This is a genomic window from Candidatus Poriferisodalis sp., from assembly GCF_965262965.1.
In the GTDB taxonomy this organism is placed as follows: domain Bacteria; phylum Actinomycetota; class Acidimicrobiia; order Acidimicrobiales; family Poriferisodalaceae; genus Poriferisodalis.
This window is the reverse complement of record NZ_OZ253573.1, coordinates 1,320,928-1,378,598: the sequence shown is the minus strand read 5'-3', so window position 1 is coordinate 1,378,598 and position 57,671 is coordinate 1,320,928. Positions and strand designations below refer to the sequence as shown.

The 57,671-nt window shown below is 66.0% G+C and carries 47 protein-coding genes and 1 pseudogene (2 of these 48 only partly in view); 27 read left to right on the top strand and 21 right to left on the bottom strand.

Annotation, left to right across the window (positions count from 1 at the left end; genetic code table 11):
* Positions 1-575: the 5' portion of an alpha/beta fold hydrolase gene (locus tag ACQY5K_RS06600; RefSeq protein ID WP_428121221.1), read on the bottom strand. 292 nt of this gene lie to the left of the window's left edge; the window shows 575 of its 867 coding nt (coding positions 1-575); it begins with the start codon at positions 573-575; the stop codon falls past the left edge of the window.
* Positions 576-662: 87 nt separating this feature from the next.
* On the opposite strand from ACQY5K_RS06600, the gene ACQY5K_RS06595 reads away from it, so the two are divergent.
* From ACQY5K_RS06595 to ACQY5K_RS06585, 3 genes are read left to right on the top strand one after another with little or no spacing between them, the layout of a single operon-like run.
* Positions 663-2,150, top strand: coding sequence for a circularly permuted type 2 ATP-grasp protein (locus ACQY5K_RS06595; RefSeq protein ID WP_428121219.1), 1,488 nt, complete (start codon positions 663-665; stop codon positions 2,148-2,150).
* The gene (locus ACQY5K_RS06590; RefSeq protein ID WP_428121217.1) at positions 2,147-3,193 is read left to right on the top strand and encodes an alpha-E domain-containing protein; all 1,047 of its coding nucleotides are present in this window, start codon (positions 2,147-2,149) and stop codon (positions 3,191-3,193) included. The genes ACQY5K_RS06595 and ACQY5K_RS06590 overlap by 4 nt, the downstream gene beginning before the upstream one ends.
* Positions 3,190-4,308, top strand: a complete 1,119-nt coding sequence (locus ACQY5K_RS06585; protein WP_428121214.1) for a transglutaminase family protein — start codon at positions 3,190-3,192, stop codon at positions 4,306-4,308. The genes ACQY5K_RS06590 and ACQY5K_RS06585 overlap by 4 nt, the downstream gene beginning before the upstream one ends.
* 30 nt (positions 4,309-4,338) lie before the next feature.
* On the opposite strand, the gene ACQY5K_RS06580 is transcribed toward ACQY5K_RS06585, so the two are convergent.
* A complete protein-coding gene (locus ACQY5K_RS06580) occupies positions 4,339-5,895 on the bottom strand; it encodes an acyl-CoA carboxylase subunit beta (RefSeq protein WP_428121212.1) in 1,557 nt (518 codons plus the stop codon).
* Between the two features lie 103 nt (positions 5,896-5,998).
* On the opposite strand from ACQY5K_RS06580, the gene ACQY5K_RS06575 reads away from it, so the two are divergent.
* Positions 5,999-7,459: an aminopeptidase P N-terminal domain-containing protein gene (locus ACQY5K_RS06575; protein ID WP_428121210.1), complete on the top strand. Its 1,461-nt coding sequence runs from the start codon at positions 5,999-6,001 to the stop codon at positions 7,457-7,459.
* A 35-nt stretch (positions 7,460-7,494) separates the two neighbouring features.
* Entirely contained in the window at positions 7,495-8,829 is a 1,335-nt protein-coding gene (locus ACQY5K_RS06570; RefSeq protein WP_428121208.1) for an NAD(P)/FAD-dependent oxidoreductase, read from the top strand.
* 94 nt (positions 8,830-8,923) lie between these two features.
* On the opposite strand, the gene ACQY5K_RS06565 is transcribed toward ACQY5K_RS06570, so the two are convergent.
* The 3 genes from ACQY5K_RS06565 to ACQY5K_RS06555 all read right to left on the bottom strand — a co-directional run bounded on the left by ACQY5K_RS06565 (position 8,924) and on the right by ACQY5K_RS06555 (position 12,515).
* Positions 8,924-9,268 (bottom strand): hypothetical protein, encoded by a 345-nt coding sequence (locus ACQY5K_RS06565; RefSeq protein WP_428121205.1) that lies wholly within the window; start codon positions 9,266-9,268, stop codon positions 8,924-8,926.
* 11 nt (positions 9,269-9,279) lie between these two features.
* Positions 9,280-10,785 (bottom strand): cadherin repeat domain-containing protein, encoded by a 1,506-nt coding sequence (locus ACQY5K_RS06560; protein ID WP_428121203.1) that lies wholly within the window; start codon positions 10,783-10,785, stop codon positions 9,280-9,282.
* Between the two features lie 962 nt (positions 10,786-11,747).
* The gene (locus ACQY5K_RS06555; RefSeq protein ID WP_428122592.1) at positions 11,748-12,515 is read right to left on the bottom strand and encodes an NUDIX hydrolase; all 768 of its coding nucleotides are present in this window, start codon (positions 12,513-12,515) and stop codon (positions 11,748-11,750) included.
* A gap of 81 nt (positions 12,516-12,596) precedes the next feature.
* Between ACQY5K_RS06555 and ACQY5K_RS06550 the strand changes: the two genes are divergently transcribed.
* Positions 12,597-13,952, top strand: a complete 1,356-nt coding sequence (locus ACQY5K_RS06550) for an LLM class flavin-dependent oxidoreductase (RefSeq protein ID WP_428121201.1) — start codon at positions 12,597-12,599, stop codon at positions 13,950-13,952.
* Here the strand turns inward: ACQY5K_RS06550 and ACQY5K_RS06545 are convergent.
* Positions 13,949-15,931, bottom strand: coding sequence for a polysaccharide deacetylase family protein (locus ACQY5K_RS06545; RefSeq protein WP_428121198.1), 1,983 nt, complete (start codon positions 15,929-15,931; stop codon positions 13,949-13,951). The genes ACQY5K_RS06550 and ACQY5K_RS06545 overlap by 4 nt on opposite strands.
* A 102-nt stretch (positions 15,932-16,033) precedes the next feature.
* Here ACQY5K_RS06545 and ACQY5K_RS06540 point away from each other — a divergent pair, with 102 nt between their 5' ends.
* From ACQY5K_RS06540 to ACQY5K_RS06505, 8 genes are all read left to right on the top strand, one after another.
* A complete protein-coding gene (locus tag ACQY5K_RS06540; RefSeq protein ID WP_428121196.1) occupies positions 16,034-16,603 on the top strand; it encodes a hypothetical protein in 570 nt (189 codons plus the stop codon).
* Positions 16,604-16,866: 263 nt separating this feature from the next.
* On the top strand, positions 16,867-17,118 hold the full coding sequence (locus ACQY5K_RS06535) for a hypothetical protein (RefSeq protein WP_428121193.1): 252 nt from the start codon (positions 16,867-16,869) through the stop codon (positions 17,116-17,118).
* A 9-nt stretch (positions 17,119-17,127) separates the two neighbouring features.
* The gene (locus ACQY5K_RS06530; RefSeq protein ID WP_428121191.1) at positions 17,128-18,135 is read left to right on the top strand and encodes a hypothetical protein; all 1,008 of its coding nucleotides are present in this window, start codon (positions 17,128-17,130) and stop codon (positions 18,133-18,135) included.
* Positions 18,136-18,233: 98 nt separating this feature from the next.
* The gene (locus tag ACQY5K_RS06525) at positions 18,234-20,822 is read left to right on the top strand and encodes a CaiB/BaiF CoA transferase family protein (RefSeq protein WP_428121188.1); all 2,589 of its coding nucleotides are present in this window, start codon (positions 18,234-18,236) and stop codon (positions 20,820-20,822) included.
* A 73-nt stretch (positions 20,823-20,895) separates the two neighbouring features.
* On the top strand, positions 20,896-23,454 hold the full coding sequence (locus ACQY5K_RS06520) for a CaiB/BaiF CoA transferase family protein (protein WP_428121185.1): 2,559 nt from the start codon (positions 20,896-20,898) through the stop codon (positions 23,452-23,454).
* Between the two features lie 77 nt (positions 23,455-23,531).
* Positions 23,532-23,897, top strand: coding sequence for a hypothetical protein (locus ACQY5K_RS06515; protein WP_428121182.1), 366 nt, complete (start codon positions 23,532-23,534; stop codon positions 23,895-23,897).
* 6 nt (positions 23,898-23,903) lie between these two features.
* Positions 23,904-24,251: a hypothetical protein gene (locus tag ACQY5K_RS06510; protein WP_428121180.1), complete on the top strand. Its 348-nt coding sequence runs from the start codon at positions 23,904-23,906 to the stop codon at positions 24,249-24,251.
* Between the two features lie 1,608 nt (positions 24,252-25,859).
* Positions 25,860-27,128: an ATP-binding protein gene (locus ACQY5K_RS06505; protein ID WP_428121178.1), complete on the top strand. Its 1,269-nt coding sequence runs from the start codon at positions 25,860-25,862 to the stop codon at positions 27,126-27,128.
* A 110-nt stretch (positions 27,129-27,238) separates the two neighbouring features.
* Here ACQY5K_RS06505 and ACQY5K_RS06500 read toward each other — a convergent pair whose 3' ends face one another.
* Complete coding sequence (locus ACQY5K_RS06500; protein WP_428121176.1) at positions 27,239-30,670, bottom strand: carboxyl transferase domain-containing protein; 3,432 nt, start codon at positions 30,668-30,670, stop codon at positions 27,239-27,241.
* 262 nt (positions 30,671-30,932) lie between these two features.
* Here ACQY5K_RS06500 and egtB point away from each other — a divergent pair, with 262 nt between their 5' ends.
* A complete protein-coding gene (egtB, locus tag ACQY5K_RS06495; protein WP_428121173.1) occupies positions 30,933-32,255 on the top strand; it encodes an ergothioneine biosynthesis protein EgtB in 1,323 nt (440 codons plus the stop codon).
* 14 nt (positions 32,256-32,269) lie between these two features.
* Positions 32,270-33,310: an L-histidine N(alpha)-methyltransferase gene (gene egtD, locus ACQY5K_RS06490; RefSeq protein WP_428122590.1), complete on the top strand. Its 1,041-nt coding sequence runs from the start codon at positions 32,270-32,272 to the stop codon at positions 33,308-33,310.
* Between the two features lie 19 nt (positions 33,311-33,329).
* Here egtD and ACQY5K_RS06485 read toward each other — a convergent pair whose 3' ends face one another.
* On the bottom strand, positions 33,330-33,995 hold the full coding sequence (locus tag ACQY5K_RS06485; protein WP_428121171.1) for a nitroreductase family protein: 666 nt from the start codon (positions 33,993-33,995) through the stop codon (positions 33,330-33,332).
* A gap of 76 nt (positions 33,996-34,071) precedes the next feature.
* The gene (locus ACQY5K_RS06480; protein WP_428121169.1) at positions 34,072-34,269 is read right to left on the bottom strand and encodes a hypothetical protein; all 198 of its coding nucleotides are present in this window, start codon (positions 34,267-34,269) and stop codon (positions 34,072-34,074) included.
* A 296-nt stretch (positions 34,270-34,565) separates the two neighbouring features.
* Here ACQY5K_RS06480 and ACQY5K_RS06475 point away from each other — a divergent pair, with 296 nt between their 5' ends.
* Positions 34,566-34,898 carry an integrase core domain-containing protein gene (locus ACQY5K_RS06475; RefSeq protein ID WP_428121167.1) on the top strand — a complete coding sequence of 111 codons (333 nt, stop codon included), beginning with the start codon at positions 34,566-34,568 and terminating at the stop codon, positions 34,896-34,898.
* Between the two features lie 84 nt (positions 34,899-34,982).
* On the opposite strand, the gene ACQY5K_RS06470 is transcribed toward ACQY5K_RS06475, so the two are convergent.
* From ACQY5K_RS06470 to ACQY5K_RS06440, 7 genes are all read right to left on the bottom strand, one after another.
* Positions 34,983-35,846, bottom strand: coding sequence for an endonuclease/exonuclease/phosphatase family protein (locus ACQY5K_RS06470; protein ID WP_428121164.1), 864 nt, complete (start codon positions 35,844-35,846; stop codon positions 34,983-34,985).
* Positions 35,846-36,907, bottom strand: a complete 1,062-nt coding sequence (locus tag ACQY5K_RS06465; RefSeq protein WP_419923553.1) for an ABC transporter ATP-binding protein — start codon at positions 36,905-36,907, stop codon at positions 35,846-35,848. The genes ACQY5K_RS06470 and ACQY5K_RS06465 overlap by 1 nt, the downstream gene beginning before the upstream one ends.
* 94 nt (positions 36,908-37,001) lie before the next feature.
* Positions 37,002-38,009, bottom strand: coding sequence for an ABC transporter ATP-binding protein (locus ACQY5K_RS06460; protein WP_428121162.1), 1,008 nt, complete (start codon positions 38,007-38,009; stop codon positions 37,002-37,004).
* On the bottom strand, positions 38,006-38,965 hold the full coding sequence (locus tag ACQY5K_RS06455; RefSeq protein WP_428121159.1) for an ABC transporter permease: 960 nt from the start codon (positions 38,963-38,965) through the stop codon (positions 38,006-38,008). Before ACQY5K_RS06455 ends, ACQY5K_RS06460 begins: the two co-directional genes overlap by 4 nt.
* Complete coding sequence (locus ACQY5K_RS06450) at positions 38,962-39,996, bottom strand: ABC transporter permease (RefSeq protein WP_428121157.1); 1,035 nt, start codon at positions 39,994-39,996, stop codon at positions 38,962-38,964. The genes ACQY5K_RS06455 and ACQY5K_RS06450 overlap by 4 nt, the downstream gene beginning before the upstream one ends.
* Before the next feature lie 101 nt (positions 39,997-40,097).
* Positions 40,098-41,723: an ABC transporter substrate-binding protein gene (locus tag ACQY5K_RS06445; RefSeq protein WP_428121156.1), complete on the bottom strand. Its 1,626-nt coding sequence runs from the start codon at positions 41,721-41,723 to the stop codon at positions 40,098-40,100.
* Positions 41,724-41,962: 239 nt separating this feature from the next.
* On the bottom strand, positions 41,963-42,403 hold the full coding sequence (locus tag ACQY5K_RS06440) for a helix-turn-helix domain-containing protein (RefSeq protein WP_428121154.1): 441 nt from the start codon (positions 42,401-42,403) through the stop codon (positions 41,963-41,965).
* Positions 42,404-42,456: 53 nt separating this feature from the next.
* Here ACQY5K_RS06440 and ACQY5K_RS06435 point away from each other — a divergent pair.
* Positions 42,457-42,642, top strand: a pseudogene (locus ACQY5K_RS06435) (L-histidine N(alpha)-methyltransferase); the annotation flags it as partial.
* Positions 42,643-42,661: 19 nt separating this feature from the next.
* On the opposite strand, the gene ACQY5K_RS06430 reads toward ACQY5K_RS06435, so the two are convergent.
* Positions 42,662-43,327 carry a nitroreductase family protein gene (locus ACQY5K_RS06430; RefSeq protein WP_428121152.1) on the bottom strand — a complete coding sequence of 222 codons (666 nt, stop codon included), beginning with the start codon at positions 43,325-43,327 and terminating at the stop codon, positions 42,662-42,664.
* 81 nt (positions 43,328-43,408) lie between these two features.
* Positions 43,409-45,172, bottom strand: a complete 1,764-nt coding sequence (locus ACQY5K_RS06425; RefSeq protein WP_428121150.1) for an HNH endonuclease — start codon at positions 45,170-45,172, stop codon at positions 43,409-43,411.
* A gap of 612 nt (positions 45,173-45,784) precedes the next feature.
* On the opposite strand from ACQY5K_RS06425, the gene ACQY5K_RS06420 reads away from it, so the two are divergent.
* Positions 45,785-46,387 carry a hypothetical protein gene (locus ACQY5K_RS06420; RefSeq protein WP_428121148.1) on the top strand — a complete coding sequence of 201 codons (603 nt, stop codon included), beginning with the start codon at positions 45,785-45,787 and terminating at the stop codon, positions 46,385-46,387.
* A gap of 85 nt (positions 46,388-46,472) precedes the next feature.
* On the opposite strand, the gene ACQY5K_RS06415 is transcribed toward ACQY5K_RS06420, so the two are convergent.
* On the bottom strand, positions 46,473-47,207 hold the full coding sequence (locus ACQY5K_RS06415) for an SCO6745 family protein (protein WP_419922671.1): 735 nt from the start codon (positions 47,205-47,207) through the stop codon (positions 46,473-46,475).
* 60 nt (positions 47,208-47,267) lie between these two features.
* Complete coding sequence (locus tag ACQY5K_RS06410) at positions 47,268-48,008, bottom strand: dienelactone hydrolase family protein (RefSeq protein ID WP_428121146.1); 741 nt, start codon at positions 48,006-48,008, stop codon at positions 47,268-47,270.
* Positions 48,009-48,205: 197 nt separating this feature from the next.
* On the opposite strand from ACQY5K_RS06410, the gene ACQY5K_RS06405 reads away from it, so the two are divergent.
* From ACQY5K_RS06405 to ACQY5K_RS06370, 8 genes are all read left to right on the top strand, one after another.
* Positions 48,206-49,021 (top strand): enoyl-CoA hydratase-related protein, encoded by an 816-nt coding sequence (locus ACQY5K_RS06405; RefSeq protein ID WP_428121143.1) that lies wholly within the window; start codon positions 48,206-48,208, stop codon positions 49,019-49,021.
* Between the two features lie 148 nt (positions 49,022-49,169).
* Positions 49,170-49,412, top strand: coding sequence for a FitA-like ribbon-helix-helix domain-containing protein (locus ACQY5K_RS06400; RefSeq protein WP_419922674.1), 243 nt, complete (start codon positions 49,170-49,172; stop codon positions 49,410-49,412).
* Positions 49,409-49,810, top strand: coding sequence for a type II toxin-antitoxin system VapC family toxin (locus tag ACQY5K_RS06395; protein WP_428121140.1), 402 nt, complete (start codon positions 49,409-49,411; stop codon positions 49,808-49,810). The genes ACQY5K_RS06400 and ACQY5K_RS06395 overlap by 4 nt, the downstream gene beginning before the upstream one ends.
* 59 nt (positions 49,811-49,869) lie before the next feature.
* A complete protein-coding gene (locus ACQY5K_RS06390) occupies positions 49,870-51,336 on the top strand; it encodes an amidase (protein WP_428121138.1) in 1,467 nt (488 codons plus the stop codon).
* A 14-nt stretch (positions 51,337-51,350) separates the two neighbouring features.
* The gene (locus ACQY5K_RS06385; protein ID WP_428121136.1) at positions 51,351-52,853 is read left to right on the top strand and encodes a 3-hydroxyacyl-CoA dehydrogenase NAD-binding domain-containing protein; all 1,503 of its coding nucleotides are present in this window, start codon (positions 51,351-51,353) and stop codon (positions 52,851-52,853) included.
* A gap of 66 nt (positions 52,854-52,919) precedes the next feature.
* On the top strand, positions 52,920-54,089 hold the full coding sequence (locus ACQY5K_RS06380) for an acyl-CoA dehydrogenase family protein (protein WP_428121134.1): 1,170 nt from the start codon (positions 52,920-52,922) through the stop codon (positions 54,087-54,089).
* Between the two features lie 113 nt (positions 54,090-54,202).
* Positions 54,203-56,434: an acetate--CoA ligase family protein gene (locus ACQY5K_RS06375; protein WP_428121132.1), complete on the top strand. Its 2,232-nt coding sequence runs from the start codon at positions 54,203-54,205 to the stop codon at positions 56,432-56,434.
* Positions 56,431-57,246 carry an enoyl-CoA hydratase-related protein gene (locus ACQY5K_RS06370; protein WP_428121129.1) on the top strand — a complete coding sequence of 272 codons (816 nt, stop codon included), beginning with the start codon at positions 56,431-56,433 and terminating at the stop codon, positions 57,244-57,246. Before ACQY5K_RS06375 ends, ACQY5K_RS06370 begins: the two co-directional genes overlap by 4 nt.
* Before the next feature lie 56 nt (positions 57,247-57,302).
* On the opposite strand, the gene ACQY5K_RS06365 is transcribed toward ACQY5K_RS06370, so the two are convergent.
* Positions 57,303-57,671: the 3' end of a DMT family transporter gene (locus ACQY5K_RS06365; protein ID WP_428121127.1), read on the bottom strand. 561 nt of this gene lie beyond the right edge of the window; only the last 369 of its 930 coding nucleotides appear in the window; its start codon lies off the right edge, out of view; its stop codon occupies positions 57,303-57,305.

Sequence of the window (57,671 nt, the reverse complement as noted above, 5' to 3'; positions counted from 1 at the left end):
AAGTAGGCGTCGATGTCGGCTTCGGGCACAGCATTTCTGGCCATGGCTCGCCGCAGCGGACCGGCATTTTCGACCAGCAGCGCATCGGTCGCCTCGGGACGCTGGAACGCCGGATGGTGCCGGGACCGGTGTGGCTGACCTGGGTCGTCGCGCATCGCGAGCATGAACGCAGCGGGGTGCGGCCGCGAAATGACCGTCACCGAGATAACGCGCTCGGGATAGTGCGCTGCAATGAACCACGCCAGCGCACCGCCCCAGTCATGCCCCACGATGTGGAAGCGATCGGCGCCGAGCGAATCGGCGATTGCGAGCGCGTCGGCAACCAGCAATTCGGTGCGGTAGTTGTCGATGCCCTTGGGCCGGGCACCGGCTGAGTAGCCGCGCTGATCGGGGGCGCACGCCCGATAGCCGGCGGCTCCGAGCGCCTCGAGTTCGGCGCGCCACGTGTGCCGGGTCTGCGGGAAACCATGCAGCAGCAGGACCGCCGCGCCATCCGCCGGTCCCGCAAGATCCGCCGTGAATTCGAGGCCGTTTGCCTCGATTGAAGTGGTCGAGCGCGAGGTTGGTTCCGTCATAGAGGGAGCTGCCATCGTGGGATGTCCGCACAGCTTGCCCGGCTCAGATGGCGCGCCGCGATCTCATGACGCGCTATCCAATGTTGGATGGCGGAGTTGCACAGGCCTGATGCCGAGGCGCTTGCCTTTGACGAGGCGTTCGAGCGCGACGGCACGATCCGGCCGCTGTATGACGCGATCGTCAGCCGTTTCTCTGGCATGGACGCAGCCGAGCTGCGGCGCCGGGAACGCATCATCGAAGAGGAATTCCGTCGCCAGGGCATCACCTTCACGGTCTACGGCGATTCAAAGGGCACCGAGCGCACCTGGCCGATGGATCTGTTCCCGCGGCTCATTGCGGCCGCGGAATGGCGGGAGATCGAGCGGGGGCTGGCCCAGCGCGTCACGGCGCTCAACCGATTCTTGGCCGACATCTACACCGGTGAAGGGGCGGTCATGGCCGACGGCATCGTCCCCGGATGGCTCGTGAAGTCGTCGGAGGGATTCGAACGCAATGCGTTCGGCATTCGTGTGCCTCACGATGCGCATTGCGTGATCGCCGGCATTGACCTCGTGCGCGACGCCGAAGGCCGGTACCGAGTGCTGGAGGACAACCTGCGCAATCCCAGCGGGATCAGCTACGTCATCGAGAACCGGGCGGCGATGATCAAGGCGTTCCCCCGCCTTTGGGAGAATCACACAGTCGAGCCGGTGGGTCAGTACGGCAGGATGCTGCGCACGGCGTTGGAGTCGGTGGCGCCTCCCGGGGCCGGCGAGAAGCCGCTCATCGTGATCCTGACGCCGGGCATCTACAACTCCGCGTACTTCGAGCATGCGTTCTTGGCTCGTGAGATGGGTGTGGAGCTGGTGGAAGGCCCAGACCTCGTCGTGGATGAACATGTCGTTTACCTGCGCACCATCGAGGGCTTGGTGCCCGTCGATGTGATCTACCGACGAATCGACGATGACTTCTTGGACCCGGTTGCGTTTCGTCCCGATTCCGCCTTGGGCGTGCCGGGATTGCTAGGTGCCGTCCGTGCGGGCACCGTGACGGTGTGCAATGCGGTGGGCAATGGCGTGGCAGACGACAAGGCCGTCCATCCGTACGTGACGGACTTCATCCGCTATTACCTAGGCGAAGAGCCGATCCTGCCCAACGTCGAAACCTACGTGATGTGGGAGCCCGACCAGCGAGCGGAGGCGTTCGAACGCTTGGACGAAATGGTCATCAAGCCAGTCGGTGAATCCGGGGGCTACGGCATCCTCATCGGTCGCAACGCCACCGACGAAGAATTGGCGGATGCGCGAGCGGAGATCGAACGGGACCCGCGCAATTGGGTTATGCAGGAAGTGGTGGAGCTGTCGACGTTGGCCACCATGTGCGACGGCGAGCTGGAGCCGCGTCATCTCGACCTACGGCCCTTCGTGATTACCGGCGAGCGGACGCAGGTGTTCCCCGGCGGGCTCACACGAGTGGCGATGCGGAAGGGCTCGCTGATTGTGAATTCTTCTCAAGGGGGCGGTTCGAAGGACACGTGGGTGCTGGCGCCCGGTGCGGCGCCGAACGGCCCGGTGCGCCAGGAGCGGGGCGCATGATCCTGGCGCGACATGCCGATTCGATGCTGTGGGCGGGCCGCTACCTCGAACGGGCCGACACCATCGCGCGGTGCGTGTCGGTGGAGACCGACGCGGTCATGCACCGTCCGCCAACCGAAGCGCGGCTGGCGGCGCGCCGGCTGGTGCAGGCACTCGGGCTGCAGGACGAATTCGTGGCTGCCCGGGTCAGTACCGGGCCGTACGCGGTCATGGATTTCCTGGTCTCCGACGATTCGCATCCGGGCTCGGTGGCGTCGGCCGTGCAGGCTGTGCGAGAGAACCTGCGCATCGTGCGCGACCGCATCCCGGTGGAGCTGTGGGAAGAGGCCAACAGCTTGTACATCCTCATGCAGAGCGCCAAGGCGGTGAGCGCAGGAACCCGGGAGCAGACCGGCGGGGAAGTGTCTCGGATGTCGGTCATCACTGCTCGCCGGGGCTGCCGCTCGCTCAGCGGAGTGATGACCGAGTCGATGATGCGAGACGAGGGCTATGCCTTCCTGGAGGTGGGTCGGCTGCTGGAGCGCTCGATCTTGACCGTCGAGCTGTTGAAGTCGGGACTAGGGACCGGCAGCGATGTGTTCGACGGCAACCGGCTGCTGGCGTTCACCCATTCGCTGCAAGCGGCGCGCCGTGAGATCGGCCACTCGCCGAGCTGGGTCGCTGCGGCGCGATTCCTGCTGCAGCACGAGACCCTGCCGCGCTCGGTGCTGTGGTGCCTCGGACGAGTGGAGCAGCGCCTCGATGATCTCGCGGCGGCGGCCGGTGCGGTCGCGACACCGCGGCGGCGGGCTGGCGCCCTGCGAGCGCACCTCGAATACGGCGAACTCGACGCGGCTCTAGCGCACGAGCCTGAAGCCGAGCTTTCCGGGCTGGGCGCGGCGCTGGCAACTCTCGCCGCCGATGTGCACGCCAGCACAGTTGCCGGTTCCGGCTTGGCACAAGTGCATTCCCAGTTCGTCCGCCCCGGCCACGGCGTGGCGCACTCGCCGTCCCAGCAGGACCCGAAACCTCAGGACTCCAAGCCTCAGGACGACCGTTCATGAGGCTCGACATCGCCTACCGGTTGCACTTCCAGTACGAGCGGCCTGTCTCGGAGTCGCAGAACGAGATCCGCGCGCGCCCGCGCGATGACGCACGACAGCAGGTGATGTCGTACCGGCTGACCACGACGCCGGCGACTCGTGTGCTGCAGACCCGCGACTACTTCGGCACGACCGTCGACCATCTGGGCGTGCGTGCACCGCACGATGAACTGCTGGTGGTCGCAGAGGCCTCGGTGGAGACGACGCCGATCGAGGCCACACCCGGGCCGGTGAGCTGCGAGCGTCTGAGTGATCAGCACTTCGTGAACACCCAAATTGAGTACCTGGTGCCCTCGCGGCATGTGCAATGGGGTGATCTCATCGACGAGGTGGCGTCGTGGGCGGTTCGCTCGGCTGCCGATGACATCGGTGAGCATGTGCTTGCTGTCGTGCGGGCGGTGCCGACCGTTCTCGCGTACGAACGCGGCTCGACATCGATCGGGGTGACGCTTGAAGAACTGGTCGACGGCGGCCGCGGCGTTTGCCAGGACTTTGCCCATCTGGCCGTGGGAATGCTGCGCTGCGTCGGTATCCCGGCCCGCTACGTGTCGGGCTATCTGTTCGCGCTCGACGAGACCCAGCTCCCCGAGACTGATCCGGACGGTGCCAGCGACGGGAGCGATATGCATCCTGGAGACGGCTCCGGCGATGGAAACAGTTTCGGCACCGACCCGCTTGACATTCGCCGCAGAGCCGACGTGGACATGTTCGGTGCAGAGGCCGCAGGCGCAGCTCCGAGGGCCGTCTCAGTGCAGACGCACGCCTGGATCGAGGCCGCCGTACCCGGATTCGGCTGGTATGCACTCGACCCCACCAACGGCGGAACCGTCGGCGAGCGTCATGTGGTGATCGGCCACGGCCGTGACTACAACGATGTCCCGCCGGTGCGCGGCGTCTTCAACGGCGCAGCCGAGGCCAAGGTGGACGCCGAGGTCATCATTGCCCAGCCGACCGCGCCGTCCTCGATGGTCACTGAGCCGATCCGGCGTCAAACCCGGGTCGCTGTCAGCTCTGCGGCAGGCGTGGCGCAGCCCTCGGCTCACCCAGGCGACCCCCAGCAGCAACAGCAGCAGTAGCGCGCGCAGTGAAGTCGCATGATCGACGTGTCACCAGGGATCGATCGGATGCTTGCGGCCGTCGCGAGGCGGGCGTGGCGGCAAGGTTGCCAGCACCTTCGCGATCATGCTGCGGGTGTCTCCAGGGTCGATGATGTCGTCGAGCAGGAACGCACGGGCGAACTCCAGACCCGTATTGCGCTCCTTCCAATCCGCCACACGCATTGCGCGGATCTCTTTGCGCTCGGCGTCGTCGGCTGCGTCCTCGAGCTCATCGCGGTACACGATGTTCACTGCGCCCTCGAGGCCCATGCCGCCGAACTCGGCTGTCGGCCAGCCCACGATGATGTCGGGCGCCAGCGCATCGGACCCCATCGCGTAATACCCCAGCCCGTACGCCTTGCGCAGGATCACGGTCAGGATCGGCACGTCGGCTGCGCTCAGCGCCATCAGCGTTCTCGCGCTGTGGCGTACCAACGCGGTCGCTTCTGCGGCGGTCCCGATCATGAAACCGGGCGTGTCGCACAGGAACAGCAGTGGGATGTCGTAGGCGTTGCACAGCTCGACGTGACGAGAGAACTTCGCCGAGCCCTCGGCGTCGATTGCACCTGCACCGAACATCGGATTGTTCGCCAGCACGCCCACGACGTGTCCTTCGATGCGGCACAGTGACGTCGACAGGCAGCGACCGAAGGTAGGCCGCAATTCCATCACCGATCCCTCGTCGGCCAGCGTCGCCACGATCTTGCGCACGTCATAGGCACGCCGCGGGTTCTCGGGCACCATCGTGCGAAGCGGCATCTGGTCGGGAGCGGTCGCCGTCGACGGCGCAGCAATGTCGGTGAAGTACGAGAGGTACCGCCGTGCAGCGTCGAGTGCGCCGGCTTCGTCGTCGACCACGAGCTCGACTGTTCCGACACGTTCGTGCATCGACATCGGCCCCAGTTCTTCGGGCGTGAGCAGCTCGCCGGTCGCGGACATCACCAGCGGCGGCCCCGACAGCCCCAGCGTGGAAGACCGCGTCGCGATGACGACGTCCGACGTCCCGGCGATGTTGGCCTGGCCGGCGAAGCTGGGTCCCGACAGGATCGTGACGATCGGCACCAGACCCGACAGGCGGGCAAGCTGCACGAAGGTGGTGACCATGCCGCCGTCGTAGTGCAGCTCGCTGGCACGGGCGCCTCCGCCTTCAGACCAGAACACGATCGGCCAGTGATTCCGCTCGGCCACCTGCAACATCCGGTCCATCTTGCGGTGATTGCGCGGACTCTGGCTGCCGCCCATGACGGTGTAGTCGTACGTGAAGGCGCACACCGAGAGGCCATCCACGAGTCCTACGCCTGTCACGAGGCCGTCGGCCGGTGCGTCGCCCAGCGACCGCCGCTGGGGCTGCGCGAGCTGGCCGTATTCGACGAAGGTGCCGGCGTCGAACAGCGCCGCGATGCGCTCGCGCGCAGTCCAGCGCCCGCGGGCGTGCTGGCGGGCGATGGCATCTGGGCGTGCGTCATCGAGCGTGGCTTGCCGAGCGGCTTCAACCTTCGCGAGCAGCGGTGGGATCTCGTCGTCGCCGGGCGAAACAGCCACCTGCGGGGGAGTGGGATCAGTCACGCCCGCAGAACCTAGGTCGTCGAGCGACGCACTGTTCCAAGACCGGCCCAGCCCGACTCCAGACCCGCCTCGGGTCGGGTGCGCAGGCGTTAGGGTGCGCCGCGTGAAGCCTTCTGCTGAGGTACTGGAGGCACGGCGCGAGCGAGTGGCTCGGCGCTGGGAGCTGACCGACACAGTGGTGCTGCTGCGGGCCGGTGAGCCGGCGAACTGGCCGGGAACCGATCAGTTCTTCGCCTTCCTGCCGCATCCCGACGTGTCCTATCTGAGCGCCGTCGGCTCGCCCGGAACGACATTGGCCTACGACGCCGTTGCAGATACCTGGGAGCTGTTCGGTCCGCGGTTCACTCCCGAGCGTCTCGTCTGGGAGCAACCGCCGGTCGAAGTCGGCCTGCCGCTCGCCGAGCTTGACGGTTGGCTGGCCGAGCGCGGTGACCGAACCGTCATCGAGCTGGGTGCAGGTGCCGAATTGGCGGCGGCACCGCCCGCCGAGCCCGTCGTCTCAGGAGATTCCGCCGAAGCCCCGGCCCCTGTATCCGACGTCGGGCCGAATCCTGAAGCGGTAGCCGCGCCAGAAACCGAATCAGAATCGGACGACCATGCGACGGGCGACCAACCAACCGACGAGACGCCTGCTGCACGGGTGCTGCGATTGAGCGCGGGTCTCGCAATCGAGCGGATGGTCAAGGACGCTGCCGAAGTGGACGACATCCGCACCGCCGCTGCGGCCAGCGCGGCCGGCTTCGGCTGGGTCTACGAGCACGCGGCACCGGGCATGACCGAGCGCGAGATCCAGATCGGCATGGAAGCGCAGTTCTACGCGGCGGGCGCCCCGCGGGTGGCGTACGACAGCATCGTTGCCTCCGGCCCTCACGGCGCGTACCTGCACTACGTCTTTGCCGCGGACGACCCGCTGCGGCCGGCGACACGAACCGTCGAACCGGGCGACCTGCTGCTCGTCGACGCCGGCGCGCAGTACGGCGGGTACGCCAGCGACGTGACCCGCACCATGGTCGTGGGCGCCGAGCCCACCGACGAGCAGGAATTCTTGTGGAAGCTGGTGCTCAGCGCACAACAGCAGACCATCGACATGTGCCGCCCCGGCGTTCAGTGGCGAGAGGTGCACCTGGCGGCTGCGCACATCCTGGGCGCGGGCCTCGTCGAGATGGATCTGATGCGCGGCGACGCAGCCGAACTGGTGACATCGGGCGCGGTTGCGCTGTTCTTCCCTCACGGGCTCGGCCATCTGCTGGGTTTGTCGGTGCATGACGCCAGCGGCTTCCCGCCTGGCCACGAGCGCAGCTCCGACCCGCATCTGCGCTACCTGCGCACCGACCGTGGCCTCGAACCGGGGATGGTCACGACCGTCGAGCCCGGCGTGTACTTCATCGACGCCCTGCTCTGTGATGCTGCTCGACGCGAGAAGTTTGCCGAGAGCGTGGTGTGGGAGCGAGTGGACGAGCTGCGCGGCTTCGGCGGCATTCGCATCGAGGATGACGTGCTGGTCACCGACGGCGAGCCTGAGGTGCTCACCGCAGCGATCCCGAAGCCGATCCGCATCGGCTGAACAGGGCCCACCGGCGTGAAACCACAATGCAGGCTGTGGCCGGGGGAACGGCGGTGAATCCGAGCGAGCGGAGCTACGACGCGATTGTCATCGGAGCGGGCGTCATCGGCGCCTCGATCACCTGCGAGCTGGCGCGGCGTGGCTGGCGTGTCCTGAGTGTTGACCGCAATCCGGGTGCCGGCCAGGGCTCCACCAGCGCATCGTCGGCCATCGTGCGGTTCACTTATTCAACTCGGGCCGGCGTGGCGATGGCCTATGAGGGCCTGCAGTACTGGCAGCAGTGGCCGCAGCACACTGGGGTGTGCGACGAGGCCGGCTATGCCACATTCACCGAGTGCGGGATGGCGACGTTTCTGGGCGATGCCCAACACCACTTGCTGCCGGTGCCCCACTTCGATGCACTCGGCGTCCCCTACGAGATCTGGGACTGCGACGAGACGGTCGCACGGCTTGGGTCGCTCGACCTGTCCCGCTTCGGACCGCCTCGCCAGCTCGACGATCCCGAATTCTGGGCCGCGCCCACGTCGCAGCTGCTGGGTGCGTTGTGGTGCCCCGAAGGCGGGTACGTGGGCGATCCGCAGCTCGCCGCACACAACCTGCGGTTGGCAGCGGAGGCTGCCGGCGCCGAGTTCGGATTCGGTGCCACGGTCGTCGGCGTCGCTGGCTCCGGTCGCGCAGAGGGCGTGGTGTTGGCCGACGGCACTGAATTGGCGGCGCCGGTGGTAGTGAATGTCGCCGGCCCGCACAGCAGCGCGATCAACCGCCTTTCCGGGGTTCTCGAAGACATGTCGATCGCCACGCGCCCGCTGCGCAAGGAGGTGTATCATGTGCCGCCGCCGCCGGGCGTGGACTTCGAGCACGACGGCGTGGTGATGGGCGACGTCGACTGCGGCTGCTATGTGCGGCCCGAGGTGGGCAACAACATGCTCATCGGCTCGCTCGAGCTGGACGCGACTGACTTCGAGTGGCTTCGCAGCGACGAGATCGATGGGTGCTCGCAAGTTCTCAGTCGGGAGCAGTGGGAGACCCACCTGCTGCGATTCGCTCGGCGCATGCCGGAGCTCGGCCTGCCCCGCCAGCCGAGGGGAATTGTGGGTGTGTACGACGTGACAGACGACTGGATCCCGATCTACGACCGGACCTCGCTCGACGGCTTCTATGTGGCCATAGGCACGAGCGGCAACCAATTCAAGAATGCCGCAGTAGCGGGTCACTGCATGGCCGAGCTGATCGGCGCTGTCGAAGCCGGTCACGACCACGACGCCGAGGCTGTTGTGGTGACCGGCAAGCACACCGGCTTCGATATCGACATGGGCACGTTCTCGCGCCGGCGCGATCTCCACGGCTCGTCGATGTCGGTGCTCGGCTGATGCCGGGCACCCGTGTGACAGCGCTCGGCGAACGCGGAGGGGCGCCGATCCTGCGCTCGGGGGACTACAAGCGCAGGATCGGCGCCGGTGGTGCCTAGCTAGGGCGATGAATCGTGTACAGGTCCTCCAAGTCCAGTACCGACAGGTCGTAGGTGCCGATCTCGTAGTGCGATCCGGCTACCTGAATGAAGTAGGCGCCTGTGGCCGGGGTCACCATCACGAGACGGGCTTCGAGGTACGAGTCGCCGCCGTCGCCGGCGAAATGGATGCGTTGGCCGTCGGCGTCGTGCAGCCACAGGTAGGAGTCCCGCAGGGTGCCCACTTCGCTGCCCTCGCCCCGAACGTCGATCTGGTACCGCCGTCCGCCTTCCAGCTCGACTCGGAACCAGTCCTTGTCGCCGGCAAGATCGATCGCACCCCGCACAGCAGTGCCGATCACCCACGAATCGTTCACGTACACGGCTGCGGAGGTCGACCGGCCAGCTGGCACGTCACCCTCTGGAAGCGGGTATCCCAGACTCCGGGTGGCACAGCCGTGTAGTCCCGGACACGCAATCGGTAGTCGCCGGTGCCATTGTCGGAGCCGATCGTGATCAGGTAGCGCCCATCGGCCTGAGGCCCGAGCCAGCGGCTGGCTTTCCAACCGGGGCGCTGCCAGCACTCGCGTGAGTTGGGCCGAGGCACGTCGGGTGTCTCCGCCCAGGCCACGCCGTGGATGCAGTTGAAGATGCCCGAACCGTTTCGGTTGCGCATCTCGACGAAGTAGCGGTGCCCGGCCTCGACGTCGATGGCGAAGGTGTCGCGGTCGCCGTGGGTGTTGATCTTTCCTTCGAACTCGTCCACGAAGTACCCGTAGTTGTTGAACTCGAACGTCAGCGACTCAACCCCGGGCACGTCGTCGGGCGGCAGGTCGATCTCGTGGACTTCGACGTCCCAGCTGAGGGGACCAGTCGCAAACCCGAAGTAGAACCAGCCCATGTCGCCCACTTCGATGTAGTGAGTGCCGGTCTCCGCCGGCCGGAAGTTGATGTAGCCGCTGGTGTTGGAGGTGCCGTAGGGGTTGCCGTCGAACGAGTGCGATCCGGTGATCAGTTCGCCGTCGGATTCATACATGCCGGCAATGTAGATCGGGCGATTGCGGTCAGTCGAGGTGAAGGTGCCTTCGATGCGGTACGCCTGTCCGGCCACGAGATCCACCGCCACCCAGTCGGCGTCATCCTTGCCGCAGAAATCGTCGCTCACGCTGCCGCCAACCGTCACGCTGAGGGGCGTCGAAGCATCCGCAACGGTGTCGGGATGCGTCGGGCAGTAGTCCGGGGGCGGCCAAGGTGGTTTGGGTGGATCCGGGGGCTCACCGTCGTTGTCGGCGATCACGATTCTCAGCTGATCCGAGGGCAACGTGACCCCGAGACCGCCGGGCGCGAACTCGGCCACGATGTTGAATGTTTCCGATTCCTCGATTGCCTCGTCGTCGACGATGACCACCGAGACCACGCCGCTCGCCTCGTAGAAGCCTGACTCGGCCAACTCAAAGCTGCCGACGGGCAACAGGACCTCGGCCGAGAGCGCCCCGTAGTCATCTGGGCTGGTTGCCGTGTCCCCTCTGCTCGACGCCGAGAATGGCCGGCCCTCGTACTCCACGCCGCCGGCTGTGTAGGTGCCCGGCGGTCGATTGTCGTCCACTTGCACGGTGATTGGCAGCTCGACGGTCCCGTCACCCTCGTTGACGTCGGACAGGGTCGCCTCGACCATGGCGCCCTCTTCGGGGTCCATCGGCGCAATCTCCACCAAGCCAGGCTCATCCACATTGGTGACGGTCACTGTGACGTTCGTCTCGCTTGAGCCGCCGATGTCGTCGGAGGCAGTGACGGCGAGCGTGTACTCGGCTTGTGTCTCGAAGTCAAGCGCTCCTGAGACCCTGAGAGTGTCGGTCTCGGCGTCGACCTCAAACGGCAAGCTGTCGCCGACGTCGAGCGGCTCCGCGAGGGGGACTCGAAGTACACGACGAACGTCTCGCCAGGTTCGTTGTCGCTGTCGTCGATGATCTCGATCACCATCTCGCCGGTGAGCGTGTAGTCACCGGAGGCGTCCACGGTGAACGAACCGACGTCCCAGGAATAGAGGCAGGATTGGTAGACGAAATCTGTGGTCGCATCAGTTGTCACCGGAGTCGTCGTGAGCAAGAACGCCACACCCTCGTGGATCCCGTCGCCGCTCGTGAAGGTCCCGGGCGGATTGCCGTCATGCACCCGGATGAAGAACGGCACCGTGACGGTGCCCTCGGGCTCGACGACGAGGTCGTTCACGACGGGGTATTCGAAGGCGTGGGAGGACTCGCCAGCGGGGATCGTCTCGGTGAAGGATTGTTCGATTGCGTCGGTGAACACCACACCGGTTTGCCGGTAGTCGAGTTTCACCTCCAGATCGACGGCCGGCACCGGGCTGGCGTGGAGCGTGAAGCTCATGGGGCCGTCGGGTTCGTTGTGAGTCGTTGCTCCGGCCGTGATCGTGACGGTGGGAACCACCTCTTGCATGGCAACGTTGTCAGCCGCGCCAGCGGGCGGTGTGGGCAGGAAGAGCACCAGCAGCAGAGCGCTCGCTCCCACGAGCAACCGGCTAGCTGGAGCCCTGTTTGTGATCATTTTGCAGTCCCCCTGTCATGGTTTTGTAATGAAACGTCCGACGCGTCCTTTTCGTTCCATCTTCAGGAGGGCTTTGAATTCCAGAGAAATCTCGGAGGAATCCGACGGTATTACAGTCAGTGTCCGTAATTGCTCTGGCTCTTGTTGTGAGCTGTCGTGGATCTCGTGCCGATTCGACCCACTCGAATATGACGGATTTATGACAGCTCACGCCAGGCGCTGTGCCTGTCGGTTCGCCCGGTTATCGCCAGGCGCTGGGTCTGATGGTTCGCATGGTCAAGACCATGCGAACACCGGCTGCTCCAGCTCGTCGACTCGGGTGTTGTGGCCGTCGTAGGCGACTGCTCGGAACTGGTAGAGCACCGCTCCGGTCGGGGCGTGAATGAGGTCGCCGCCGATGGGCACCTGCACGACGGGCCGGTCGCTCTCGGGGATCTGCACGAAGCGCGGCGAGTCGGGGCGGGTGAGCTCGCCCAGCGAGACGCGGTGCACGGACGCCACCTCAGCGGGATTCGCGACGGGCTCCCGGTCACCGGACAGCCAGAACACGAACGGGCTGATGACATAGCCAGAGCGAGTCGGGTAGTCGTCGAGTCGGCCGAGCAGGTCGTCGACGGTCAGGTCGAGGCTGACTTCCTCGCACGATTCGCGCATCGCAGCTTCCAGCGCCGTCTCGCCAGCGTCGATGCGGCCGCCCGGCAGGGCCCACTGGCCGCGGTGCCCGCGAAGGTTCGATCCCCGCCGGGTCAGCAGCACCGATGCACCGCCGGCGGTGCCTTCGACGTCTCCGGTGAGCGTGGGATCGTCGGCGGCCCCGGGGATGTCTTCAAGCAGGGCTCGGCGCTGGTCGGCGTTCAGTCCGCCGACCAGCGGGTCGGCTCCGTGCAGCTCGGCGTCGCTGTCGAGCACGATGACCGCCACGGCGGCCCGCTTGCGGCCTTCGCTGTCGTGATGCCGGACGTCATGACCGGCGAGGTTGTGGGCCAGCCGGTCGCGCAGCGCACCGTCGTGGGCGATCTCGGCGGGTCCGTTCGAGGGCGGCATCGCCGCAGAGTCTGGCACCGTCACGTCGTCGAGACAGCGGACCGACACGGCAAAGCCGGCGACTCTCTACCATCGCTGGGCGTGAGAACGCAGCGTCAGATCGTGCTGGTTGGATTCCTGCAGGCGCAGAACTGCACGACGATCCCCGCCGCGTGGCGGCATCCCCACGCACGTCACGACGTGACCAGCTTCGACTACTACCGCCACATCGGCGGCGTGCTCGAGGCGGGCTGCTTCGATCTCGGCTTCTTTGACGACCGGCTCGCGATGCCCGACATGTTCGGCGGCGATCACCGGCACACCGTCGAGGCCGGCATCCGCTGCGTGAAGCTGGACCCGGTCACGGTGCTGACTGCCATGGGCATGTCCACGAGCCGGCTCGGCCTCGGCGCCACCTACTCGACGACGTACTACGAGCCCTTCCACGTCGCCCGTGTCTTTGCCACGCTCGACCACCTCACCGGCGGACGAGCTGCGTGGAATGTCGTCACGTCGGTCAACGACAACGAAGCCCGCAACATGGGCCTCACCCACGCTCCAGCGCACGACGAGCGCTACGACCGAGCCGACGAGTTCATGGAGGTGGTCCACGGCCACTGGGACACGTGGGAGACCGACGCCATCGCTGCGGATCGCGAAACGGGCCTGTACGCGCACGGTGATCGCGTACACCGGCTGGACCACGAGGGCCGCTGGTACTCGTCGCGAGGCCCGTTCACCGTGCCGCGCACGCCCCAAGGCCATCCGGTGATCATCCAGGCGGGCCAGAGCGGGCGGGGCACTGCTTTTGCCGCACGCTGGGGGGAGCTGCTGTTCGTGAGCCACGTGCGGCTCGACTCTGCCGTCGAGCACTACGCAGCGGTGAAGTCCCAGATCGCCGAGCTTGGCCGCGACCCCGACCAGGTCAAGATCACGAACCTGACGTTTCCGGTGGTGGGCCACACGATGGCAGAAGCCGAGGATCGGCGCGCTGCCTACGACGAGCTGCCGACGCTTGTCGACGACCTCTCTCTGCTCTCAGAAGGACTCAACTTCGACTTTGCCAGCCGCGACCTCGACGAGCCGCTGTCCGATGACGATCTCGACGCCATGACCGGCATCCAGGGCATCCGCAATCAGGTGCTGGCGATCACCGGGCGTTCCAACCCGACCGTGCGTGACTTCGTGCGGGTGTCGGGGCGGGGCCGCCTCGCCCATCCCACCGTGGGCGGGCCCACCGAGCTGGCCGACTATTTCGAGGAGTGGTTCACCGAGCAAGCCGTCGACGGTTTTGTCATCGCAGGCACCCACATGCCCGGAGCCTTCGAGGATTTTGTCGAGCTGGTGATTCCCGAGCTGCAGCGCCGCGGTCTGTTGCGCACCGAATACGGCGGCACCACCCTGCGCGACCACATCGGGTTGGAGGTTCCCGCCCCCGGCACGTGGCGCTTGGGCTAGGCGAGCGTGCTGCGAGCGTGGGCCGCGAGGCTCGCCGCAGACGCTGAGTGGATTCCGCCGAGCCCGTTGATGTGGCTGAGGGCGCCATCGAGCACCGGCGTTCGGAATGGCTGGCCGGCCAGCCACGGACGCAAGGTCAGCATGAGCAGGCGGCTGCCCGCGGGGTGTTCGAGTCCGTCGCGGTACATGCGTGCTGCGGCGCCCGTGATGATCTCGCGCCAGCCGTCAAGCGTCGCCCGGCGGTGCCAAAGCGCGAACTCGTCATCGGCTTCGAGGAATAGCGGCAGCGACACCATCGCAGGCGTGCCCGGCTGGGGTGCCACTCCGTCCAGCACGCCGTCGGTCGTCATCAGGTAGGGCTGCTCGTCGTTGGGCCAGTCCAGCACACAGTCGACGCCGGCCTCGGCCAGCAGCGCCGGGGTGCGGAACGACTCGACACCTTCGGCGGAGAACCACGTGGTCGGCCGCATCCCGGTCGCGGTCTCGATGGCATCGAGGCTCTCAGCGGTCGCTGTTCGCTCGTCAGCCTCGGAGTCCTTCGAGGTGATGAGCCGGGTCGCTGCGATGCCCCGCGCAGCAATCTCGCATCCTCGTTCGACGAGGTGGGACGCCAGCCAGCCGTAGTGCTGTGCTGTGAGCGCATCCATCGCCACCGTCGCGGCAATGCTGTGCCGTTCGAGGGTGTCGAGCAGGCGGAAGATGCCGACTCGGTGGCCGTACTCGCGGATCGTGAGCTGGGGGTAGTCGGGCGCGGGCAAGCGCGCCAGCCCGCCGCTGCGACGTCGTAACGAGTAGGCGTCTGGCGGCGGTTCCCATTCGACGTGCTCGAGAACGATCACCGCGCCGACCGCGAGGGGGCTGCCGTTCGGCCATTCGAATCGGGGACGGCCCGGCAGCGGCGACCAGTCGTAGTACGGGTGGTCCATGCCGTGCTGGAGATGGGCAGGGCCAAACTCGTAGGGGGCCTGCAGCGGTGCTGCGGGGCGTGGGCCCGGGGCTGAGGCTGCCGCAATGCGCGGTCGCGATTGCGGCGGATCCGGCGGCTCCGGGTCGTGAGCGGCGAAGTCGTCGTAGTGATGGTCGATGAAGTGCTGTGCGATCTGGCTAGCGGTGGTCTGCCACACGTCGTCGTGGCCCATCAGGTACTCGAGCATTGCTGCGAGCCCGTCGACTCGATGCGGCATCCCCATCAGGTACGGATGCAGCGCCACGCACATCACCCGGCCGCCGGCGCCGTCGTCGGCTTCGCGGCGCAGCACATCGATCTGTGTTCGTGCCATGGCCACGAAGTCGTCGGTGTCGTGGTGCTGGGTGAACACCGGCACGTCGTTCAGCTCCATCGAATATGGCACCGACACGAGCCGCTGACCGCTCCGAGTCGCCAGCGGCACCGGCTGGTCGTCGTGGAACCAGTCGGCGTGGTAAATCAGCCCGGCTTCGGCCATGAGGTCTGGCGTGAGGGCCGAGTTCGACACCGCCGGGCCGAGCATGCCTCGCAGCTGTTGGCCGGCGTGGCTGCGCAGCGCCTCGATGCACTCGATGTAGAACGCCCGCTCGGCGGTCTCGTCGATCGAGGAGATGTAGCGGGTGTTGTAGATGCCGTGGGACATGATTTCCCACCCGCGTTCAACCATCGCTGCGCCCACCTCGGGGTAGTGGTCGAACACGGCGAGGTTCGTCGAGGCCGTGCCGACCACGCCGTAGCGGTCGAGCACATCGACCATTCTCCAGAAGCCGACTCGGTTGCCGTAGTCGCGGTAGCCGTATCCCTGCACATCGGGGTGCGGCGACCGGGTCCACGTGTTGCGCTGGGGGTCACGCGGCGGCAGATACTCGTAGTGCTCGACGTTCGGTGCGATCCACAGCGCGACGCGGGCATCGTTCGGCCAGCGAACCCGAGGCCGGTCCACGATCGGCAAGTACGCCACGCGATGCGGCGGCAGGCTTCCCTGCAGCGGAGCGATCAGCCCAGGTTCCATGCGCCGAAGCTAGGTCAGCCGCAGGCCTGCACGCCCGATCTCGCGCTGCTGGACCGATCTAAGACCTGCTCGTGGACGACGACTAGACTCGCAATACTGCCAGTGTGGCCACGACGAGCGCCCCCGCCGTGGGGCGGTGCGTCGTGGTCCAGTGAACCCCGGCCCGGCCAGCTCCGGCGGAATCCAGAGCTGGTACGCGACACGTTCGAACTGGTCGGACGTCGGTGGCGCGATCTCGGTGAGTTCGCGATCGTTGGCGCGGCAGGCCTTCTCGTCGCGTTCGTGCTGTTATTCCTCGGCCTGAACGCACTCTTCGGCGGCGAGTTCTTCTCGAAGGTCGAGGAACTGTCGAGCCCAGCGATGGACTCTGCCGATGAAATGAACGCGTGGCTGGAGTCTTTCGACGTGACCCAGACAACCACTGCGGTAGTGCTGCTGTTTCTGTTCCTGTTCGGTGTCCTGGTTGGTGTTGCCATCGGCCTCGCAGCCTGCGGAGGCTGCGCACTGATGTATCTGATCGACCCTGCGCTGAGCATCTTGTGGGCGCTGATGGTATTGCCATTCTTGATCGTCTTCGCGCCGCTGGTGCCGATTCTGATGGTCATGGCATGCGTCGAGCCAAAGCTGCCCACGCCTCGGCGGTGGCGTACCTGCTCATGTACGCCGACCTGACCGCACGGAATCGTCCGCCCGCAGAACCGGAGCTGTCGACGTAGCGCCAAGTCGTTCCGTTTGCGCATCGGTATGACCCGAAGGGGTGTTGGCTAGTTTCGCCGCGTGCCTGATCGGGAGCCGCCGCCGACAATCCGGCAGATCCCGCGTCTGATCCCGCGAGCGGTCGAGCCGACAGCCACTGAAGCGCCCACGTCCCCGGAGCCTCCAAAGTCCCAACCCGCACCTCAGACGTCGCTGCCCCGCCGGCACCCGTGTGGTGGTTGGCCGGCATCCTGCTGAACAATGAGCAGTTCGAGGGGTTCCTGTGGATGTGGTTCGCCGCCAACTTGGTTGCTTACTCGCTGCCGTGGGGGTTAGGGGTGACGGTCGTTCCGCTCACGAACGTGGTCATCGTGGTCGCGTACACGCTGATGTATGTGGATGTGGCGGAAGTGGGTGCAGATCCGCCCGCGCCGAACGATCGATGGACGCGGTGGCAGCAGTGGCAGTCAGGTCAGACCGCGCCGCCGTAGCATCGCGCCGTGGCCGACGATGACAGTGGGCGCCCTCGACCGGCGATGCCGCCTGACGGCGAGGATTGGCGGCCGGACTATGCACCGCCGCCCGGCGGCGGGTACTCGTCCGGCAGCATTCCATCGCCCCACCGGCGTATTCCCGATTTGTTCAATGACACGTTCAACCTGGTCGGCAGGCGGTGGCGCGATCTTGTCATCATCGCCATCGTCTTGGCCGCAGTCACAGTGCTCTCGCTGGTGCCGTTCACCCTCGGCGGCAACATCTTGTCGAGCGAACTGGTCGACACCGACGAGTTCGAGGCGCTGACCGTCGATTCGACTGAGGCGGACGACATCTCTGACGAATCAGACGATGCGTTCGGCGACTGGGTCGATTCCATCGACAGCGACCGCCTCGGCAGCGGCGTTGCACTCATTTTCCTCGGGCTGCTCGCCTCGCTGCTGGCGTGGGCGCCCACGGTCGCATTCGCGCTGGTCGCCCTCGACGATGTCGAGGGCCGTCCGACGGTGGTGAGTCGCGCTTTGCTGACCGGCCTCGTTCGGGTTCCAAAGCTCCTGCTGCTCGCCATCATCTACGTCGTCGCGCTCGCGGCGGCAGTGTTCGTCTTGGCCATCGCCCTCGTCGTTGGCTACGGCATCCATCTGGCGCTCGGCGTGATCTTGACGATCGCGTTCGCCGCGGCATTCTTGGGCCTGCTCCTGCTGCTCGTGCCGTTGGTCCAGCTGCACTTCACCATCGCGTTTGTCGAACCTGGCTTCCCGTCGCGCGGCCGCTGGTGGACGTTGATGAGGCGCGCACTGCCCGGCACCTGGGGACGCTCGGCGCTGGTCCTGGTCATGTCCACCGGGGTTCTGTGGGTGCTGGGGCTCAGCATGTTTACGCTGCCCTATGCCTACGGCAGCTTTATCGTCAACGTTCTGTTCAGCCCGATAGTGGGGGCTCTGACGACGATCGCATACGTCCTCATGTACGCAGACCTCACGGGCCGCGGCCGGCCATCCCTGCCGGAATAGCGTTCGCCGCACGGATCGGGCGAGAGCGACGCCACACGCCCGGCGCAGTCGAATTGCCAGCGGCAAGAGGCCAGTGGCGGGCGTGCTGAAATGTTCCCATGAGTGAGGCACCGGGAGAGCAGATACATACGGCATCAGCGGGCGGCACGAGCGACGGGGGCTCCGTGCTGGGCGGCTACCGCGTCATCGACCTGACCGACGAGCGGGGGCACCTCGCTGGGGCGATCTGGGCCCAGATGGGCGCTGATGTGATTGCGATCGAACCGTCGGAGGGCTCGTCGGCTCGACGACTCGGGCCCTTCGCCGGCGACGTGCCCGACCAGGAGCGCTCGCTGCACCACTGGTCCTACAACCGCGGCAAGCGCAGTGTGGTGCTTGACCTCGGCAACGCAGCGGACATCGAGCGACTCAAGGCGCTCATCGCCGGCGCGGATGTCGTGTTCGAATCGTTCGATCCCGGCGAGGCGGAGGCACTGGGCCTCGGCCGCGACGCGCTCGCAGAGCTGAACCCCGCCCTTATCCACGTCTCGATCACGCCGTTCGGCAGCGACGGCCCGAAGGCCAACTGGGCCGTGTCTGACTTGGCGCTGCAGGCCTCCGCGGTGAACATGGCCATCACCGGCGACAAGGACAGGTCTCCGTTGCGGGCCGGCGGCACGCTCCCGCAGGCGATGCACAACGCAGCCTCCGAGGGAGCCGGTGCCGCACTCATTGCGCTGTGGGATCGCCAGACCCGCTCGGGGCTCGGCCAGCACGTCGACATGTCCGCACAGCAGTCGATGAGCCAGGCATGCATGTCGTCAACGCTCAACACGTCGCTCAACGCCTCCGTGACAAAGCGGATCGCGGGCGGCGCCAGCCTGCAGGGGATCGACATTCAGCTCATGTGGCCGTGCGCCGACGGCCATGCCTCCGTGACGTTCCTGTTCGGGCCCGGATTCAGCGCCTTCACCCGGAACCTCATGGCATGGGTGCACGAGGAAGGATTCTGCGACGAGGCCACTCGGGACAAGGACTGGGCCGAGTACGCCATGATGCTGCTCGACGGCCGCGAACCCGTCTCGGAATACGAACGAATCAAGGGCATTCTCACCGATTTCTTCGCCACCAAGACGAAGGCTGACTTGCTGGATGCGGCCATGACCCGACGTGTGCTCATCACCCCGGTGTGGTCGACGGGCGAGGTGTGCGACAGCGAGCAGCTGGCGTTCCGCCAGTACTGGGAGGACGTCGACCACAGCGATGTCGTGCTTGACGCCGGCGCGGGCTCATTCGATCCAGCGGCGGTGCGCTATCCGGGCGCTTTCGCGAAGTACTCCGAGACCCCGCTCGCCAAACTGGGCCGTCCCCCGCGACTCGGCGAGCACACCGACGAGGTGCTGGCTGAACTCGATGCTGCGGGCGCTGCCAGAACCCCAAGTGTTCCGATCTCGGTGCGTGACGTTGCCGATGCCGCCTCGATCACGGCGCCGCCGCTCGAAGGCGTGAAGATTCTCGACTTCATGTGGGCGATGGCTGGTCCTGCGGCTTCGAGAGTGCTGGCCGACTATGGCGCCGACATCATCCGTGTCGAGTCGGCCAACAAGCTCGATGCAGTGCGTTCAATCCAGCCGTTCCACAACGATGTCGGCGATCCAGACGGAGCGGGCCTGTTCAGCAACCTGAACGCAGGCAAGCGCGGCTTGGCGCTCGATATGTCGAAGCCCGAAGCGCTCGAGGTCATCTGGGATCTCATCGACTGGGCCGACGTGATCCTGGAGTCGTTCTCGCCCAAGGCCATGGCGGGATGGGGCATGGGCTGGCCCCAGATTCACCAGCGGCGGTCCGACGTGGTGATGGCTTCGAGCTGTCTCATGGGCCAGACCGGGCCGCTTGCGAAGCTGGCCGGATTTGGCACTATGGCCGCGGCGATCTCGGGGTTCTTCTACCCGGTTGGGTGGCCCGACCGGGCGCCGGCTGGGCCGTTCGCTGCCTACACCGACTACACCTCGCCACGCTGGCTGGTGGCTGCGGTGATGGGGGCGCTAGAGCACAAACGCCGGACCGGCCGGGGACAGTACGTGGACATGTCGCAGGCCGAAGCTGCGCTGCACTTGATGGCACCGGCATTGCTTGAGCGCACCACCAATGGGCGCATCTGGGAATCGGCGGGCAATCGGGACGTTGTGTTCGCCCCCCAAGGTGCGTACCAGACCGCAGCGGGAGGGCCCTCAGGCGACGACTACGACGACAACTGGATCGCCATCTCTTGTGTGAATGACGGCCAATGGGCGGCTTTGGCGGGGGCGATGGGCCACAGCGAACTGGCGTCGCTGAGCGTCGCCGAGCGCCATGCACGCCACGACGAGCTCGACGAGGTCATCTCGGCGTGGACCTGTGGCCGAGACGGCTACGAGCTGATGGCCGAATTGCAAGCAGCTGGAGTCGCCTCCCACATCGTGCAGAACTCGCCGGAGTTCACCATCGACCCGCAGATCGTGCACCGTCGGCACCTCGTCGAGGTGGGCCACGGCAAGCAGGGCACTACGACGGTCGAGAACACCCGGTTCGTGCTCTCTCGCACCCCGGCGCAGGTGACCTACGGCGGCCCTTGCCTCGGCGAGCACAGCTTTGAGGTGTTGACCGAGACGCTCGCTTACGACGGCGACCGCATCGCCGAGCTGGCCATGGCGGAACTGCTGGAGTAGCGCACTCGGCACTTCGCACAGGGCGACGCACGCCAATCCGAACAACACGGCGCGTCCGTGATGAAATGTGCGGATGCCTGACGCCCCCGCTGATGTCGGACCACTCTCGATGCTGAGCCCGTTCCGTGTGCTTGACCTCACCGACGAGCGGGGGCATCTCTGCGGAGCGATCCTCGCCCAGATGGGTGCCGACGTCATCGCGGTCGAGCCGCCCGGGGGATCCTCGGCGCGACGACTGGGACCGTTCGCCGACGATGTCGAAGACTCCGAGCGGTCGCTGCATCACTGGGCGTACAACCGAGGCAAGCGCAGCGTGGTGCTGGACCTGGGCAGCGATGAAGGCGCCGAGCGGCTGCGCGGCCTGGCCGCTGCGGCCGACATCTTGATCGAGTCGGCCGGGCCGGGGGTGATGGATGGCCAGGGCCTCGGCTATGCCGAGCTGGCCGAGATCAATCTCGAGTTGGTGTACGTGTCGATCTCGCCGTTCGGCTCGGACGGTCCGAAGGCCGAATGGGTTGCATCGGATCTCACGCTGCAGGCCGCTGCGGTGAATATGGCCATGACCGGTGATGCCGATCGGGCGCCGGTACGCACCGGGGGACTGTTCCCGCAGGCATTCCACAACGCGGCCTCCGAGGCCGCGGGCGCCGCGCTGATCGCCCTCTGGGAACGCCAGACGGTTTCGGGCCTCGGCCAGCACGTTGACATGTCGGCGCAGCAGAGCATGAACCAGGCCTGCCAGTCGTACGCGCTCTCGACCCCGATCGGCGCGACCCCGCCGATCCGGCACGCTGGCGGAGTGCTCGTGGAGGGCCTGCACATCCAGCTGATGTGGCCCTGTGCGGATGGGCACGCTTCGGTCACGTTCCTGTTCGGTCCTGGCTTTCGGGCCTTCACCCAAAACCTCATGGACTGGGTGTTCGAGGACGGCTTCTGCGACGAGGCCACGCGGGACAAGAACTGGTCCGACTACGCCATGATGCTGCTCGACGGCCGCGAGCCGGTCTCGGAGTACGAGCGGCTGAAGCGGGTGCTTCACGACTTCTTCGCCACCAAGACCAAGGCCGAGCTGCTCGACGCTGCCATGAGCCGCCGGGTGCTCATCACACCGGTGTCGACAACTGACGAGGTGATCGATTCGCACCAGCTTGCTACTCGCGAGTACTGGGAAACCGTGACCCAGGAGCTTGATGGGGACGGCCCGACCGACATTCGCTACCCGGGGCGCTACGCCCGTTTCGGCAACACGCCGATGCAACCGCTCGGCCCGCCGCCCAAGCTCGGCGAGCACACCGATGAAGTGCTTGGGGAACTGGCATCGGCAGCGCAGACTCGTCCCCGGATCGAGGCAACCGGCGCAGACGTGTCGGCTCAGGCGCCCTCGACTGCCCGTCCGCTCGAGAACGTCAAGGTGCTCGACTTCATGTGGGCGATGGCGGGCCCCGCAGCAGCGCGGGTGCTCGCTGACTACGGCGCCGACATCATTCGAGTCGAATCCGAGACCCGTCTCGAAGTGGCTCGCTCGTTGCAGCCGTTCCGCGACGACATCGGCGATCCCGAATACTCAGCGCTCTACAACAACATGAACGCTGGTAAGCGGGGCATCTGCTTGGACATGTCGAAATCCGCGGCGCTGGATGTCATCTGGGATCTCATCGACTGGGCCGATGTGATCGTGGAGTCGTTCTCGCCCAAGGCCATGGCTGGCTGGGGGATGGGTTGGGAGCAGGTGCGCGAGCGTCGGCCCGACGTCATCATGGCGTCGAGCTGCCTGATGGGCCAGACCGGGCCGCTGGCCATGCTTGCCGGCTTCGGCACGATGGCTGCGGCCATCTCGGGGTTCTTCTACCCGGTGGGCTGGCCCGACCGCGCGCCGTGCGGACCATTCGGCGCCTACACCGACTACACGTCACCCCGTTGGCTGGTGGCGGCCGTCATGGGGGCGCTGGAGCATCGGCGCCGCACCGGCGAAGGCCAGTACATCGACATGTCCCAAGCCGAGGCGGCGCTGCACCTCATGGCTCCTGCATTGCTCGACCAAACGGTCAACGGCCGTGTTGCTGAGCGGGCGGGCAACCGGGACAGCCACATAGCCCCACAGGGCGTGTACCAAACCGCCGCTACTGAGTCTGATGCTGCGCCGGACGCAGGTTCCGCCGCACTGGCCCACGACGACAACTGGATCGCGATCGCGTGTGTCGACGACGCCCAGTGGCAGTCGCTGGCGGCGCAGATGGGACGCAGCGACCTGGGCGACCTGACCCTGGCGGAGCGTCATGAGCGTCACGACGAGCTGGACGCCGTTGTTGCAGCATGGACCCGGGGCCAAGATGGCAACACGCTGATGTACCGCCTCCAAGATGTCGGCGTGGCGGCTCACATCGTGCAGAACTCGCCCGAGTACACCGCCGACCCGCAGGTCATTCACCGGGGCCAGCAGGTCGAGGTTCCCCACGCCAAGCAGGGCACCACCATCGTCGACGCGTCCCGCTTCGTGCTGTCCCGTACCCCTGCGCAGGTCACCTATGGCGGCCCGACGCTCGGCGAGCACACCTTCGACATCCTCACCGACGTGCTCGGCTACGACGGCGACCGCATCGCCGAGCTCGCCGTCGCCGAACTCCTCGCCTGACCGACCGGATGTAGACCGAGTATCTCGGCTTCGGGGGCGCAGACCTGTCCCGCGGCGCACGCCAGCGCCTCAAACCGGTGCTGTCGCTTCAGCGGTTGCTGGATGTGCTGGTCGCTGCAGCAAAACGGCAAGAGCTGTTCGTCGTCTTCGACGAGTTCTCGGGAATCTCGAAGGTCGACGGCGCGGCAGGCGTGTTGCGAACTGCGCTTCAGCATCACTACCAGTCACTGGGCATCGTGTTCGCTGGCTCAGAGCCGTCAACGATGCGCACGCGGTTCAGCGTGCAGGACCAGCCGTTCTTCTCCCAGGCCGACCTCGTGGAGATCGGCCCGCTGGACGACGCAGACATCTATCGCGTCGTCGAGGAGGGCTTCGAGAACACCCGCCGAGCCGCGGGTGCAATTGCGGGCCGGATCGTTGCCTTCGCGCAAGCGCACCCGTAGCGCGCGATGCAACTCGCCGATGCAGCTTCGAGGCTTGTCCCCTCCGACGGCACGGCGGACGATCGCACCTGGGAAGCAGCGGTCAGCGACGTGCGAGGCAACACAGGCGGTGGATTAGAGCGCTTCTACGGCTCTCTACCCGCCGGCAATCAGAAGACCCACAGGGCAATTGCAAGCAGTGGCAGCATCTACGGCACTGCCGCATCGTTCGTGGATCTGTCACCGGGCACGGCGTGTGACTTGGCCCACGCACTTGCCGGTGACGGCATCCTGCGCCGCAGCGGCAGCCGTTTCAAGATGATCGACCCGCTCCAGTCCCACTGGTTGCGGCAGCGATTTACCACACCCCTGTAGAACCAGCGAGTGGCAATTCGGTCACGCTGCCGCCGACTGGCGCGAGCCATGCGGCCGCATCTGAGACCGATAAGCGAATTGCCGGACGCCGACCATGAAGCGCAGTGTGCCGACGCAGAGTGGAGCGCGTCGGTGACAGACCGTGCGGATGCCAAGATCGAGTCACCCTGCCATGTGCCGTTCTTCTCGTCGCAGTCACGCGCTGCAGCGCCTCGGAATCAGTGTGCTGTTGGCCGTGACAGGTCTGCTCATTGCGATCCCGTCAGTTGCTGCACACGAGCCATCGATCCCCAGACTTCCCGCCAACACTGGTTGCGACGAGTTCGTGGTGCTTGTCAAGGCGTCGGTGACCGAGGATCGCGCTGCAGCCAATATGCTCGCGGAAGCGTTGCGAATCCGAAGCGGTGATCGGTGTCTGCTGGATGCCTATGACAGCGTCGCGGTCAATGAGCAGATCGACTCGGCAGCAGTCTCTGCTGAACGCCAAGTGGTCTTCGTCGTGGGAGGATCAGCGGCGATCTCTGATGAGACCATTATGAATCTCGGCATCGACCGTGTGATTCGAGTGTCGGAGCGGATCGCTGGGCGACCCAGGGGGCGGTCGCACGGATCATCTGGAATCTCGGCGAAGACGAGGAGTACCGGCCCCAGATCACCAGAATCCAAGTCCACGCCAGTTCGGGGGCCCGAATCGAGGACGCGGCAGAAGCGGAGCACTGGGACTGGGGTGGTTGGGGCACCGAACTTGACGGCTTCGCAGGACAATCGCGCGCCAAGGCAAGCGAGTCAGGCAAATCTCGACTCTTCGTCGCCTGCAGCTCAGATACGGCTTGTTCACAACTTCCACGAGCCGAGTAACGGGCGAGTGGAACCTCATCGGTTGGGAACGAGAAGTCGAGCAAGTGCTGCGGACCTGCGGGCAGTAGCCCGAGGCGGTGCGGGCGGTGCCGTGACGATCGCCAAGCGGACCGGCAACAACCTCTGTGGGCATTGCATTTCGGTGAATCCAACTCGATGACGCTGCCACTGACGGGCCGTCAGCGCGGTCGGAGACCTACTCACCGCGCAGCCATTTGCGCACTGTGGAGTCGCTGCGACCATTGTCGCTAGCCAGCTCTCGTACCGTCACGCCGCAACAGCGCGCGCGTCGGGCTGCCTCGTCACGCTCAGCGCGAACCGCTTTCACACAGTGCCGCAGGGACGGGTATTGCCACAGCGTCAGGACAGCGTCTTGAAGCCGCTTGACTTCGGCGCGTGCCTTCTCTCGCAGTTCTCGTTCACGATTGTGTTCAGGTGCCATCTCGTGAAGTATGCGCGACGATTGCCAGCAGCAGGCCCGGTTCCGTCGGCGCGGGCCATGTCCGCTGCATCGGCGTTCAAGTCTGAGATAGCGCGGAGCTACCACTCAAGCGCGCCTACTAGGTGTTGACCATGGGCACTTCGTACCGTGCGGGATGTCGGCTTTGGGGGCTACGAGTAGCGCCACGCAGTGTTACAAAATGTACTATTAGATAGTAGATAAAACACCTATTAGAAAGATAGGCTAACGACAAGGCCAGCATGTCGGTGCGACCGTCGGGAGGCGTTGTGTCAACGATCCAGCCCCACGTGGTTGAACGGCGGGTCGAGCCAGTCCTTCGTCGTGCGCTTGACACGTTTCGCATCGTCGTGCTGCAAGGGCCGCGGCAGTCGGGCAAGACCACGTTGGCCCGCCAGATCACGAATGGCGGCACATTTCTCAGCCTTGACGACCCGGCGGTGCTGTCGCTCGCTGTGGACGACCCCATCGGCTTCATCGCCGACCGTCGCCGACCCGTGGTCATCGACGAGATTCAGCGCGGCGGCGACGATCTCGTTCGGGCGATCAAGCTCGTGGTCGATGCCGATCCAGCGCCGGGCAGCTTCTTGCTCACCGGATCGGCCGATTTCCTCACCGTCCCCGTCTTGTCAGAATCGCTGGCGGGCCGGGCGGTGTTCTTCAACCTGGCGCCGTTCTCGGCGGTCGAACTGCATGCCGAGGCGGACGGCTTGCTCGCGCGCCTCTGCGCGAATGCGGGGGCAAACGCAAGTGCCGCAGCGACCATGTCCGATCTGCTCGAAGCGCCTCCGTCCGCGCTCACGCGGACGGACTATGCCGAGCGGATCTGCCGGGGCGGCTACCCAGAAGTTCTCGGATTAAGCGATGCCGACCGCATCCGCTGGTTCGAGTCGTACGTCCTTACCTCGGTCACTCGCGACATCGTCGAAGTCACAGGAGCGCGGCGCTCGACAGAGCTGCCTCGGCTGCTGCGGGCAGTTGCTGCGCGCACGGCTGGGGAATTGGTGCTGGCGGATCTGCATCGCGATCTCGGATTCGGCCGAGTCGAGACCACCGCGGACTACCTGTCGCATCTCGAGATGACTCATCTGGTTGCGCGCTTGGGCGGCTGGGCTTCGAGCACGGCCACGCAGGCCAAGCGCCGGCCCAAGGTGCTGGTGACCGACAGCGGCCTGGCGGCGGCCACGCTCGGCGTGAACGCGCAGCGCCTCGGCGATGCCAGCGAGGCGAGCCGTGGACCGCTGCATGAGACCTACGCGGTCAACGAACTGCGCCGTCAGGCGATGGCGCTCAACGAACCGCTCCGCTTCAGCCACTTCCGCGACGCTCGGGGCAGGGAAATCGACCTTCTGATCGAGCGGCCAGACGGCCGGCTCATCGCCGTGGAAGTGAAGGCGGGGGCAACGGTGCGCCCGATCGACGCCAAGTGGCTGGCATGGCTGGCAGACCTGGTGGGCAACCGATTCGAGGTTGGCGTCGTGCTGTTCACCGGTCAGCGTCCGCTGCGCATCGCGGACCGAATCGTCGCCCTGCCGATGTCGTACCTCTGGGAAATCTGAGACACGGAGCGCCTATGGCGAGCCGATTGGCTCGTTCGTGGACTGATGCCGTCTCCGGAAGCGCCGAAGGTGTAGCCGAGCCGGCTGCCACGGCGACCTCGCAGGCCGCGCTACCAAGTGTCGACCATGGGGCGCTTCTTGCCCGTGCGCAGTGGCGGCTTGGGAGCGGCGAGCAGCGCCATGCGGATCCAGTCGCGGCTCTCGGCGGGATCGATCACGTCGTCGATCTCAAAGAACGTGGCGGTGTTCACGGCTTTGCCCTGGTCGTATAGGCGGGCGACGCGCTTCTCGTATTCCTGTATGCGCTCTTCGGGGTCGTCGATGGCTTCGAGCTCGCGGCGGTAGCCGAGCTTGACGAAGCCCTCGAGACCCATGCCGCCGAACTCGCCGGTCGGCCACGCCACGGTGAATGTCGGTGCCTTGAAGCTGCCGCCTGCCATGGCCTGTGCGCCCAGGCCGTAGCCCTTGCGCAGCACGATCGTCATGAATGGCACGTCCACGTTGGCTGCGGTCACGAACATGCGCGCCGCGTGACGCACGGTTGCGTCGTACTCGGCTTGGGGGCCGACCATGATCCCTGGCGTGTCGCACAGGAACAGCAGCGGGATGTCGTGCGCGTCGCAGAGCTGAATGAACCGGGAGGCCTTGTCGCCTGTGTCGGCGTCGACGGCGCCTCCGAGGTGATGATTGTTGTTGGCGACGATTCCCACGGGCCGTCCTTCGATGCGCGCTAGCGCCGTGACGCAACCTGGGCCCCAGCCGCGCCGGATCTCCATCACCGAGCCGATGTCACAGAGCTTCTCGATGACCTCGCGCACGTCGTAGGCCCGCAGCCGGTTCTCGGGCACGACGTGGCGAAGCTCGCGCTGGTCACCGCATTCCCATTCGTCGATCGGGCCCTGGAAGTACGACAGGTACTGTTTGGCCGCCGCCATGGCCTCTTCCTCGTCCCGCACGAGGATGTCGATGACGCCGTTGGGCCACTGCACGTCGACAGGGCCGACTTCCTCGGGCCGGAAGACGCCCAAGCCGCCGCCCTCGATCATGGCTGGTCCTCCGACACCGATGTTCGAGCCCTCGGTGGCGATGATGACGTCGCAGCAGCCCAGCAGCACAGCGTTGCCGGCGAAACAGCGGCCGTTGGTGACGCCCACCAGCGGCACGAGACCGCTGAGCTGGGCGAAGTAGTTGAAGGCCCAGCAATCGAGACCTGAGCCGCCGATGCCGTCAGTGTCGCCGGGTCGTCCGCCGCCGCCTTCGGCCAGCAGCACGACCGGCAGTCGATTCTGCGCCGCGAGTTCGAACATCCGGTCCTTCTTGCGGTGGTTCTGCCCTCCCTGAGTGCCGGCGAGCACCATGTAGTCATACGACATCACCATCGTCTGGGAGTTCTCCACGCCGAAGAGGTCGCCGTTGACGCTGGCGATGCCCGCAACCATGCCGTCGCCCTGGGTGTTGGCGATCAGGTCCTCCATGGAGCGGCGCTTGCGCTGGGCGGCAACCATCAGCGGGCTGTACTCCACGAAGGTGCCGGGGTCGACGAGATCGGCGACGTTCTCGCGCGCGGTGCGGTGGCCGCGGCCGTGACGCTTCGCGACCGCCTCGGGCTTGTTCTCATCGAGTCCCACGGCCCGTCGGCCCATGACTTCGGCCAGGTCAGGCCTGATGTAGTCCAAGTCGACCGCTGCGGCCGCCTCGGTGAGTGCGACGTCGACATCGGCTTCCTCGACGAACAGCAGCGAGTGCCCTTCATAGACGATGTCGCCCGCGGCAACACCCAGCATCCGTACGACTCCGGTGACGGTGGAGGTGACGACGTGCTCCATCTTCATCGCTTCCATCACCGCCACCTGCTGGCCCGCGGCAACTTCGTCGCCCTCGGCCACCGAGATCGACACGATGGTCCCTTGCAGCGGAGCGGGCACGCCGACGCTGCCGTCGGGACCGCTGATGGTCGCCACCGGCGCACCGTGCAACGACGCAGTGGCACCGGCCATCGCCTGTGCGCGCACTGTGTCGGATGCTGCGCGGTCGGTGGGCGCGCCGTCGATGTCGCCGTAATTCAGCACGGCCAGCGGATCGTCATCGACACGCGCCCCTGCGAGTCCGCCTGCGCCAGCGACAGCATCAGACGCTGCAGGCGTCCACAACGAGGCGACGTCGGCAGCGGCGACGCACAACTCGGCCGCGTGGTCGGTGACGAATCGGGTGGTGATGTCGTTGGCGCTGACTTCGGGCCGGTCCATGAGCGCGGCCAGAAAGCTCAGGTTGGTCGCGACGCCGTCGATGCGGAATTCACCGAGCGCTCGCCGGGTGCGCCGCACTGCGTCGGCATAGTCACCGCTGGGGCTGTAGGCGATCACCTTGGCGAGCAAGGAATCAAAGCTGGGATTGGTGCCGTAGCCGACGTAGCCGTAGGTGTCGGTACGCAGTCCCGGCCCGGTGGGCGGCTCGAATGCACCAAGCACGCCGCCGCTGGGGCGGGCGGTGCCGTCGGACTGCATAGTCTCGGTATTGATCCGGCACTGGATGGCGTAGCCCCGTGGCGACGGCACGTCGGGTTGCATCAGACCGACATCGGCGAGGCGGGCGCCGCCGGCGATCCGCAGCTGGGCGGCCACAAGGTCGACGCCGGTGACTTCCTCGGTGACCGTGTGCTCGACCTGAATGCGAGCGTTGACCTCGCAGAAGGCGATGGTGTCCGGATCGTCGGCGTCGATGAGGAATTCCCAGGTGCCAAGGCTGCGGTAGCCGACCGACCTGGCCATTTCGACAGCCGCGTCGCAGACGGCTTGCCGGGTCTCGGGCGGCAAGGTGGGCGACGGCGCGATCTCGACGATCTTCTGGTTCTGCCGCTGCAGCGTGCATTCCCGCTCGCCCAGGTGCGCCACCGACTCGCCGTCGCCAACGATCTGCACCTCGATGTGGCGGGCACGCTCGATCAGATGCTCGACGTAGAGGTCGCCATTGCCGAAGGCGGCGGCAGCCTCACTGGCGCAGCGCTCGTAGGCCGCCTCGAGTTCGTCGGCGGATCGGACGGTGCGCATGCCGCGCCCCCCGCCGCCTGCGAGGGCTTTGATCATCATCGGGCCGTTGTCGTCGAAGAAGGCGCGTGCGGCTTCTACGGAGGTCGGCTCTGCGGTGGCCGGCATCAGCGGCACCCGGTGCTGTTCAGCGAGCGCCCGTGCGGCGACCTTGTCGCCGAACAGTTCCAATTGCGGAGCGCTCGGGCCGACGAAGACGATGCCAGCGGCCTTGGCGGCCAGCGCCAAAGCGGGATTCTCGGCCAGGAAGCCGTAGCCGGGATGAATCGCGTCGCATCCGGCCGCCACGGCCGCGCCGACGACTTGGTCCACGTCGAGATACGGCACGACGCCCCGCCCGTCGAGCGTCACGGATTCATCGGCAACTCGCATGTGCAGCGAATCAGTGTCGTCGCTGCCCGCGATTGCGACCGTGCTGATTCCGAGTTCGCTGGCCGCCCGCGCCACGCGCACGGCGATCTCTCCCCGATTCCCAACCAGCAGCTTCTTTAGACCCATCGGTGCTGTCTCCCTGTTCGCAACCCTCGTGCGTGTCGGCGCAAATGACCGCGTTCTGGCCGCGGCGATACAGGCATGCAATTCTCGCCCCGCGTGTTTACCGCACAGTGCCCTCTTCGCGTCGATTGAGCGTCCAGTCGGCACGACGGCCATGCGTATTTCGATCCGCGGCCGTCCCGAAACATGAACCACTGTCCAATGGACAGTTGCGACGGCTTCATGAATGTGCAGTACCCTCCGGCGAGCCTTACCGGCGACGTCTATGACTCGCGACACCTCGTCACGCCTGCTCAACGCCTACCGCACGGTGCGAGCGCATACCGATGCGCTCACAGCACCGCTCAGCGATGAGGACCAGTGCATCCAGTCGATGCCCGACGTCAGCCCCACGAAATGGCACCGAGCGCACGTCACATGGTTCTTCGAGACGTTCCTGTGCAAAGGCCATCTCGACGGCTATGTCGAGCACGACCCAGCGTTCGGGTTCCTGTTCAACTCGTACTACGAGTCGATTGGCGAACGGCACCCCCGTCCTGAGCGAGGCAACCTGTCCCGCCCGTCATGTGTCGATGTCGCGGCGTATCGCCGTCATGTCGACGAAGCGATGGGACGTTTGCTCGCTGGCGGACTCAGCGCCGAGATCGCGGAACTCGTCACTCTGGGCATTAATCACGAGCAGCAGCACCAAGAGCTGATCCTCATGGACATCAAGCACGTGCTGTCGTGCAACCCAGCCCTGTGGCCTGCGTATTGCACGCCGGGCCAGGCGGCACCGGTCGCACACACCGGTGTCGTCGGAGGCTCCGTGAAGTGCGCTGGCGCGACTCGCTGGGCCAGCTTCGAAGGAGGTCAGATCGCTGTCGGCCACGAAGGCAGCGGCTTCGCATTCGACAACGAGGAGCCTCGCCATCGAGTGCTGGTCGAATCGTTCCGGTTGGCCGACCGCCCGGTGACGTGTGGCCAGTGGCTGGAGTTCATCGCCGATGGCGGCTACGAGACGCCAACGCTGTGGCTCTCCGACGGCTGGGGTCAGCGGTTGTCGCACGGCTGGGAAGCACCGTCGTACTGGCACCTTGACGACGACGGCTGGCAGGTCTTCACGCTTGAAGGCCTCAAGCCCGTTGCGGCCGACGAACCGGTGTGCCACCTGTCGTACTACGAGGCGGACGCGTTCGCCCGCTGGGCTGGCGCCAGGCTCCCGACGGAATTCGAGTGGGAGCACGCTGCACACGGTGTGCCCCAATTCGGGAACATCGGCATCTGTGCTGGCCTGCATCCTGTTCCCGTACCTGTCGCAGCGCCCGAGCCCTCGACTGCTGGCGCATCACGCCCGGTACCGCTTCTGCAGATGTACGGCGATGTCTGGGAATGGACGTCCAGCCCGTACGCCGCCTATCCCGGATTCCGCGTCGCTCCGGGCGCGGTTGGCGAATACAACGGCAAATTCATGATCAACCAGATGGTGCTGCGCGGCGGTTGCTGTGCCACGCCCGAGGGCCATGTCCGGCCCACGTACCGGAACTTCTTCTACCCGCACACCCGCTGGCACTTCTCGGGCCTGCGCCTCGCCGCCGACGCCCAGTGATGAATCCAGCAGTGATGAATCCAGCTCACGCTGCCCATCCCGCCAGCGCGCTTGTGATCGACAACTGGCTCGAGACTGGCTGGGCCGATCGGGAACTGCGTGCGGATGTCTCGGTGGGCCTGTCGTCGAGACCCAAGGAGCTGCCGCCGAAGTGGTTCTACGACGACCACGGCAGCGACCTGTTCGACCAGATCACCCGCCTCGAGGAGTACTACCCGACACGCCGCGAGCGCGAGATCCTCGATCGGGAAGCCGGTGCCATCGCGGCGGCCTCGGGCGCCGAGTGTCTCGCGGAGCTCGGATCTGGCACTTCGACCAAGACGCGCATCCTGCTCGACGCGTTCGCAGCTGCCGGCCAGCTCCGGCGCTACGTCCCGTTCGACAACAGCGATACGACCTTGCGCACTGCTGCGGGGGAGGTCGCCTCGGCATATCCGGGGCTGCGGGTGCATGGCGTCGTCGGCGACTTCGAGCACCACCTCGGTCGTCTGCCGCTCGACGAGCCAGCGGATTCCGAAGCAGCGCAGTTTCGCCCGCCCGCCATGTTGATGTTGCTGGGCGGCACCATCGGCAATTTCGCGCCGGCGAAACGACCTGCCTTCCTCGATGCCGTCGCGGCAGTGATGCAGCCCGGCGATACGTTCCTCCTCGGCACCGATCTCGTCAAGGACACGGGTCGCCTCGAAGCCGCGTACAACGACGCGGCGGGCGTCACCGCCGAGTTCAACTTGAACGTGCTGTCGGTGCTGAACCGCCGGCTCGGAGCGGACTTCAGCCTCGACGCCTTCGAGCACGAGGCGATCTTCGATGCCGACAACGAGTGGATCGAGATGCGCTTGCGCTCCACGCGGGCCCAGACCGTGCACATCCCCGCGCTGGAGATGACGGTCGACTTCGCAGCGGGCGAGCGGATGCGCACCGAGATCAGCGCCAAGTTCCGCCCCGCACGAGTCCGAGCCGAACTCGGCGCCGCCGGCCTCGTCGTCCAGCAAATGTGGACCGACGTCGAGGGTGACTACGCCCTCACCTTGGCTCGGCGGATGCGACAACCCTGACCGGTCGGCCCGTTGCCGGCTACCAGCCGTTGACGTGGACGAATTGGTCGAACGGCTTGCGGCGGCCGGGCTTGAAATCCATGCCGACGGTGTGCGCGACCGGCAGCAGCGCCACTTGCTGGACATCGTTGTATGGGATGCCCAAGATCTCGGCCACTTCCTGCTCGCGAGCCAGGTGCACGGTGGTCCAGCAGGTGCCCAGGCCTCGGTTGCGCGCAGCGAGGCAGAAACTCCAGGCGCCCTGGATGACTGAGCCCCACCGCAGCGCTTGCAGCCCGGCGGGAGCGCCGTCGAGGCGGCCTTCGATGCACGGGATGAAGATCGCCGGTGTGCGGGGGAAGTTCTCGGCGAGGTAACGGGCCGAGTCCATCATCCGGACCCAGTCGGCGCGAGCGTCGGGGTCAGCCTCGGCGGCCGCGGCCTTGGCCAAGTAGTTGTCGTCGATCCGGCCCAGCCAGACCTCTTGGTAGATCGTCCCGACAGCACGGCATTGCTCCCGGTCGGTCGATACGACGAAGTGCCAGTCCTGGCGGAGCGATCCGGTGGGCGCCTGCAGTGCCAGCTCGAGGCATTCCCGCAGCGTCGCATCCGATACCGGGCGATCGAAGTCCAGTCGCCGTCGCACGGCCCGGGTAGTGGCCAGCACCTCCTCAGCGCTGAGAGACAGGTTGGTCGACGCAGTCATGGGCGCACGCTAGGTGCGCCGCCAACGTGTTGCGAGGGAGGCGCGGCGCGCACAGGTCGCGACTGCGCCGGCCTCGCTATTCGGCGAGCGCGGCCTCGATGGCGGCGACGCCGTCGGTGAGGGCCGATGCTTCGGCGTCGTCGAGCACGCCGTAGACGGGCACGAGCAGATCGTCGGTGAGGGCTTCAGCGGTTTCCCACAGGGCACGGTCGTTGTCGGTGACAGTGACGTCGTCGGCCCAGCCGAACATCTCGACATCGTCGGGACGACGCACTGGGACGTGTTCGCAAAATAGTGCGAAATTCGGATCTTACGGTCTTGTGTGGCTTGAGACGGGAGTTTCGGGGCTGGTTGGGGTGTTGAGCGCCCGATTTACCGGGTTGGGCGTTCAGTTGTGGATGTGGTTCCGCGCTTGTTTGGCCCTGAGGGGTTTGTGGCCTGTTTGTTGGGGCGAGACGGCGTTTAGTCGGGTTCGAAGAGTCTGCCGAACCAGAATCCCGTCGCGCTAAGTCAGACGCAACACACAACCAGTTCATCGACGCCTTCGACGAGATCTTCAGAACCGAACGTATGAAGATCCTCAAGACAACTGTACGCACTCCCGTGGCGAACGCGTTCGCCGAACGCTGGATCGGCACCGTTCGACGCGAGCTCCTCGACCGCACCATCATCTGGAACCGTCGCCAACTCAACAAGCTTGTCGTCGACTACATCGATCACTTCAATACGCACCGGCCCCACCGTTCGCTCGATCAGCGACCACCCGTCGCCACCGACCCACCAGACCAGCCAGATATACACCTCCAAGTCGTGAAAACGGCCCGCTGTGACGGACTCATCAACGGGTGCCGAAATGCCGCCTCACCAGATACGACACAGTTTTCGGCACCCACAGGTACATAATGCGGTACACGAAGACTCAGCATCGGCCCGCATCGCGGCACGTCGACGACCACGGCCGAGTTTCCGGCACCCACAGGGACAGACCTAGTTGAGCTTGAACCACGTTGGCTGGTGGTCCGACCCGACCGCGTCGACGTCGATCCACGCTGACTCGACCCTTGATGCTAGGCCCGGTGTCACGAATCCGTAGTCGAGCCTCAAACCGACCTCGAATCCTCGACTCTCGTCGTACCAGGTGATTCCCTCGTCGAGGGAGTTGCCGGCCGCAGTCCACGTGTCCACGAGCCGGTCACCGGCGAGAGTATGGCCGTAGTAGTAGTCAGCCTCGCCGACGATGAGTGGATACTCGGTTGACGTTGGAGTCAGGTTGAAGTCGCCCATCACCACGAACTCGGTTGGCGCAGGGCTCTCGCCGATGCCCATCCATTCGATTCCGGTGACCGACGCCCCATTGAAGGGGACCCCAAACATGAGCGGCAGCAGATACTCGATCGTCGTTCTCCGTAGCCGGGAGTTGACAGAATCGAGATGGACTGAGTAGCACCGAAGAGGCCCAGACGGAGCATCTATGACGGCTTCGAGCGCGCCATGCTGTGCGCCGTGGGCATTGATGACCCGTACTCTCGGCAAGAGCAGGTTCCGACACGAGAGGATCGGCCAGCGGGAAAGGACCATATTGCCGAACTGAAGTCGACGATGCTCGACTGACCCATCGGGAGTTTTCGAGTTCGCGTCAAGATCGACATTGGGTCCGTATACCCAGTGATGCTGAGCGAGCAGCTCGCCTAACCGGGCTGGTTGATCCTTGTCAGGAAGCGCCTCGACATTGCGTACGACTTCCTGTAGTGCGATCACGTCGGCGCTGCGTACCGCATCGGCGATCCTCTCGAGGTCGTAGCAACCGTCCTTGCCTTTTGAGTACTGGATGTTGTACGACACGAACCTCATCAGGGATCCGTCGGGAAAGTGGACTGCGCAGGAAGGGTCAGGTGATGGCTCTGGGCTGTGGGCGACGCGGTGAGGTCGCCGTCGTGACCCGCCAATCTTCCTCGAGGCTCGCCGACGATCGACGAACCTTTCCCATCAGCGAGATGACACGCAACCCAGTGGTTGGGGGTGATCTCACGCAACTCGGGCACCTCAGCACGACAGCGGTCGACAACCAAAGGGCAGCGGGTCGAGAACACACAACCGGGTGGTGGTGCCGCAGGACTCGGAACCTCTCCGACGAGAGAAACACGGGTCCGACTGGCCTCGGCCACGGGATCTGGTATCGGAACTGCCGACAGCAAGGCCTGCGTGTACGGGTGAAGCGTCGCCTCGAACAGAGTCTCGGTCTGGGCAAGTTCGACGATGTGTCCGAGATACATCACCGCGACTCGGTCGGAGATGTGCTCCACCATCGAGAGGTCGTGGGCCACGAACAGGTAGGCGATTCCGAACTCGTCTTGAAGATCAGCGAAGAGGTTGATCGTCTGCGCCTGGATCGACACATCGAGCGCGGAGATGGGCTCGTCGCATACGATCAGGTCGGGGCTGAGGCTGAGCGCCCGGGCGATGTTGATGCGCTGGCGCTGACCACCGGAGAACTCGTGGGGGTAGCGGGTGCGGTGGGCAGCACGCAGGCCGACCAAGTCGAGAAGCTCAACCACCCGGTCGTTGATCTGTTGCGTTGTCATCTCCGTGTGGACCCTCATCGACTCGCCGATGATTCGGCCGACAGTATGCCGGGGATTGAGCGACGCATACGAGTCCTGGAAGATCATCTGCATCCGCGGTCGGAGCTTGCGCAACTCCTTTTCGCCGAGGCTCGTTAGCTCGATGTCGTCCAGCCAGACCTGCCCGGAAGAAGGGCGGTGGAGCTGGAGCACGGCCCGTGCGGTGGTGGACTTGCCGCACCCGCTCTCGCCGACCAGCCCGAGCGTCTCGCCGGCGAAGAGCTCGAAGCTCACGCCATCGACCGCCTTTAGCGGCTTGTCGCTCGACTTTCCCGGGAAGTACTTTCGCATGTTCACGACCCTGAGCACGGGCTCAGCAGAGTCCCTGGCCGTGGCTGGCGCCGCCGTCTTGGCGAGGGGCCGGTCCACCTCAGCCGAGCCGCGCCTAGCCATGTCGTGGCGTCCCCGCCTCGATGTCGTAGAAGCACGCGACGTGTCGGCCATGGACCGGCTCGATCAGTGCCGGCAACTCGCTTCTGCAGCGGTCGAACACATGAGGGCAGCGATCCGCGAACGGGCAACTCGTCGGCTCTTCAGCGAGATCGGGCGGCAGACCGGGGATGCTGGTCAACCGGTCGGCTCGGTCGCCCATCTTGGGCAGAGCGTCTAGGAGCCCGATGGTGTACGGGTGTAGTGGCCGCGTGTACAGGCTGCCCACATCGGAGATCTCTACGAGCTTGCCGGCATACATGACTGCTACCCGGTCGGCCAAACCGGCAACCACGCCGAGGTCGTGGGTGATCCAGATCAAGGCCAGCCCGAGCTCGTCACGTAGGTTGTGCATAAGCTCCACGATCTGGGCCTGGACCGTCACGTCGAGTGCCGTGGTTGGCTCATCGGCGATCACTAGCTGGGGGTTGCATGCCACTGCGATAGCGATCATGACACGCTGTCGCATGCCTCCCGAGAACTCGTGAGGATAGGCATCGATGCGGCCCGGGGCGTCGGGTATCCCGACTCTCTCCAGCAGATGGATGGCGCGGTTGCGAGCCTGTCGCCTCGACAGACCGAGATGGGTGCGGATCACGTCGATGAGCTGGGTGGAGATTCGCATCGTTGGATTGAGGGAACTCATGGGATCCTGGGCAACGAACCCGATCTCGGCCCCTCGAACCCGTCGCAGCCGGCGCTGAGACTCTTGAAGGAGGCCGACCGTTCCGTCGCTTGTCACGAGCGTCACTGTGCCGTTGGATATTCGTGCCGGCGGCTCGGCGAGTAGCCGGAGCAGGGCGAGCATCGTCACGGATTTCCCGCTTCCGCTCTCGCCCACGATGGCCAGAGTCTCACCTCTGGCGACGGAGAAAGTCACGCCGTTCACCGCATGCACAGTGCCTTCCGGGATGTCGAACCGGACCTCAAGGTTCTTCACGTCGATCAGTGCTGGCGCGTTCATTGCTTCACTCGCTGAGATCGAGGGTCGAGCACGTCGCGCAACCAATCGCCGAGCAAGTTGAGCCCGAGCCCGGCAAAGACGATGGCGACCCCCGGTGTGAGCGAGATCCACGGACGAATCGTGAGCACGCCTCGACCGGCGTTGATCATGTTGCCCCAACTCGGAGTGCTAGGCGGCACCGAAAGACCGAGGAATCCGAGGCCGGCCTCGTAGAGGATCATGGCCGACATCTCGAACGTGGCCAGCGTGGCCAGCGGGCCGATGAGGTTAGGCAACAGGTGCAGCCGCAGGATCTGGCCCTCCGGTACTCCGACATTTCTTGCTGCCTCGATGAACATGCTCTCCCGTAGCTTCAAGACCTCGCCCCGCGTCACACGGGCAAACACGGGAATCGACGTGAAGCCGAAGATGAGAATCACGTTGATGAGGCTTCGCCCGACGACCGCGGCAAAGAACACCACGAACAACAGGTAGGGCAGCGACAGGATCAGGTTGATGAAACCGACGATGACGGCGTCGATCCTGCCGCCTCGGTAGCCGGCGATCAGACCGATTGCCATTCCCAGAGTGATGGCGATTCCGACGCCACCGAGAGCCACACCAAGCGAGACTCGGGTTCCGAAGATGATGCGGCTGAGCATGTCGCGTCCCAAGGTGTCGGTGCCGATCAGGTAGGCATTAGAGCCCCCATCGGACCAAAACGGCGGAGTATTGGCATCACTCAGTGTCTGCTGGAGAGGATCGTGAGGAGCGATCCATGGAGCGAACGTCGCGAGGATGAGCAACATGACGAATACGAAGGCACCGAACATGCCGCCCTTGGACCGGCCAAGCAGCCGCAGGGCCTCACGAATCCGAGCCCGGAACCGCAAATCCCTTTCGATGTCGATTTCATGGCCGGTTTCAGTCTCGCCAGCATGGAAATCGGCGCCACTGGGAGCAGCATGATCAGTCATGTGATCCCCTCTCCGTGTGGCTTCGGCATCGTCGCCGACGCACCGTCCGCAGATGATCTAGGCCGAGGGGTCCGCGTCTGGCGCAACGTCCCCACTCTGATCCGCGGGTCGGCGACTGTGTACAGCACGTCAGCAAGAAGCGAGAAGAGAATAACGATGAGCGCGCCGAAGAACGCTATTCCCTGCACGAGCTGGAAGTCACGATTGCTCACCGCTTCGGCCAACAACCCTCCGGCGCCCGGCCAGGCAAAGACAGCTTCGATGTACAACGATCCACCCAGCAGCGCCCCGATCTGCAGGCTCATTACGCTGATGAGTGGAATGAGCGCGTTGCGCAATATGTAACGACCGTAGATGACTGGCGCTCTGAGGCCCTTACTGCGAGCGATGCGCACGTACTCCTCATTGACGATCTCCAGCACCGACGATCGCGTGAACCGCAGAAGCTGAGCCATTGGAAACAAGCCGAGAGCAACCGCCGGCAAGACTATCGAACTGTCAGGAATGGTGAGGAACCACATCGAAGTCGTGCTGCGCCCGAACGACGGGAACCACCCTAACTTGACCGCGAACACCACGATGAAGACCAAGGACAGCCAGAAATTCGGGATCGTCTGGCCGAGCAGGCCGAACCCGCGCGCCGCACCATCCCAGCGGCCGCCCGCCTTGACGCCCGCCAAGATCCCGAGCGGTACTCCGACTGCGATCGCGAAGGCCATCGCCGCGATGCCAAGCTCGATCGTCGCTGGCATGCGGTCGAAGATCACTTCTCGAACCGGAATCTTGTACCGAAGAGAATTACCGAAGTTGAGACGGGCCGAATCGCCCACGAAGCTGACAAACTGTTCGGCAACGGTCTTGTCCAAGCCGTGCGCCTCGCGTGCCGCTTCTCTTTGCTCCTGGGTTGCCTCCCTGGGAACGAGCAGGTTGGTCGGGTCCCCTGACACCCGCAGCATCGCAAAGACAATGACCATCACGCCGAGCACGAGCAGTAGCGACTGACCAATGCGCCCGACCAAGTACCTCGTCACCGACTCTCCGTTCTGCTCGCTCTCCTCGCGTTAATTACCGGTGGGCCGAGGTGTAGTACCTCGGCCCACCAGTCGACCATTGGCTTACGAGCCGGCGTTTGTCAGCGAGCCGCCGCTAGGTCCCAGAGCCAATATTCCTCGGCCGAGCGCGGCTTGTAGTTGGAGACTCGATCGCTGGTTGCTTCGAATGAAAACGGCACGTAGAGATAGATGAATGGTGGGTCATCGTACATCCGCTGTTGCAGCTGTCGGTACAGATCCGCACGCTCGTCGTCGTCGGGGGTCGCGAGTATCTGAACGAGGAGATCGTCAACCACGGGGTCAGACCATGCTGAGAAGCTTGCAGCGTTGCCGCCCATGGCCCCCTGCAGGCGGTCCCATCCCTCAGGATTGGCGTTCGACCAGCTATCGCCGAATAGCGGCGGTAGCTGCTTATCCGCCTCCAGGTCCCAGTAGGCCCCGGACTCGATGATCTCAAGTGACGCATTGACTCCTACGTCGCCGAGTTGGGCCGCGACGGCTTCGCACACCTGCTCGAAGTTGGTGTAGGCAGCCGACGGGCACGCGAATCCAATGTCGAACCCATCGGCGAACCCGGCTTCGGCCAACAACTCCCGCGCCCTATCAGGGTCGTAGGAATACGGTATGAGCTCGCCGTTGTAACCGAAGTCGGCCCGCGTCATCATCCCGGTGGCTTGGCTGCCCTTGCCGTTGAACAGAGCGCCGATGATGCCTTCGACGTCGACCGCATAGTTGAGGGCCTGGCGCACGAGGGGATCTTCGGTTGGTTCGCCCACACCAGTGGTGAGGTTGTTGAACGCGATGTAGTACACGCGGTTGGTTGGGTACTCGATGACGTTGACCCCGTCGATGCCCTCTAGCGATGCGGCTTCGTCGGGGCTGAGGCGGCTCACGATGTCGACCTCGCCCGTCTGGATCGCTGAGGCCCGGGTGGAGGACTCGGTGATCGGCCGGAATATGAGCCGGTCAAGTTTGGGGAAGCCCTCACGCCAGTAGTTCGGGTTCCGGTCCAACACGATGCGGTCACCCTGGACCCACTCGGTCAGCATGAACGGACCGGTGCCTACCGGCGCTTGGCCGAACCCCGTGAGCCCGACCTCAGCGTAGTATTCAGGAGGAACAAAGAACCATATACCAGCCGTGAGACCGAGGAATAGTGCATTGCGTTCCGGTGCGACGAGTTCGACAGTGAATTCGTCGATCTTGTTAACCTCGGACGCTCGTTCGTACCAGTTGAAGTACTGATTGTCCGGGGTCTTTTGTACCTCCCACGAGAACACTACGGAGTCCGCGTTGAACGGTTCGCCGTTATGGAACACCACGTCCTCACGTAACTTGAAAGTGTACGTTAGACCGTCGTCAGATACTGTCCACGACTCGGCGAGAGCTGGCTCGAACCCCAAGTCGTCATTGATCCACACCAACGGATCGAATATCTGGAAGGCCACATTGCCTGCGTTGCGTTCGGCGGAGTTCACGTTGTCGAGCGCGTTGGGCTGCGTCGTGAGCGCGATGATCAGCTCGCCGCCCTCTGCTGCGGGCTCGTCGGCTGCGGGCTCGTCGGCTGCGGGCTCGTCGGCTGCGGGCTCGTCGGCTGCGGGCTCGTCGGCTGCGGGCTCGTCGGCTGCGGGCTCGTCGGCACCGCCGCCGCTATCGGCACCACAGGCCGCCACGATCAAAGCGAATGCACTTAGCAGCAGCCACACCGGCCGCATCTTGGATTTGCGTAGATGTGTCACAGATTTCCCTCCCTTAGGCAATTACTCATGTCGACACCTAGCCCCTGCGCCGGATTTCCCTCAAGGCTTGGGTGACAACACTATCGACCCTGTCGGGATAGGCAGGCGACAAAAACGGCGATCACGCCTCTGACCTGGGCTTTCGCGCCCACGAGCCCAAGAAACGTTCCAGGGTCGCGCGAAATCCGTTCCAAACCCCTCAGCCGTCAAACCCCTGACCTCGGGGTTTGTAATTCGCGCATCCCCCGACGCACTCGGTGTGCCGTCTCGGGGGACAAGCCCGATGCCACAACCGCCACGAGGTGCAGGCTGCCGCGGAGCTCGCGCAAGATGACCACGTTCTGGAAGGCCCGAGCGGCGGTGTCGTCGCTGCGGGGCTCAGCCGCGGTGCCGGCGAACAGGGCCTGGCCGGCGCAATTCGCCAGACCAGCGGCGATCACTTTGTCGGATGCGGCGTTGAAGGCGTCGAAGCCGTCGATGTCAACGAGCTTGGAGGCACCGAACGCCCCTGCGCACTCCATGTAGAGCGCCCCAGCCTCGCGCGCAGGCACCATTTCTTTGGCCGAGTTCCAGATCTTGGAGGCCAGGCCGAAGTTGAAGTAGCCGAACGCGCTGTGCACGACCTCGGCTTCGACGTCGCCAAGCACGCCCCCGCGTCCCAGGAAGTACAGGCGGAAGCCGTCGAGACCGGCCTCCTTGCCCCGCGCTGGAGATGACTGTCGACTTTGCAGCGGGTGAGCGGATGCGCACCGAGATCAGCGCCAAGTTCCGCCCTGAGCGGGTCCGAGCCGAACTCGGCGCCGCTGGCCTCGTCGTCCAGCAGATGTGGACCGACGCCGTGAGCGACTGCGCCCTCACTCTGGCCCGCCGGATCCGACGGTCCTGACCGATTGGCCCGTCGCCGGCTACCAGCCGTTGAGGTGGACGAACTGGTCGAACGGCTTGCGAGCCCCGGATTTGAAATCGGTGCCGATGGTGTGAGCCACGGGCAGCAGGGCCACCTGCTGGACGTCGTCGTAGGGGATGCCCAAGACCTCGGCGACTTCCTGCTCTCGGGCCAGGTGCACCGTCGTCCAGCACGTGCCCAAGCCCCGGTTGCGTGCCGCCAGGCAGAAACTCCAGGCGCCCTGAATCACCGAACCCCAGCGCAGCGCTTGCAGCCCCGCCGGCGCACCGTCGAGGCGGCTTTCGATGCACGGGATGAAGATGGCCGGTGTACGAGGGAAGTTCTCGGCGAGGTAGCGAGCCGAGTCCATCATCCGGACCCAGTCGGCACGTGCAGCGGGGTCGGCCTCAGCAGCTGCAGCCTTCGCCAGATAGTTGTCGTCGATGCGGCCCAGCCAGACCTCTTGATAGATCGTCCCGACGGCCCGGCACTGCTCCGGATCGGTTGACACGACGAAGTGCCAGTCCTGGCGCAACGATCCGGTAGGCGCCTGCAACGCCAGCTCGAGGCACTCTCGCAATGCCACATCCGACACCGGACGACCAAAGTCCAGTCGCCGCCGGACCGCCCGGGTAGTGGCCAGCACCTCGTCAGCACTGAGAGAAAGGTTGGTCGTCGCAGTCATGAAGTCACGCTAGGTGCGCCGCTTGCACTAGAGCTCCCGTGTCCACGCCCGTGCAGTGCTGTGGCCGCAAGAGGGGTGGGATCAAGGTGGTCTTGTCGCTGCTGTTTCGCTGGTTTGGCCGGTGGTGTGGGTTCGGTGCGTGGAGTCCCATTTCCTGGGGGCTGGGCGCCGCTCGAGGCGCTGGTTGGTGAGGTGGAGCTTGTCGTGGCAGTCGCCGCAAAGGGCTGCCAGATTGGGCACGTCTGTGAGGCCGTCGTCGGCTGCCCATTCGTCGATGTGGTGGTAGTCGCAGCGGTGCATGGGTGAGCGGCACAGCACGCAGCCGCGGTCGCGTATTGCGACGGCGAGCTGCTGGGCGGCGCTGGCGTGCCGGCGGCTGCGTCCGAGCCACAAGATCTCGCCATTCGTGTCGAACAGTGCGCCTGCGACGCGGGTATCAGGTGATAGGTTGTCCAGGATTGCGGGCGGGACGGGTCCGGCGCCGAGCATTTCGCAGGTTCCGTCGGGTTTGGTGCCGTCGATGACGCCGATCTCGGCGATGATGACGAGCTGGTTGGGTGCCTGGGCGGGTCGCCACCGATCGACCGAGCGACCCGCCGAGCCCGCGGAACCGCCATCGCCGCCGGCATCGTTGCCGCTGCCCCGGCCGGCATCGCTGCGCCCGCCGTGGCCGGTATCGGTGTTGCGTCCCCGGCCGGCATCGCTGTGCCCGCCGCCGCCGTGATCGCTGTTGGGGCTCCGGCCGGTTTCGCTGTGTCCGCCGTGGCCGGTATCGGTGTTGTGGCCCCGGTCGGCATTGCTGGGCCCGCGGCCGTGGTTGGTGTTGGGGTTCCGGTCGGCGTCGCTGTGTCGGTCGTCAGATTGTGGGTGGCGGTTGTGGTTGGGGCGGTGGACGGTGGGGTGGTCGATGGTGGCTAGGGCGTTGCGGTCGGTGGTCATTTCGAAGAGGCTGTCGGCGAGGCGTTGGCGGTTGTCGCGGATCTGGCCCGGTGTGGCGTCGCGTCCGCCGTCGAGGCGCCACAGGGCGTCGGTGTAGTTCTCGAGTGCTTGGCGCATCAGCGCGAAGCTGACCGGGTCGAGTTCGGCGTGGAGCACGCCCATCCCGGTGGACTCATCGACGAACAGCGACGTGCAGCGTGCGCGGCGCTGACGGGCCAGCGCGGTCTCGGCGGCGGCGGGGTCGTGACGGGCAGCGAATTTCTTGGCTTGGTCGCGCAGCGCCTCGGGCGACACCACGGCGGCGGCTTGGAGCAGTTCTTCTGCGGTGTCGATTGCGTCGGGGCTGGTGCGCCGCGCAGCGTCGGCAAGCACAGCCGCGTGCACAGCGTTCAATTCGCCTGCCGCGAGGCCGCGAGCGACGTTGGGCATGTGGGCGATCTGCTCGCCGGACTCGACGGTGCGCTTGGCGTTTCGCTTGCTCACCCGCGCCCGGCCCACCAGCGCGCTGCGGCCCGACCCTGGCCGGGCGGCCTCAAGCGCAGCAGTCGCTGAGAGCACAACCGCGTCGACGGCTGACCGCAGCCGAGACGCCACGTCGATGACATCGGCGAGCGTGTCGCAGCCGCCGCCGTCCAGCGGTACCCGCGACGCTCGTGCGACGACGTCACGCGCCCCGTACAGCACCGACAGCACACCCTCCACCGCCGACTCCGGCTCGACCGGCGGCACCGTCTCGGCCGGCGGCACGGGCTCGGCCGGCTCGACTCGAAGCGACGCCGGACCAGCCGGCGACGACAGCACGGGCAGCACGGCAGCAACGGCATCACCCATCGGCACGGGATGCTTCAGCACCGGACCGGTCGGGGTTATCGCCGACGAATCGCTCTGAACGCCTGAACGCTTCATGACAATGACTGTAATTGGAGGGTGTTAGACGAAAGCCTCGAACTATGACCCTCAACGGCATCGCCGCTCCAGAATCCCAACCCACTTCAACGCCGAACACTCCAACGCAACGCACTGGCTGACTTGGCACGTACAGGCAGGGCAGCAGCGCCGGATACGGAGCGACCCCAAACACCCCAGCGCAACGCACATCTCGCTGGCGCATGCGCTGCCCGTTCACCGACGCCGGACCTCCAGATCGCGCGGCGCCACTGACCCTGCTGTGCCGGCGCAGGCACCATCGGGCCCCGCTGACGCAGCCTGCGAGAACTGCGCTTCGGCAGTACCCGGATCGCCGACGACAGCGCAAACACTTGGAGGCACAGCATTGGCAAGAGGATCCGCCGGGGAGATCCCAAGTTTTAGATTCGTGGGTGATCGCCCGCCAAACTCACAAGAGCACCTCTGCGGGGAAGAGCAGTTGCGAGAACTGTCGGGTATTTATTTCGTCGAGAGACGAGACAACCGGAGCGTCGAATGGTGAGGAACTCAGAACAGTCGCCGAATGCTGCGGACTCCCCGCGAAACCCTTTGGACAGGAACGGCCTCGCAATAGCGGGCTTTGTGTGCGCTGTGATCGCAATCGCCTACTTATTGTGCGCTGTGATTGCAATCGCCTATTTGTGGATTCCGCTCTTTAGCCCGTGGATGCCGATCTTTAGCATTCTAGTTTTCCCTGTGTGGGTCTGCGGGGCAGTTTTCTCGTCGATCGGGTTGGCACGCGCTCATCTGTTTGACGGCCGACGCAAGGGACTCGCAATCTCCGGGATTGTGCTGACGATCTCGGCCGCATGGCTGTGGGTCGGGATTCTGCAGTATGACTTGGTGCCGCCGTGGGGCTCATCGGGGAGCATCGCGGGCATTATCAGATGCGATCCTGTCGACCACCTCTGCCCGGCGACGCCGCTCTCGATCCATGTCACGGGCGACTTCGACTTGGATGTCGACTGGCCCAGGGGAACGCGATTGCAACTTGACTTCGTCGGCGAGGGCTCGTGTCCGAAATTCGCAATTGTGGCTCGAAGTGGGTCAGGTCAGGAATTCGATCCCGGCTTCGTTGGGCCATCGTCGGAAGAGTGTGTCGAAGGATTCGAGGCGACGGCGACTCTTGGTGCCGATGCGCGCCACCTCGAGGTCCGCGCCGATGGGACATGGACGATTTACGTCCGCAACTAGACCTGCGTGCACGCCGTGCCGCAGATCGCTTCTCGCTGATTGCCGCACCTGACAGGGCCAGAAACGCTGGCCGAAATGGGACTTGCTAGCCGGTCAGGTCAGCTTCGATGGCGGCCACGCCGTCGGCGAGTGCTTGAGCCTCAGCGCCGTCAAGCACCCCGTAGATCGGCAAGATCAGCTCGTCGGTGAGTGCCTCAGCGGATTCCCATTTCGCCCGATGCTCGTCCGTTACTTCCGCATCGTTCGACCAGCCAAACATCTCGACGTCATCGGGCCGGCGCACTCGGTGTGCCATCTCAGTTGAAAGGCCCGACGCGACGATGGCGACGAGGTGCAAGCTTCCGCGCAGCTCTCGCAGCACGGCCACGTTCTGGAACGCACGCGCAGCGGGTTCATCACTCCGCGGCTCCGTCGCAATTGCCGCGAAGAGGGCTTGGGCAGCTGGATCGGCGAGCCCGAAGTCGATCACCTTGTCGGCAGCGGCATTGAATGCACCGAGGCCAGCAACGCCGCCGAGCTTGGATGAGCCGAAGGCGCCTGCGCACTCCATGTAGAGGCGTCCTCCGTCACGCGACGCCATCGTCTCCCGGGCCGAGTTCCAGATCTTGGCGACAAGATCCGGGTTGAAGTAGCCGAAGGCGCTATGGACAACGGTCGGCTCGACATCGCCGAGCACCCCGCCGCGGCCCAGCATGTACAGGCGGAAGCCGTCGAGGCCTGCCTCTTTGCCCCGTGCCAATGTTCCGGGGTCGAAGTAGAACATCGAACCCATCGCAGCGATGGGCGGGCACACCTGTTGGACAAGATCTCGTGATTCCATAGGGCGACAGTGTGGCACCGCGCTGCCGGGCGTGCTCCCGCTTATTCGCCGCTCCGCAGCTCAGTGCAGGCGGCGGGCGAACATGTCCAGCAGCAGTTCCCAGTGTCGCTCGGCGGTCGGCTGGTCGTACACCGGCCGCTGCGGGAACACGAATCCGTGGTGGGTGTCGTCCACCCAGTAGGTCTGCGCATCGGTGCCAGCGTCGGCGAAGGCCTTGCACAGCCGGTCGAAATGAGCCCGGTCGACGTAGTCGTCATGCTCGGCTGACATCACCAGCACCTCACCCGTGATGTCGGGCGCCCGCAGGTGGGGCGAGTCGCTGGCGTCCACCGCCAGCCGCACGCCGTGGATCGAGGCAGCCGCGGTGATCTGATCGGGGTAGTCGGCGGCCAGCCAGATCGCCATCGGCCCGGTCATGCAGTAACCGGTGGTGCCGACCCGCTCGGTGCTGGCAGCCGGGTCGGCGTCGGCGTGGCGCAGCAGCGCCGCCGCGTCACGCGAGACCATGGCGTTGGACAGGTTGGTCATCAGCTCGAACATGAACTGGCGGCTGGCGGGATCGTCCCGCTGCACGATGAAGCCGGGAACGTCGCGGTAGTACAGGTTCGGAAGCAGCACGTAGTACCCGACACTCGCGATGCGCCGAGCCATGTCGTGCAATTCCTCGCGCTTACCCGGTGCGTCCATCAAGAACAGCACGGAGGGGAACGGCCCCGGCCGGCGCTCACTCGGCTCGGGGTGCACGACGAAGGTGCTCATCTCGCCTTCGCCGGTGTCAATCGACACGTGGTCTTCGAACATTCCTGCCTCCTCGGCATCGGCATCGCGGCGTGGCGCCGCACAACGGTGGCTCGTGTGCGGTTCCTTGTGTAGTGCGTGCGCGGCCGCAACGCTGCCCTGGCGGTCGGATGAATCTCACAGTTGCGATGTCCGGGGTGCGGCGCCCGGCTGCCGATTGCTGCGGCCCGCAATGAACCCGCGGCATACGATCCCGGGCCATGCAGGCATTGGACTTCGAACCGCAGTACTTCGTCTATGAGGAGATCCGGCCGCGTGTGGCTCGCATCACCATCAACCGGCCGGAGGTGCGCAACGCCATCAACACGCCAGCGCACAAGGAGTGGTCCGACATCCTGGATCACGCCGCCGCCGACGAAGACGTGTGGCTGATTGTGATCACCGGGGTGGGCCGGCAGGCCTTCTGCGCCGGTCGCGACCTGAAGCACCTGTCGATGGTTCGCCAATCCGACGAGGCCACCCAAGCCGCCGACCGCGAGCTGATGGGCCAGGTCACCCGGCTGATCGAGAGGTTCGACTATCCCAAGCCGCTCATCGCGCAGGTCAACGGCGTGGCCCTCGGCGGCGGGTTCGAGGTGGCGATGGCGTGCGATCTGGTGGTGGCGGCCGATCACGCCCAATTCGGGCTGACCGAGCCGCTGCGCGGTCTGTATGCAGGTGGCGGGGGAGTGCACCGCCTGCCACGCCAGATCCCGCTGAAACTGGCCATGGAATTCCTGCTGACCGGACGCACGATGACTGCACACCGGGCGATGGAACTGGGCATCGTGAACGATGTTGTGCCCTACGACGAACTCGACGCCGCAACCGACCGCCTCATCGACGACATTATGCGGTGCGCGCCGCTGTCCATCCAAGCCACAAAGCAGGCAGCGATGCGCGGGCTGGACATGCCCCTCGGCGAGGCCTTCCACCACCCCTATCCGGCGGTCGCTCGCCTGATGGCCAGCGAAGACGTCAAAGAAGGCCCCCGAGCCTTCGCCGAGAAGCGCCAGCCCAACTGGCAAGGCCGCTGAACCGGGCTCAAACCGACCGAGCAGAGCCGAGTTCCTTGCACCGCTGAACGCCCAGCAGGGCTGGATTACGCAATTGAGTAAAGTTGCTCAGTTGCCCGGTTGCGCCAAAATAGCGCTATTGGCGTCATGTTGGCGCTAAGGTGAGCCCATGGCGACAATCCAGGTCAAGAACGTGCCCGACGAGGTGCACGACAAGCTGAAGCGACGAGCAGCTACAACCGGTCAGTCGCTGCAGCAGTACATGCTTGACGCCGTCTGCCGCGAGGCCGAGATGGCAGCCGTGGAGGAACTTCTCGCGCGCAAACGTGTGGAGGCGATGGCCTATGGCGAGCTCGACCTCGATCCCGACATGATTGTCGAGATCATCCGCGCCGACCGTGAGTCGCATTGATCGTCGTCGACGCCAGCGTCGCCGTCACGGCCGTCGGGGCAGTCGGCGAGCGCTCTGATCGTGCGTTGCGTCGCATTTCACTCGAACCGGCACTTGCGCCTCACGTGCTCGACCTCGAAGTTGTTTCCGCGTTCCGTCGGATGTACCGCCATGGCGAGATTTCGGAAGCTGCGGTACGCCGTGGTTTGCGCCATCTCGCAAGAGTGAGGATCAGACGCGTCGATCCCGCCTCGCTGATCGTTCGTTGCTGGGAATTGCGCGACAACCTGACGCCCTACGACGCTTCGTACGTGGCGCTGGCAGAGCAAACCGGCGCGACGCTGCTCACGAGCGATGCCCGACTGTCGCGAGCGCCGGGCATCGAGTGCGATGTGGAGCTCTTTGACGCGTCGACTTGATCTGGTGCTGCGCGAGACTGCGCCGTGGACTTTGAAGCCTTCGACAGACGGGGATGACGATGAACGATGCGACGGCGCTAGCTGAACGGATTCGGCTCGGAGAACTGGATGCCGTCACCGCTGTCGAAGCCGCCATCGCGCGCTGCGAGGAGGTGAACCCGGCTATCAACGCGGTCGTCGAACCGGCGTTCGACGCTGCGCGCCAGCGTGCCGCACAGCTCGACGCCGAGCGCGCAGCCGGCGGGGCTGTGGGACCGCTGTTCGGGTTGCCGATCATGATGAAGGACCTGTTCTGCCACGCCGTGGGCGAGACGGCGTACCACGGCAATCGGCGCCTTGCCGAGCTTGACCATCGCTACAGCCAGACCGGTTCGGTCGCCCGCCGGCTGTACGGAGCGGGCGCGATCAGCATCGGGCGCACGCAAAGCCCCGAGTTCGGCAGCGGCCAGTGCCCGGCGGCGTCGGAGACCGCTCTCTACGGCCCGACCCGCAATCCGTGGAACACCGACCACTCGCCGCTCGGCTCAAGCGGTGGCTCGGCGGCCGCGGTGGCCGCAGGCATCGTGTCGATCGCGCAGGGCGGCGACGGGGGCGGCTCGATTCGCATTCCTGCCAGTGCCAACGGTCTTGTGGGCCTCAAGCCTTCGCGAGGCCGTGTCTCGGCCGCTCCGGACGGCGAGATGTGGGCCGGGGGCGCGATCGAGGGCGCCCTCGCGGCAACCGTGCGCGACGCCGCGTTGGCCCTCGACGTGCTCAGCGGCAACGATCCCGGCGACCCGTACGTGGCGGCGCTGCCGTTGCCCGACCGCGGCTTGGTCGGCCAGGTGGGGCTCCACCCCGGACAGCTGCGAATCGGCGTCTGCGCCACGCTGCCGTTTGCGGACATCGACCCGGCGTGTGTCGGCGCCGCACAGGCCGCCGCGGGGCTGCTCGACAGCCTGGGACACCGGGTTGAGACCGCCTGCCCCGAGGTGATGACCAGCAACGACTACATGTACGACTACATCCGGGTCATCCGGGCCAGTCTCACTTCTGCGTTGCGCTCGTTGGAGCCGGTCCTGGGCCGGCCGTGGACGGCCGACGATGTGGAAGTGGGCACCTGGATCAACTACCAGCGCGGCGCAAAGATCAGCGCCGCCGACTTCATTGCCAGCCGCGAGCGGCTCCACCGCTTCACCCGGCAGCTGGCGTCGTGGTGGCGCCCAAGTGGTGGCGAGTTCGACTTGCTGCTGACGCCCACGCTGGGCGTGACCCCGCCTCACGTCGGGCATCTCGTCGACGGCGACGAACGGACGCTCACATCCCGGTTGGCCGCCGTCACGCCGTTCCTGCCGCAGTTCAACGTGTCAGGACAACCGGCGGTCTCGGTGCCGCTGGGCATCGTCGAAGGCATGTCCGCCGACGGGCTGCCCATCGGCGTGCAGCTCGTCGCCGCACCAGGTCGTGAGGACCTGCTGGTTCAAGTGGCGGCGCAGTTCGAGCAAACTGCCCCCTGGAGCCATCGACGGCCGGCTGTTACCGCCTGAATGGGATCGTGAGCATGACCGCAGTGGCCACCACGTCGGCCCGCACGATCGGGCTGGCAGGAACCGGCGTCATCGGCGCGGGATGGGCGGTGCGCGTGCTCGCCCGGGGCCACGACGTGATCGCCTGGGATCCGGCACCCGGTGCTGAGTCCCGGCTGCGCGCAGCAGTGGAGCGAGCCTGGCCGTCGGCGACGCGCCTCGGTCTGTTCCCCGGTGCCGACCCGAGCCGTCTGGGCTGGGCCGACTCTGCTGAAGAGATGGCGGCCGCCGCCGACTGGGTGCAGGAGAGCGCCCCCGAGGACGAGGCCGTCAAGCTCCCTCTGCTTCGCCGCCTTGCCGCGGCCGCTGCTCCCGACACCGTGATCGCGAGCAGCTCTTCAGGGCTGCTGCCGTCCCGCCTCGCCGAAGGCTGCCGACACAGCGAGCGCGTCATCATCGGCCACCCGTTCAACCCGGTGTACCTGCTGCCGTTGGTGGAGGTGGTGCCCGGCGACGCCACCAGCCCCGCCGTGGTGGATGTCGCAGTCGCCCATTACCAGGACCTAGTCATGCATCCGCTGGTGGTGCGCAACGAGATCGAGGGCTACCTGTCGGACCGCCTGCAAGAGGCGCTGTGGCGAGAAGTGCTGCACCTGGTGAATGACGGTGTGGCCACCACCGCCGAGCTCGACGACGCCATCATCTACGGGCCCGGCCTGCGGTGGGCCGCAATGGGCACGAATCTGACGTTCCATCTGGCCGGCGGCGAGGGCGGCATGGGCCACATGCTGCGTCAGTTCGGACCGGCGCTGAAGCTGCCGTGGACCCATCTGGAAGCGCCCGAGTTGAGTGAGGAATTGGTCGGGGCGATGGAGCGCGGCTGCGAGGCCCAGGCCGCCGGACGTTCGATCGCCGAGCTGGAGCAGCTGCGCGACGACTGCCTGCTGTCGGTGATGCGGGCGCTGCGCCCGTGCGACATCGGCGCCGGCCGCCTCGTGGCCCAGCGTGAGGCCCGCATCCTCGAAGCCGGGGTCACCGCCGAACCGTGGACGCCGGGTGCGCACGTTGCCGCCCCACTGGAGCTGTACTCGACTGTCGTCGAGCCGGACTGGGTGGACTACAACGGCCACATGACCGAAGCAGCGTTCCTCACGGCCTTCGGCTGGGCGTCGGACATGCTGTTCCGCTGCTTGGGCATCGACGAGGACTACCGCGCGGCCGGCCACTCGTACTACACGGCCGAAACCCACATCAACTACCTGCGCGAGGCCTCGCTGGGCGAGCCGCTGCGGGTGACCACCCAGGTGCTGGGCAACGACGCCAAGCGGCTGCACATCTTCCATGCCATGTACCGAGGCCGCAGCGACGAGCTGCTCTGCACGACAGAGCAGATGCTCCTGCATGTCAACACCGAGGCCGGGCGCGCAGTGCCCGCACTGGCGGGCCCAGCCGCAGCCGTTGCCGCCATCTCCGCAGCCCACACTCACCTGCCCGCGCCGCCCCAGGCGGGCCGGCGCATGGCCATTCCCGCCGGTTGACGCCCGAACGCGCACGTCACCGAGACCCCGAACCACGCTGGCACGACGAAGCTAAAGGAGCACCCCTTGGATTTCTCAATCGACGATGACCAGGAGATGGTGGTCGACACCGTGCGCGCCTTCGTGAACCGCGAGCTGGCGCCGTATGAGGACGAGGTGGAACGCACCGGACAAGTGCGCCCCGAGTTAGTGCAACAGATTCGCGAACGGTCCCTGGCGGCTGGCATCTATGCGGCCAACATGCCCGAAGACCTGGGCGGCGGGGGACTGGACGACCTGACGTTGTCCATGGCCGAGCGGGCCTTCGGCTGGACCGCTTACGCGCTGCAGTACATCGTGGCGCGACCGTCGAACATCCTGCGCGCCTGCATCGGTGACCAGGTGGAGGAATACCTGCTGCCGACCGTGCGGGGCGAGCGGGTGGAGTGTCTGGCGATGAGCGAACCGGGCGCGGGCTCTGACCTGCGGGGCATGACGTGTCGGGCCGAGCGCCGGGGCGGCGACTTCGTGGTGAACGGCACCAAGCACTTCATCAGCCACGCCGACCTCGCCGACTACGTGATCCTGTTCGCAGCCACCGGCGTCGAGCCGGCCGGATCGGACGGCCGTCCGCCCCGCAAGCTGATCTCGTCGCTTCTGGTGGACTTCGACACTCCCGGCGCGGAGCGGTTGCCGGGCTACAACAGCGTGTCGAACCGGGGCTACCACAATCTCATCTTGAACTTCGACGACGCGCGAGTGCCCGCGGCAAACCTGCTGGGCGTAGAGCACCGGGGCTTCGACGTTGCCAACGAGTGGCTCGGCAGCACCCGCTTGCAGGTGGCGTCCACCTGCTTGGGGCGTGCCGACCGAGCGCTGGCGGTGGCGTTGGACTGGGCCGCCAACCGGGAGCAGTTCGGGCAGCGCATCGGCCGCTTCCAGGGGGTGTCGTTCAAGCTCGCCGACATGCGTCTGCGCCTGGCCGAGGCCGAGCTTATGACCTATCGGGCCGCTTGGCTGTCGGCGAGAGGCGAGATGACCGACGCAGACGCGGCGATGGCCAAGCTGTCGGCCACCGAGATGCTGCAGTTCGTCTCTGACGAGGCGATCCAGATCCTCGGAGGCATGGGCCTGATGGACGAGCTGCCGCTGGAGCGCATCTGGCGCGACGCCCGCGTCGACCGGATCTGGGACGGAACCAGTGAGATTCAGCGACACATCGTTTCCCGCGACATGCTGCGCCCGTTGGGCGCCTGAACCGTGGTCGCGCGGCCGGCGGGCGGAATGCGTCCGCTGGGCGGGCGGAATAGGGACAGAATACGGGCGGTGAGTACCTGGCCTGCGGACCGAATGCGGGCAGTGAGCAAGCGGTGAGCGAACGGCTCGACCGGCTGCTGCGACCGCGGTCGCTGGCATTCATCGGCGGAGCCGCGGCCGAATTGGCCATCGAAGCCAGCCGTTCGTTCGGCTTCACCGGCGAGATGTGGGCTGTCAACCCCCGCCACGAGCTGCGCGGTGCCTCCACAGTCGCGTCGGTCGCCGAGTTGCCCGGCGTCGCCGATGCCGCCTTTGTGGCCGTAGCCCGCGACACCGCCACAGAGGTCGTGCGAGAGCTGGCCGCCGCAGGGACGGGCGCGGCCGTGTGCTACGCGTCAGGCTTTGCCGAAACCGGCGACACCGGAGCGGCGGCACAACGCGAACTGGTCGAAGCCGCCGCTGGCATGCCGCTGGTGGGTCCCAACTGCTACGGCACGCTGTCGGCGGTGACCGGCGCAGCGTTGTGGCCCGATGTGCACGGGCTGGCCCGCTGCGAGCGCGGCGTCGGCTTCATCAGCCAGAGCGGCAACGTCGCGGTGAACCTCACCATGGCGCGGCGTGGCCTTGCGGTCGCCCATGTGCTGGCACTGGGCAACCAGGCCGATGTGGGCCTGGCCGAGTCGTTGGAGACGTTGGTGGCCGATCCGGCCGTCACCGGGGTGGGCCTCTATCTGGAGGCGGTGGACGACATCGACCGGTTCGCTGCCGCCGCCGGCGTCGCGCAGCAGCGGGGTCTGCCGGTGGTGGCCCTCAAGTTGGGCGCCACCGAGGCATCGGGTGCCATCGCCGTGACCCACACCGCCTCGCTGGTTGGCAGTGACACCGCATACGACGCTCTGTTTCGCCGGCTCGGCGTGCGCAGGGTGCAAACGTTGCCCGAACTGCTCGACACGTTGTCGATGCTGGTCGCCACCGGTCCGCTGCGGGGCAACCGGCTGGTCTCGCTGAGCTGTTCCGGCGGCGAGGCGGCGCTGATTGCGGACCGCAGCCGCATCCGCGACCTGTCTTTCCCGGCGTTCTCCGCCGAGCACCGCGACCGAGTGTCCGCGGCGCTGGACCACCGAGTGGCGGTGACCAACCCGCTCGACTATCACACCTTCATCTGGGGCGACGCTGCCCGCCTGTGCGACTGCTTCACCGCCGTGCTGTGCGACGTGCACTCTGCCGGCGAGTCGCCCGCCGAACCGTCCCAGGGCTCGACTGCGGACCCGCCTTTTGATGCAGCTGTGCTGATGCTGGACCTGCCCGCTGCGGGACTCGACAGATCACGATGGTGGCCCACGCTTGATGCCTTCGGTGCAGCGTGCGCCGCCAGCGCCACTCCCGGCGTGGTCGTGGCCTCGATGGCAGAGAACCTGCCCGACGAAGCGCGCGTGCGGGCCGAACAGCTGGGCCTGTGCGCCTGCGGGGACATCGACACCGCACTCGCTGCTTTGGAGGCTGCTGCCGCCTTCGGCCAGTCGCTCGCCGCCTCCGCCGGCACGCCGCCGCCCCCACTACTCGCCCCAGCCCACCGCGCCCGACGGGCGAGTAAGCCCCAATCGCAACGGACCGACAGCGACGCCGACGCGCCGGGGCCCGAAGCGGCCGTGCTGAGCGAGACGGCGCTGAGCGAGACGGTGCTAACGGAGCATGGGGCCAAGCAGCGGCTGGCCGCAGCGGGCATCTGGGTGCCACGCGGGTTGCTGGTGCCGGCGGACGAAGCCGCCGCAGCCGCCGTTGAGATCGGTCTGCCCGTAGTGGTGAAGGCCACCGGCGTGACACACAAGTCCGATGTCGGCGCAGTGGCCATCGGCTTGAGCGACCTCGACGAGGTAGCCGCCGCGGCGGTACGCCTCGGCGCTCTCGGCGACGGAACCGTGACGGTCGAGGAGTGTGTCGCTGATGCTGTGGTCGAGCTGCTGGTGAGCGTCCGTTCGGAGCCACCGGTGGGAATGCTGCTGACGTTGGGAGCGGGCGGCACGCTGGTCGAGATGCTCGACGACACAGCCGTGTTGTTGCTGCCCACTGATCCGGCCGATGTCCGCTCGGCTCTGCGCGGCCTGCGCATCTGGCCGCTGCTGGCCGGCCACCGCGGCAGGCCCCCAGCGGCACTGGACGCTGTCATCTCGCTGGTCTCGGCCCTCGCCACGCTGGTGAGCACCGATCGCGGCATCACCGAAGTCGAGATCAACCCAGTGCTGGTCACCCGAGAGTCCGCAGTCGCCGTCGACGCGCTGATGACTGTCGTGCAGCCCGGCGGTACCGAGATCGAACCTGTCCACCGGAGGCCCGACCGACCATGACCAGTTCCACCGAGACCGGCGCCGAGACGGCGCGCCCAGCAGTCGTCAGCGTCGTCGACGGGCCAGTGCTCGAGATCACCCTCGACCGACCGAAGGCCAACGCCATCGACGCTGCCACCAGCCGCGAGCTCAGTGCCGTGTTCGCCGAGTTCCGTGATACCCCAGAGCTGCGCGTCGCCATCTTGGGCGCCGCTGGTGATCGCTTCTTCTCAGCGGGCTGGGACTTGAATGCCGCCGCTGCGGGCGAGGAGTTCGAAGCCGACTACGGCGAGGGCGGTTTCGGCGGTTTCGGCGAGATGCCGGGGCTGGCCAAGCCGGTGATCTGCGCCGTCAACGGCATGGCGGTGGGCGGCGGTTTCGAGATCGTCTTGGCGGCCGATCTGGTGGTCGCGGCCGAGACCGCTCGGTTCTGGCTGCCCGAGGCCGGCTTGGGCATCATCGCCGACACGGCCTCGGTGCGCCTTCCCAGAATGCTGCCGCCGGTGGTGGCCAACGAGGTGCTGTACGCCGGCCGCCGCCTTGATGCCGCCGAGGCGCTGCGTTGGGGCCTCGTCAACGCCGTGGTCGCTGGCGGCGATCTGATGGCTGAGGCCCGCGCCTTGGCAAAGCGAGTCGCACAGTCAGCGCCGATGTCGGTGGCAGCGATCAGCGAGATCGGCCGCCGAACTGCCCACCTCGGGCTGCCCGGGGCCTTCGAATTGCTGCGCTCGGGCCAGCTCGCCTCCTATGAGGCCATGCTCGCCTCCGACGACGCCGCCGAGGGGCCCAGCGCGTTCACCGAGGGCCGGCCCCCTCGCTGGGCGAACCGCTAGTCCGCGCAACCCGTTCCGCAATGCTGAGAGGTCAAGCGGAAGCGCAGAGCGCACTCCTACGCGCGGGCGCCGCGTGACTGGTCGAGGACCACCACGACGAGGGAGAACATCACCACGGTCATGCCGAGGAACTGCCACAGCGACACCTCGTCGCCCAGGAAGGCCCACGCCATCAGCGTGCTCGTGACCGGAATGGCCAGCGTCATCGTCGAGCCCACCCACGCCGGGATGCGCGTCAGCGACCAATTCATGAGCATGTGAGAGGCGAAACCCGGCCCGATCGCCAGGATCACAAGCCACACCCATGCGCCCAGCGACGGGACGTCGAACGCCTGCCCCGAGCCGATCGCGAACGGAGTGCACACCAGCGAGCACACCAGTGCGCTGCCGCCGGTGTACTGCGCCGAGCTGATCTTCTGGGTGCT

Excerpts from the sequence above, each read along its gene's own strand:
- ACQY5K_RS06595 (WP_428121219.1), top strand. The coding sequence starts at position 663 with ATGGCGGAGTTGCACAGGCCTGATGCCGAGGCGCTTGCCTTTGACGAG.
- ACQY5K_RS06590 (WP_428121217.1), top strand. The coding sequence starts at position 2,147 with ATGATCCTGGCGCGACATGCCGATTCGATGCTGTGGGCGGGCCGCTAC.
- ACQY5K_RS06585 (WP_428121214.1), top strand. The coding sequence starts at position 3,190 with ATGAGGCTCGACATCGCCTACCGGTTGCACTTCCAGTACGAGCGGCCT.
- ACQY5K_RS06555 (WP_428122592.1), bottom strand. The coding sequence starts at position 12,515 with ATGCCGCCCTCGAACGGACCCGCCGAGATCGCCCACGACGGTGCGCTG.
- ACQY5K_RS06545 (WP_428121198.1), bottom strand. The coding sequence starts at position 15,931 with ATGGAACCTGGGCTGATCGCTCCGCTGCAGGGAAGCCTGCCGCCGCAT.
- ACQY5K_RS06525 (WP_428121188.1), top strand. The coding sequence starts at position 18,234 with ATGAGTGAGGCACCGGGAGAGCAGATACATACGGCATCAGCGGGCGGC.
- ACQY5K_RS06520 (WP_428121185.1), top strand. The coding sequence starts at position 20,896 with ATGCCTGACGCCCCCGCTGATGTCGGACCACTCTCGATGCTGAGCCCG.
- ACQY5K_RS06510 (WP_428121180.1), top strand. The coding sequence starts at position 23,904 with ATGCAACTCGCCGATGCAGCTTCGAGGCTTGTCCCCTCCGACGGCACG.
- ACQY5K_RS06500 (WP_428121176.1), bottom strand. The coding sequence starts at position 30,670 with ATGGGTCTAAAGAAGCTGCTGGTTGGGAATCGGGGAGAGATCGCCGTG.
- egtB (WP_428121173.1), top strand. The coding sequence starts at position 30,933 with ATGACTCGCGACACCTCGTCACGCCTGCTCAACGCCTACCGCACGGTG.
- egtD (WP_428122590.1), top strand. The coding sequence starts at position 32,270 with ATGAATCCAGCTCACGCTGCCCATCCCGCCAGCGCGCTTGTGATCGAC.
- ACQY5K_RS06485 (WP_428121171.1), bottom strand. The coding sequence starts at position 33,995 with ATGACTGCGTCGACCAACCTGTCTCTCAGCGCTGAGGAGGTGCTGGCC.
- ACQY5K_RS06475 (WP_428121167.1), top strand. The coding sequence starts at position 34,566 with ATGAAGATCCTCAAGACAACTGTACGCACTCCCGTGGCGAACGCGTTC.
- ACQY5K_RS06470 (WP_428121164.1), bottom strand. The coding sequence starts at position 35,846 with ATGAGGTTCGTGTCGTACAACATCCAGTACTCAAAAGGCAAGGACGGT.
- ACQY5K_RS06465 (WP_419923553.1), bottom strand. The coding sequence starts at position 36,907 with ATGCGAAAGTACTTCCCGGGAAAGTCGAGCGACAAGCCGCTAAAGGCG.
- ACQY5K_RS06460 (WP_428121162.1), bottom strand. The coding sequence starts at position 38,009 with ATGAACGCGCCAGCACTGATCGACGTGAAGAACCTTGAGGTCCGGTTC.
- ACQY5K_RS06455 (WP_428121159.1), bottom strand. The coding sequence starts at position 38,965 with ATGACTGATCATGCTGCTCCCAGTGGCGCCGATTTCCATGCTGGCGAG.
- ACQY5K_RS06430 (WP_428121152.1), bottom strand. The coding sequence starts at position 43,327 with ATGACTGCGACGACCAACCTTTCTCTCAGTGCTGACGAGGTGCTGGCC.
- ACQY5K_RS06425 (WP_428121150.1), bottom strand. The coding sequence starts at position 45,172 with ATGAAGCGTTCAGGCGTTCAGAGCGATTCGTCGGCGATAACCCCGACC.
- ACQY5K_RS06415 (WP_419922671.1), bottom strand. The coding sequence starts at position 47,207 with ATGGAATCACGAGATCTTGTCCAACAGGTGTGCCCGCCCATCGCTGCG.
- ACQY5K_RS06410 (WP_428121146.1), bottom strand. The coding sequence starts at position 48,008 with ATGTTCGAAGACCACGTGTCGATTGACACCGGCGAAGGCGAGATGAGC.
- ACQY5K_RS06405 (WP_428121143.1), top strand. The coding sequence starts at position 48,206 with ATGCAGGCATTGGACTTCGAACCGCAGTACTTCGTCTATGAGGAGATC.
- ACQY5K_RS06400 (WP_419922674.1), top strand. The coding sequence starts at position 49,170 with ATGGCGACAATCCAGGTCAAGAACGTGCCCGACGAGGTGCACGACAAG.
- ACQY5K_RS06390 (WP_428121138.1), top strand. The coding sequence starts at position 49,870 with ATGAACGATGCGACGGCGCTAGCTGAACGGATTCGGCTCGGAGAACTG.
- ACQY5K_RS06385 (WP_428121136.1), top strand. The coding sequence starts at position 51,351 with ATGACCGCAGTGGCCACCACGTCGGCCCGCACGATCGGGCTGGCAGGA.
- ACQY5K_RS06370 (WP_428121129.1), top strand. The coding sequence starts at position 56,431 with ATGACCAGTTCCACCGAGACCGGCGCCGAGACGGCGCGCCCAGCAGTC.